The sequence below is a fragment of the Campylobacter sp. P091 genome (assembly GCF_002138935.1).
Classification (GTDB): Bacteria; Campylobacterota; Campylobacteria; order Campylobacterales; family Campylobacteraceae; genus Campylobacter; species Campylobacter devanensis.
The window spans coordinates 1-57,671 of sequence record NZ_MJKZ01000008.1; the positions used below are offsets into that span (position 1 = coordinate 1).

At 33.6% G+C, this 57,671-nt stretch carries 59 protein-coding genes (1 of these 59 running past the window's edge); 19 read left to right on the top strand and 40 right to left on the bottom strand.

Translation table 11 applies throughout. The features are described from left to right. Nucleotides 1-161: 161 nt before the first annotated feature. From nifJ to CIGNP91_RS07660, 26 genes are all read right to left on the bottom strand, one after another. Nucleotides 162-3,713, bottom strand: a complete 3,552-nt coding sequence (gene nifJ / locus CIGNP91_RS07535; RefSeq protein WP_086253808.1) for a pyruvate:ferredoxin (flavodoxin) oxidoreductase — start codon at nt 3,711-3,713, stop codon at nt 162-164. Nucleotides 3,714-3,975: 262 nt separating this feature from the next. Next, nucleotides 3,976-4,635, bottom strand: a complete 660-nt coding sequence (locus tag CIGNP91_RS07540) for an HAD family hydrolase (RefSeq protein ID WP_180383229.1) — start codon at nt 4,633-4,635, stop codon at nt 3,976-3,978. Then, nucleotides 4,625-5,464, bottom strand: coding sequence for a mechanosensitive ion channel family protein (locus CIGNP91_RS07545; protein WP_086253809.1), 840 nt, complete (start codon nt 5,462-5,464; stop codon nt 4,625-4,627). The genes CIGNP91_RS07540 and CIGNP91_RS07545 overlap by 11 nt, the downstream gene beginning before the upstream one ends. Nucleotides 5,465-5,466: 2 nt before the next feature. Beyond that, complete coding sequence (locus tag CIGNP91_RS07550) at nt 5,467-6,477, bottom strand: OmpA family protein (protein WP_086225464.1); 1,011 nt, start codon at nt 6,475-6,477, stop codon at nt 5,467-5,469. Nucleotides 6,478-6,890: 413 nt separating this feature from the next. Next, complete coding sequence (rpsI, locus tag CIGNP91_RS07555) at nt 6,891-7,280, bottom strand: 30S ribosomal protein S9 (RefSeq protein ID WP_086225465.1); 390 nt, start codon at nt 7,278-7,280, stop codon at nt 6,891-6,893. Between the two features lie 2 nt (nt 7,281-7,282). After that, nucleotides 7,283-7,708 carry a 50S ribosomal protein L13 gene (gene rplM / locus CIGNP91_RS07560; protein ID WP_063998780.1) on the bottom strand — a complete coding sequence of 142 codons (426 nt, stop codon included), beginning with the start codon at nt 7,706-7,708 and terminating at the stop codon, nt 7,283-7,285. 86 nt (nt 7,709-7,794) lie between these two features. Continuing rightward, a complete protein-coding gene (locus tag CIGNP91_RS07565; RefSeq protein WP_086253810.1) occupies nt 7,795-10,554 on the bottom strand; it encodes a RecB-like helicase in 2,760 nt (919 codons plus the stop codon). Then, nucleotides 10,551-12,905, bottom strand: coding sequence for a PD-(D/E)XK nuclease family protein (locus CIGNP91_RS07570; RefSeq protein ID WP_086253811.1), 2,355 nt, complete (start codon nt 12,903-12,905; stop codon nt 10,551-10,553). The genes CIGNP91_RS07565 and CIGNP91_RS07570 overlap by 4 nt, the downstream gene beginning before the upstream one ends. Continuing rightward, nucleotides 12,895-13,428: a hypothetical protein gene (locus CIGNP91_RS07575; RefSeq protein ID WP_086253812.1), complete on the bottom strand. Its 534-nt coding sequence runs from the start codon at nt 13,426-13,428 to the stop codon at nt 12,895-12,897. The genes CIGNP91_RS07570 and CIGNP91_RS07575 overlap by 11 nt, the downstream gene beginning before the upstream one ends. A 2-nt stretch (nt 13,429-13,430) precedes the next feature. Beyond that, nucleotides 13,431-14,033, bottom strand: a complete 603-nt coding sequence (locus CIGNP91_RS07580) for a hypothetical protein (protein ID WP_179187007.1) — start codon at nt 14,031-14,033, stop codon at nt 13,431-13,433. Beyond that, complete coding sequence (locus CIGNP91_RS07585) at nt 14,030-14,131, bottom strand: hypothetical protein (RefSeq protein WP_086227307.1); 102 nt, start codon at nt 14,129-14,131, stop codon at nt 14,030-14,032. Before CIGNP91_RS07585 ends, CIGNP91_RS07580 begins: the two co-directional genes overlap by 4 nt. Nucleotides 14,132-14,133: 2 nt before the next feature. Then, entirely contained in the window at nt 14,134-14,352 is a 219-nt protein-coding gene (locus CIGNP91_RS07590; RefSeq protein WP_086234036.1) for a DUF4006 family protein, read from the bottom strand. Nucleotide 14,353: 1 nt separating this feature from the next. Beyond that, nucleotides 14,354-15,226: a cbb3-type cytochrome c oxidase N-terminal domain-containing protein gene (locus tag CIGNP91_RS07595; protein ID WP_086225471.1), complete on the bottom strand. Its 873-nt coding sequence runs from the start codon at nt 15,224-15,226 to the stop codon at nt 14,354-14,356. Further along, nucleotides 15,223-15,453, bottom strand: coding sequence for a cytochrome c oxidase, cbb3-type, CcoQ subunit (locus tag CIGNP91_RS07600; protein WP_086225472.1), 231 nt, complete (start codon nt 15,451-15,453; stop codon nt 15,223-15,225). The genes CIGNP91_RS07595 and CIGNP91_RS07600 overlap by 4 nt, the downstream gene beginning before the upstream one ends. Nucleotides 15,454-15,461: 8 nt before the next feature. Continuing rightward, nucleotides 15,462-16,127: a cytochrome-c oxidase, cbb3-type subunit II gene (gene ccoO, locus CIGNP91_RS07605; RefSeq protein WP_086235015.1), complete on the bottom strand. Its 666-nt coding sequence runs from the start codon at nt 16,125-16,127 to the stop codon at nt 15,462-15,464. A 10-nt stretch (nt 16,128-16,137) separates the two neighbouring features. Further along, on the bottom strand, nt 16,138-17,604 hold the full coding sequence (ccoN, locus tag CIGNP91_RS07610) for a cytochrome-c oxidase, cbb3-type subunit I (RefSeq protein ID WP_086232890.1): 1,467 nt from the start codon (nt 17,602-17,604) through the stop codon (nt 16,138-16,140). 202 nt (nt 17,605-17,806) lie between these two features. Continuing rightward, the gene (locus tag CIGNP91_RS07615) at nt 17,807-18,493 is read right to left on the bottom strand and encodes a response regulator transcription factor (protein WP_086229859.1); all 687 of its coding nucleotides are present in this window, start codon (nt 18,491-18,493) and stop codon (nt 17,807-17,809) included. Beyond that, nucleotides 18,486-19,682 carry a PAS domain-containing sensor histidine kinase gene (locus CIGNP91_RS07620; protein WP_236848387.1) on the bottom strand — a complete coding sequence of 399 codons (1,197 nt, stop codon included), beginning with the start codon at nt 19,680-19,682 and terminating at the stop codon, nt 18,486-18,488. The genes CIGNP91_RS07615 and CIGNP91_RS07620 overlap by 8 nt, the downstream gene beginning before the upstream one ends. Then, a complete protein-coding gene (locus tag CIGNP91_RS07625) occupies nt 19,679-20,344 on the bottom strand; it encodes a sulfite exporter TauE/SafE family protein (RefSeq protein ID WP_086253814.1) in 666 nt (221 codons plus the stop codon). The genes CIGNP91_RS07620 and CIGNP91_RS07625 overlap by 4 nt, the downstream gene beginning before the upstream one ends. Beyond that, nucleotides 20,344-21,462, bottom strand: coding sequence for a glutamine-hydrolyzing carbamoyl-phosphate synthase small subunit (carA, locus tag CIGNP91_RS07630; RefSeq protein ID WP_086228776.1), 1,119 nt, complete (start codon nt 21,460-21,462; stop codon nt 20,344-20,346). Before carA ends, CIGNP91_RS07625 begins: the two co-directional genes overlap by 1 nt. Further along, nucleotides 21,462-22,013, bottom strand: coding sequence for a DUF507 family protein (locus tag CIGNP91_RS07635; protein WP_086225479.1), 552 nt, complete (start codon nt 22,011-22,013; stop codon nt 21,462-21,464). The genes carA and CIGNP91_RS07635 overlap by 1 nt, the downstream gene beginning before the upstream one ends. 81 nt (nt 22,014-22,094) lie before the next feature. Continuing rightward, a complete protein-coding gene (locus CIGNP91_RS07640; RefSeq protein WP_086229862.1) occupies nt 22,095-22,622 on the bottom strand; it encodes a MotE family protein in 528 nt (175 codons plus the stop codon). Then, on the bottom strand, nt 22,619-23,047 hold the full coding sequence (locus tag CIGNP91_RS07645; protein WP_086225481.1) for a flagellar FliJ family protein: 429 nt from the start codon (nt 23,045-23,047) through the stop codon (nt 22,619-22,621). Before CIGNP91_RS07645 ends, CIGNP91_RS07640 begins: the two co-directional genes overlap by 4 nt. Continuing rightward, on the bottom strand, nt 23,044-24,294 hold the full coding sequence (locus tag CIGNP91_RS07650) for an adenylosuccinate synthase (RefSeq protein ID WP_086229863.1): 1,251 nt from the start codon (nt 24,292-24,294) through the stop codon (nt 23,044-23,046). Before CIGNP91_RS07650 ends, CIGNP91_RS07645 begins: the two co-directional genes overlap by 4 nt. Before the next feature lie 9 nt (nt 24,295-24,303). Continuing rightward, the gene (locus CIGNP91_RS07655; protein ID WP_439099122.1) at nt 24,304-25,152 is read right to left on the bottom strand and encodes an ATP phosphoribosyltransferase regulatory subunit; all 849 of its coding nucleotides are present in this window, start codon (nt 25,150-25,152) and stop codon (nt 24,304-24,306) included. A gap of 15 nt (nt 25,153-25,167) precedes the next feature. Continuing rightward, entirely contained in the window at nt 25,168-26,967 is a 1,800-nt protein-coding gene (locus CIGNP91_RS07660; RefSeq protein WP_179187331.1) for a PAS domain-containing protein, read from the bottom strand. A gap of 136 nt (nt 26,968-27,103) precedes the next feature. Between CIGNP91_RS07660 and CIGNP91_RS07665 the strand changes: the two genes are divergently transcribed. Next, a complete protein-coding gene (locus tag CIGNP91_RS07665) occupies nt 27,104-27,679 on the top strand; it encodes a BON domain-containing protein (RefSeq protein WP_086228770.1) in 576 nt (191 codons plus the stop codon). A 166-nt stretch (nt 27,680-27,845) separates the two neighbouring features. Next, nucleotides 27,846-28,328 carry a DUF4405 domain-containing protein gene (locus CIGNP91_RS07670; RefSeq protein ID WP_086228769.1) on the top strand — a complete coding sequence of 161 codons (483 nt, stop codon included), beginning with the start codon at nt 27,846-27,848 and terminating at the stop codon, nt 28,326-28,328. A 21-nt stretch (nt 28,329-28,349) separates the two neighbouring features. Here CIGNP91_RS07670 and CIGNP91_RS07675 read toward each other — a convergent pair whose 3' ends face one another. Genes CIGNP91_RS07675 through CIGNP91_RS07685 form a run of 3 tightly spaced genes read right to left on the bottom strand, consistent with a single transcriptional unit; the run spans nt 28,350 to nt 32,074 of the window. Then, on the bottom strand, nt 28,350-30,764 hold the full coding sequence (locus CIGNP91_RS07675) for an efflux RND transporter permease subunit (protein ID WP_086253816.1): 2,415 nt from the start codon (nt 30,762-30,764) through the stop codon (nt 28,350-28,352). Next, nucleotides 30,761-31,354 carry an MlaC/ttg2D family ABC transporter substrate-binding protein gene (locus tag CIGNP91_RS07680; RefSeq protein ID WP_086253817.1) on the bottom strand — a complete coding sequence of 198 codons (594 nt, stop codon included), beginning with the start codon at nt 31,352-31,354 and terminating at the stop codon, nt 30,761-30,763. Before CIGNP91_RS07680 ends, CIGNP91_RS07675 begins: the two co-directional genes overlap by 4 nt. 3 nt (nt 31,355-31,357) lie before the next feature. Continuing rightward, nucleotides 31,358-32,074 carry an MlaA family lipoprotein gene (locus tag CIGNP91_RS07685; protein WP_086235022.1) on the bottom strand — a complete coding sequence of 239 codons (717 nt, stop codon included), beginning with the start codon at nt 32,072-32,074 and terminating at the stop codon, nt 31,358-31,360. A gap of 177 nt (nt 32,075-32,251) precedes the next feature. On the opposite strand from CIGNP91_RS07685, the gene CIGNP91_RS07690 reads away from it, so the two are divergent. The 5 genes from CIGNP91_RS07690 to CIGNP91_RS07710 all read left to right on the top strand — a co-directional run bounded on the left by CIGNP91_RS07690 (nt 32,252) and on the right by CIGNP91_RS07710 (nt 35,986). Next, the gene (locus CIGNP91_RS07690; protein ID WP_086253818.1) at nt 32,252-33,040 is read left to right on the top strand and encodes a TOBE domain-containing protein; all 789 of its coding nucleotides are present in this window, start codon (nt 32,252-32,254) and stop codon (nt 33,038-33,040) included. A gap of 144 nt (nt 33,041-33,184) precedes the next feature. Then, nucleotides 33,185-33,916 carry a molybdate ABC transporter substrate-binding protein gene (gene modA / locus CIGNP91_RS07695; protein WP_086253819.1) on the top strand — a complete coding sequence of 244 codons (732 nt, stop codon included), beginning with the start codon at nt 33,185-33,187 and terminating at the stop codon, nt 33,914-33,916. An 8-nt stretch (nt 33,917-33,924) separates the two neighbouring features. Beyond that, entirely contained in the window at nt 33,925-34,749 is an 825-nt protein-coding gene (locus CIGNP91_RS07700) for a sulfate/molybdate ABC transporter ATP-binding protein (RefSeq protein WP_086253820.1), read from the top strand. Continuing rightward, complete coding sequence (gene modB / locus CIGNP91_RS07705) at nt 34,746-35,411, top strand: molybdate ABC transporter permease subunit (RefSeq protein WP_086234020.1); 666 nt, start codon at nt 34,746-34,748, stop codon at nt 35,409-35,411. The genes CIGNP91_RS07700 and modB overlap by 4 nt, the downstream gene beginning before the upstream one ends. A gap of 32 nt (nt 35,412-35,443) precedes the next feature. Further along, nucleotides 35,444-35,986, top strand: coding sequence for a hypothetical protein (locus CIGNP91_RS07710; protein WP_086253821.1), 543 nt, complete (start codon nt 35,444-35,446; stop codon nt 35,984-35,986). A gap of 24 nt (nt 35,987-36,010) precedes the next feature. On the opposite strand, the gene CIGNP91_RS07715 is transcribed toward CIGNP91_RS07710, so the two are convergent. Next, on the bottom strand, nt 36,011-36,793 hold the full coding sequence (locus CIGNP91_RS07715; RefSeq protein ID WP_236848388.1) for a sulfite exporter TauE/SafE family protein: 783 nt from the start codon (nt 36,791-36,793) through the stop codon (nt 36,011-36,013). Nucleotides 36,794-36,925: 132 nt separating this feature from the next. On the opposite strand from CIGNP91_RS07715, the gene CIGNP91_RS07720 reads away from it, so the two are divergent. The 12 genes from CIGNP91_RS07720 (at nt 36,926) to thiS (ending at nt 48,390) form a co-directional block, all read left to right on the top strand. After that, nucleotides 36,926-38,185, top strand: a complete 1,260-nt coding sequence (locus CIGNP91_RS07720) for an anthranilate synthase component I family protein (RefSeq protein WP_086253843.1) — start codon at nt 36,926-36,928, stop codon at nt 38,183-38,185. Then, complete coding sequence (gene trpD, locus CIGNP91_RS07725; protein WP_086253822.1) at nt 38,185-39,783, top strand: anthranilate phosphoribosyltransferase; 1,599 nt, start codon at nt 38,185-38,187, stop codon at nt 39,781-39,783. Before CIGNP91_RS07720 ends, trpD begins: the two co-directional genes overlap by 1 nt. After that, complete coding sequence (locus CIGNP91_RS07730) at nt 39,784-40,884, top strand: DNA adenine methylase (RefSeq protein WP_086253823.1); 1,101 nt, start codon at nt 39,784-39,786, stop codon at nt 40,882-40,884. It begins immediately after the preceding gene. Beyond that, entirely contained in the window at nt 40,881-41,492 is a 612-nt protein-coding gene (locus tag CIGNP91_RS07735) for a phosphoribosylanthranilate isomerase (RefSeq protein WP_086253824.1), read from the top strand. Before CIGNP91_RS07730 ends, CIGNP91_RS07735 begins: the two co-directional genes overlap by 4 nt. Next, nucleotides 41,489-42,670, top strand: a complete 1,182-nt coding sequence (gene trpB / locus CIGNP91_RS07740; RefSeq protein WP_086240856.1) for a tryptophan synthase subunit beta — start codon at nt 41,489-41,491, stop codon at nt 42,668-42,670. Before CIGNP91_RS07735 ends, trpB begins: the two co-directional genes overlap by 4 nt. Further along, complete coding sequence (gene trpA, locus CIGNP91_RS07745) at nt 42,663-43,409, top strand: tryptophan synthase subunit alpha (RefSeq protein ID WP_086253825.1); 747 nt, start codon at nt 42,663-42,665, stop codon at nt 43,407-43,409. Before trpB ends, trpA begins: the two co-directional genes overlap by 8 nt. A gap of 108 nt (nt 43,410-43,517) precedes the next feature. Then, complete coding sequence (locus CIGNP91_RS07750) at nt 43,518-43,937, top strand: restriction endonuclease (RefSeq protein ID WP_086225500.1); 420 nt, start codon at nt 43,518-43,520, stop codon at nt 43,935-43,937. Next, nucleotides 43,934-44,239: a flagellar motor switch protein FliN gene (gene fliN, locus CIGNP91_RS07755; protein ID WP_086225501.1), complete on the top strand. Its 306-nt coding sequence runs from the start codon at nt 43,934-43,936 to the stop codon at nt 44,237-44,239. The genes CIGNP91_RS07750 and fliN overlap by 4 nt, the downstream gene beginning before the upstream one ends. Beyond that, entirely contained in the window at nt 44,236-45,381 is a 1,146-nt protein-coding gene (locus CIGNP91_RS07760) for a hypothetical protein (protein ID WP_086253826.1), read from the top strand. Before fliN ends, CIGNP91_RS07760 begins: the two co-directional genes overlap by 4 nt. A gap of 19 nt (nt 45,382-45,400) precedes the next feature. Continuing rightward, entirely contained in the window at nt 45,401-46,588 is a 1,188-nt protein-coding gene (locus tag CIGNP91_RS07765; protein WP_086253827.1) for a tetrahydrodipicolinate N-succinyltransferase N-terminal domain-containing protein, read from the top strand. Nucleotides 46,589-46,597: 9 nt separating this feature from the next. Continuing rightward, on the top strand, nt 46,598-48,190 hold the full coding sequence (locus CIGNP91_RS07770) for an ABC-F family ATP-binding cassette domain-containing protein (protein ID WP_086253828.1): 1,593 nt from the start codon (nt 46,598-46,600) through the stop codon (nt 48,188-48,190). Continuing rightward, a complete protein-coding gene (gene thiS, locus CIGNP91_RS07775; protein WP_086227335.1) occupies nt 48,190-48,390 on the top strand; it encodes a sulfur carrier protein ThiS in 201 nt (66 codons plus the stop codon). The genes CIGNP91_RS07770 and thiS overlap by 1 nt, the downstream gene beginning before the upstream one ends. A gap of 228 nt (nt 48,391-48,618) precedes the next feature. On the opposite strand, the gene flhB is transcribed toward thiS, so the two are convergent. The 10 genes in view from flhB to CIGNP91_RS07825 are tightly spaced (at most 57 nt apart) and all read right to left on the bottom strand, a layout consistent with a single transcriptional unit that may run on beyond the window. Then, nucleotides 48,619-49,695, bottom strand: coding sequence for a flagellar biosynthesis protein FlhB (gene flhB, locus CIGNP91_RS07780; RefSeq protein WP_086228752.1), 1,077 nt, complete (start codon nt 49,693-49,695; stop codon nt 48,619-48,621). A gap of 9 nt (nt 49,696-49,704) precedes the next feature. After that, nucleotides 49,705-50,838, bottom strand: coding sequence for a carboxynorspermidine decarboxylase (gene nspC, locus CIGNP91_RS07785; protein WP_086253829.1), 1,134 nt, complete (start codon nt 50,836-50,838; stop codon nt 49,705-49,707). A 53-nt stretch (nt 50,839-50,891) separates the two neighbouring features. Then, on the bottom strand, nt 50,892-51,437 hold the full coding sequence (pth, locus tag CIGNP91_RS07790; RefSeq protein WP_086241735.1) for an aminoacyl-tRNA hydrolase: 546 nt from the start codon (nt 51,435-51,437) through the stop codon (nt 50,892-50,894). After that, nucleotides 51,437-51,973, bottom strand: coding sequence for a 50S ribosomal protein L25/general stress protein Ctc (locus CIGNP91_RS07795; RefSeq protein WP_086234003.1), 537 nt, complete (start codon nt 51,971-51,973; stop codon nt 51,437-51,439). Before CIGNP91_RS07795 ends, pth begins: the two co-directional genes overlap by 1 nt. A 57-nt stretch (nt 51,974-52,030) precedes the next feature. After that, nucleotides 52,031-53,011 carry a transaldolase gene (locus tag CIGNP91_RS07800; RefSeq protein ID WP_086253830.1) on the bottom strand — a complete coding sequence of 327 codons (981 nt, stop codon included), beginning with the start codon at nt 53,009-53,011 and terminating at the stop codon, nt 52,031-52,033. 10 nt (nt 53,012-53,021) lie between these two features. Next, a complete protein-coding gene (gene serB / locus CIGNP91_RS07805; RefSeq protein ID WP_086253831.1) occupies nt 53,022-53,645 on the bottom strand; it encodes a phosphoserine phosphatase SerB in 624 nt (207 codons plus the stop codon). Between the two features lie 9 nt (nt 53,646-53,654). After that, nucleotides 53,655-54,155, bottom strand: coding sequence for a chemotaxis protein CheW (locus tag CIGNP91_RS07810; protein WP_086232868.1), 501 nt, complete (start codon nt 54,153-54,155; stop codon nt 53,655-53,657). Between the two features lie 9 nt (nt 54,156-54,164). Continuing rightward, the gene (locus tag CIGNP91_RS07815; protein WP_086253832.1) at nt 54,165-56,525 is read right to left on the bottom strand and encodes a hybrid sensor histidine kinase/response regulator; all 2,361 of its coding nucleotides are present in this window, start codon (nt 56,523-56,525) and stop codon (nt 54,165-54,167) included. Nucleotides 56,526-56,535: 10 nt separating this feature from the next. Further along, the gene (locus tag CIGNP91_RS07820; RefSeq protein WP_086225514.1) at nt 56,536-57,492 is read right to left on the bottom strand and encodes a chemotaxis protein; all 957 of its coding nucleotides are present in this window, start codon (nt 57,490-57,492) and stop codon (nt 56,536-56,538) included. Next, nucleotides 57,485-57,671, bottom strand: partial view of a UDP-2,3-diacylglucosamine diphosphatase gene (locus CIGNP91_RS07825; RefSeq protein WP_086253833.1) — the 3' end only. The gene runs 530 nt beyond the window's last position; only the last 187 of its 717 coding nucleotides appear in the window; the start codon falls outside the window, past its right edge; it ends in the stop codon at nt 57,485-57,487. The genes CIGNP91_RS07820 and CIGNP91_RS07825 overlap by 8 nt, the downstream gene beginning before the upstream one ends.

The window sequence follows — 57,671 nt, forward strand, 5'->3', positions numbered from 1 at the left end:
GTGATTAAATTTGTGGGTTTTGGGGGAGGTTAATGGGTTGACTATGGGATAAGAGTGAATTTGAGAGTTTTTGGTTTATAGATAATGTTAAAAAATAATTAAAAAATAAATTTGCCTACTCATAAAAATTATGAGTAGGCCTTAGTGATTAAATTATAAAATTAATTTAACTCATCGCTATAATCAGCTGCGGCTAAGCGTTTTAATTGTCTATATCGTCGCTTAGCATCGCTTAGGTTTTTAGCAAATAGCTCATCTGCGTGATTAGGATTGATCTTTTTAAGCGAGTTATAACGAACTTCGTTTAATAAAAACTCTTCATATCTATCCCAATTAGGCTCTTTGGATGTGATTTTAAGCGGATTTTTGCCTTGGGCTAATAGGCTTGGATCATAGATATATGTAGGCCAATATCCACAAGCTGTGGCTAACTCCGCTTGCTCTCCTGACATAGTAAGGCCACCTTTGATACCATGAGCTATACATGGAGAATAGGCTATTATAAGGCTTGGGCCATCATATTCTTCGGCTGCGGTGATAGCTTTTATCACATTTGCTTGACTAGCATTTAGATTGATTTGGGCTACAAAGATATTGCCATAAGTCATTGAAATTTGGCCTAGATCTTTCTTTTGGACTGCTTTGCCACTAGCGCTAAATTGTGCTACTGAGCCACTTCGGCTAGATTTTGAGCTTTGGCCACCTGTGTTTGAATAAACCTCTGTATCAAGAACCAAGACATTGACATTTTCACCACTTGCTAATACATGATCCAAACCGCCATATCCGATATCATAAGCCCAGCCATCGCCTCCAATAATCCATTGTGATTTTTTGGCTATGTATTGTTTAAGGCTTAGAAGCTCTTTTGCCCCTTCGAAATTTGAATTTGCTTCAAGTAGTGGGACTAAGGTATCTCTAATATTTTGGGTGGCTATTCTATCATTTTTATTAGCTAACCAGTCATTATATAGCGCTGCTATAGCATTTGGGGCTTTGTCTTTGGTATTTAGCATTATGCTCTCTACTCTATTGCGGATAGTTTGCATAGCTATCTCCATACCCATACCAAACTCAGCATTATCTTCAAATAGCGAATTCGCCCATGCTACACCATTGCCTGTTTTATTAGATTTTCTATATGGCGATGATGGTGCTGACCCACCATAAATAGAGCTACAACCAGTCGCATTGGCCACCATCAACTGTTCGCCAAATAGCCTTGTAACTAGAGTGATATATGGCGTTTCACCGCATCCTGGACATGCGCCGTGAAATTCAAATAAAGGTTGAGCAAAGCCTGAGCCTTTGACACTTTGCTTATTCATCAAATCATCTTTATATACTACTTTTTTAAATAGATAATCAGCATTTTCTTGCTCACCCTTTTCTATCTCGCCATTTAGTGGTACCATTACTAGGGATTTCTCTTTGCTTGGACACTCATGAGCACACAGCTCACAGCCTGTACAATCTAGTGGGCTTACTTGAATTTTATATTTTAATCCAGTTAGCTCCTTGCCTTTAGCATCAATTGCTCTATCTTTTACGCCTTGTGGGGCATTTGCCATCTCATTTTCATCTATTAAAAATGGTCTAATAACAGCGTGAGGACATACAAAGGCACATTGATTACACTGGATACAATTCTCCTCTATCCATTTTGGCACCATTACTCCTACGCCTCGCTTTTCAAATTCTGTTGTGCCAGATTCAAAAGAGCCATCTTCATATCCCACAAAGGCTGAAACTGGCAAATAATCCCCACGAGCTGCGTTCATAGGCTTAACGATATTTTCTACAAAATCGCTACCTTTGTATTTATCCTCTTTTACATCATCGCTTAAATTTATCCAGCTTGGATCAATATCGATTTTTACAAGCTCACTAGCACCCTCATCAATGGCTCTATAGTTCATCTCTACAATTTTATCGCCCTTTTTATGATAGGTTTTGTAAGCATACTCTTTCATATATTTTTGAGCTTCTTCATAGTCTATAATGCCTGAAAGCTTGAAAAATGCCGATTGCATAATTGTATTTGTGCGATTTCCTAGACCTATTTCATAGGCTAATTTGGTAGCATTTAGGATATAGAAATTTGCGTTTTTTTGTGCTAGAATGCGTTTTACTCTATTTGGGATTTTCTCTATCGTTTTTTTAACGTCCCAGATGGAATTTAATAAAAATGTCCCCCCATCTCTTAACCCATCTACCACATCATAAATATCCAAATATGCCGCCACCGAACATGCTATAAAATGCGGATTTGATACTAAATATGTAGAGCGGATAGGGTTTTTGCCAAATCTTAAATGGCTTCTAGTATAGCCGCCTGATTTTTTGCTATCGTAAGCAAAATATGCTTGAGCATATAGATCTGTTTTATCGCCGATAATTTTGATTGAGTTTTTGTTTGCTCCAACCGTGCCATCAGCTCCAAGCCCATAAAATAAGCACTCTATACAATCTTCATCACTTAGTGAAATTTTATCTCCTACTGCTAGTGAAGTAAATGAGACATCATCTACTATACCAACTGTAAATCCATCTTTAGGCGTAGGTGAATTTAAATTTTCATATACTGCTAACATTTGAGCTGGATCGACATCTTTTGAGCTTAAGCCATATCTTCCGCCTACGATAATTGGGGCATTTTCTTTGCCATAATATGCAGCTTTGATATCTAAATATAGCGGCTCGCCAAGGCTTCCTGGCTCTTTAGTGCGGTCTAAAACGGCTATTTTTTCTACTGATTTAGGCATCACATCAAACATATATTTAATACTAAATGGTCTATATAGATGGACTTTTAACACGCCTACTTTTTCGCCTTTGGAATTTAGATAATCCACAACTTCTTCAAGCGTTTGAGTAACTGAACCCATCGCTACAATTACTCTAGTAGCATCTTTGGCGCCATAATATACAAATGGGGCGTATTTCCTACCTGTAACCTTAGATATTTCATCCATATAATACGCCACGATATCAGGGATTGCGTCATAGAATTTATTTGTTAGCTCTCTAGTTTGGAAGTATATATCATCATTTTGAGCTGTTCCTCTAATCTTTGGATTTTCTGGATTCATAGAAGTGCGTCTAAACTCTTCAACCGCCTCTTTATCAAGCAATCTATCAAATACACTATAATCCATCACTTCGATTTTTTGAATTTCATGGCTAGTTCTAAACCCATCAAAAAAGTGCATAAATGGCACTCTACCCTTAATAGCGCTAAGGTGAGCTACTCCAGCTAAATCCATTACTTCTTGGACTGAGCCAGTTGCAAGCATAGCAAAACCAGTCTGCCTACAGGCATATATATCTTGATGATCGCCAAATATAGATAGAGCTTGAGCGGCAATAGAGCGAGCTGCGACATGGATTACGCCAGGGAGCATTTGACCTGAAATTTTATACATATTTGGAATTTTAAGCAATAGTCCTTGAGCTGCTGTAAATGTAGTAGTCAATGCTCCAGCTTGAAGGCTACCATGTACCGTACCGGCCGCACCGGCTTCGCTTTGCATCTCGACTACTTTAACAGGCATTCCAAAGAGATTTTTCTTGCCTTCACTTGCCCATATATCCACATAGTCTGCCATAGGTGAACTAGGCGTAATAGGATATATCCCAGCAACTTCTGTAAAAGCATAAGAGGCGTAAGCTGCTGCTTCATTGCCATCCATGGTTTTCATAATTTTACTCATTTGATTCCTTTCTAAGCTAAATTTTTATATTCAAGGAATAAAAATTTAAGACTTATATTAGTTTAATTATTTTTAACTTAAAGTTAGTAATTATATTATAAAAACTTAAAAAATAAGTTAACTATAAATTTATTTTTATATAAATTATCAGTTATATAAATAATACATAGCTCAAAATATGATTTTTCCATAAAATTAATATATAATTAATTAGAAAAAATTAGCCAAATTTTTTAGCTAATTTATAAGTTTAAACAAAAAATCAATAAATTTTATGAATTAGATATCTTGAGATATACTCTACAGCGCTTAAAGTATCTAAGCAGACATAATCACAGATTGATTCTAAATTCTCTCTACTCTCATATCCACAAGTTACGCCAATACTGAAAATACCGGCACTCTTAGCCGCTTTAGCATCCATTGGGGTATCGCCTATCATATAGCTTTTTGGGCTCTTACCAATCGCTTCTAAAGCCTTTAGAATCGGCTCGGGATTTGGCTTTGGATGGGTTACATCATCTCGCCCTATAACAACACTAAAATATTTTAAAATTCCTAAGTTTTCAAGCAAATTTTTAGAATATAAAGAGGTTTTTGTGGTTACTACTCCTAAATTCGCAAATTCACTAGCCTTGCTAACTGCTTCAAATCCACCAGGTAAAAGAGTGGTTTGTGCTAGGTAGTTTTGTCTATAATCTTCTTTGTAAATAGCGATAAAATCAGCTATCAAATGCTCTTTAACTCCAAGTGAGCCAAACATATACTCCAAAGGATGTCCCACTAATGAGCAAATTTGAGCCTTTGTAGGCTCGGTGAGATTATAACTCCTAAAAGCCTTATAAAATCCATTTACGATAGCTTCAGTAGAGTCAATAAGTGTCCCATCAAGATCAAATAAAATAGTAGGATTATTTATCATCTTCGCTCTCTTTCTCATATATATGATGCGTTACAAGTTGCGGATATGGGATACTAATCCCAGCTTCGTCAAATGCCATTTTAACGCCTTCTAGCATAGCTGACTGCGTGGCGCTATAATTTTCATTAAGCACCCAAAATCTAGCTAATATATCAATGCTGTGAGCCCCAAGAGCACTTACTAATACGCTAGGTGCGGGCTCTTTTAGGATTAACTCATTTTGATTTGCGATATTTAAGATTATATCCTTAGCTAATCTTAAATCATCTTTATAATCCACACTAAAAAGTAGCTCAACTCGCCTTGTTGGTGTTAGTGAGAAATTTATAATTTTGCTATTTATGACCTGTTTATTTGGGATAATGACGCTTTTGCCATCGCCAGTTATTAGACATATACTAAACAAATTTAACTCACTCGCTACGCCGTTATATCCGCCAATATCGATATTATCCCCTATCCTAAATGGCCTAAAAAATAGAATCAAAATCCCAGCTCCGATATTGCCAAATGAATCTTTAAAGGCCATACCGATACCAAGCCCTATGGCGCCAAGCATCGCTACAAATGAGGTCGTATCGATACCAAGATTTGCTAATGCTGCTACAATGACAATTATCAAAAATATTGTTTTGGATGAATTTATAATAAAACTGGCTATTAATTTATCTATTTTGGCTTTTTGTATGACTCTTTCTATAACAAGGCAAATTCGCCAAACAATCCACTTGCCAATAAAAAATATAAGTAGTGAAAATATAACTCTAAGGCTATATTTAGCACAAAGTGCCAATATAGCCGTATAATCAAAATCGGTGATTATCTGCATGATTAATTACTAAATTTAGCATCAACACGGCGATTTTGTGCTCTACCCTCTTTAGTTTTGTTTGTAGCGATTGGAGATAACTCACCATAGCCTATTGTTTGGATTCTATCTTTGCTTACACCCATATTTATAAGCACATCTGCTACTGCTTTGGCTCTTTTTTCTGATAAAATTTGGTTATATTTTTCTGAACCTGTAGAATCTGTGTGGCCTTCTAATACAACTTTATACTCGCTATTCATATTTAAAACTTTAGCAACTTCTTCTATTTTAGCTACAAATTTTGGGCTTAAAGTTGCGCTATCACTTGCGAAATTAGCATGTAAATTTAATCTAATTAATTTTTGACAGCCATTTTCATCCACCACGGCACCTGCTGGGGTATTAGGGCATCTATCTTTGCTATTTAACACTCCATCATTATCATCATCGCCATCTATTACTTGTGGAGCGATAGGGGCTTCTTGAGTTATGGTAGGCTCGGATTTTTTGGTAGCACCAAAGCTACTAGCAAAACCTAAAGTATATAAAAATGTACTATCTCCTTCTTTGAAGTTAATAGCATCTCTTGCTTCTAATTTGATAGCAAAATTATCCACTACTTTAAATTTAACCCCCAAACCAGCTTGACCAAATCCATCATCATTAGCATCATTTGCCTCTTTACTTAGATCTTGATATCCAGCACCGGCCAAGGCATAAACAGAAAATCTATCGGTTAAAGCAAAATCTTTTACTAAATTTAAATAGTATCTAGCAATTCTTGTATCATAGCCAATTTCTTTGCCATTTTTGTCTTCAAATGTAGCCTTAGGAGTATAATCAAAGCCAAGCTCAATTTGACTAAGCCAAGATAGATCTAAATTTCTACCTAATCTTAGACCAATTAGCTTTTGATCATCAATACCTTGAGTGCCCTCTGGGTGAGCATATCCACCAACTATGGTTAATTCATATCTATCACTTGCAAATATCGCTGACGCCGCACATAATGCTAAAATGATTTTTTTCATTTTAATTCCTTAAAAGTGTGATTAAATGTAATGATTAATTTAAGAATAATACATTAAATCGCTTTAAAACAATATAAATTTTGTGATTTTGAATATTTGAGATTTATAAAGATTTGGTTACTCTTTTGGGTGAAAATAACCAAAATGAAATTATCAGAAAACTTAATTTATTTTGTGATGCGATTTTATGGCTTTTAGTAATTTATGAAAGTTTAAGAAAAGTAATAAAATGTGGTATCGGAGTTGGATTGCAACTCCGAAACTATTACAAAAAGGAGGTTTATCTGTTGGACATCAGAATTATATGTAATCAATCTTAACTTAATAAAAATTTATTATAAATTTTTGCTAAATAAACAAAATTAAATTTAAAAAAGCTCCAAAAGCCAAAAGGCCTTTGGAAATATGAAATATTATCTTTTTGAGAATTGCGGACTTCTTCTTGCTTTTCTGCGGCCATATTTTTTACGCTCTACAACACGGCTATCACGAGTTAGAAGGCCTTGTGGTTTAAGAGCTGCTCTAAATGTTGCATCAATAGAGGCTAAAGCTCTTGAAATTCCGTGTCTTAAAGCCTCTGCTTGAGCTGAATACCCACCACCTAAAGTCGTAGCTGTGATATCCATAGAAGTTTCTTGTTTTGTTACTAATAATGGTTGAACTACTTTAAGCTTTATAGCTTCGTGTCCGCCAAGCCAAGTATTTAAATCCATACCATTTACTGTGATTTTGCCGCTACCTGGTTTTACCCAAACTTTAGCAACTGCTGTTTTTCTCTTACCTGTTGCGTATGTTGTTGCCATTATTATTTTCCTTCTTTAGCTATTTGTGCAGTGTGCGGATGCTCACTACCAGCATAGATTTTTAATTTTTTAAGCATCTCTTTGCCTAATTTTGTCTTAGGTAGCATACCACGGACTGCTAATTTATAAAGTTTTTCAGGTTTATTAGCTAGTAAATCACCAAATTTTTCGCTTTTTACGCTACCAAAATAGCCTGAATGTCTGTGATAAAGTTTCTCTTCAGCTTTATTCGCACCTGTGAATTCTGCCTTGCTAGCGTTGATGATGATTACATAATCTCCGCAATCAACATTTGGGCTAAATCCTGGCTTATGTTTGCCACGAAGTAGTGTAGCAGCTTCAGTTAGCAATCTACCAAATCTCTTTCCAGAAGCATCAAGAACGATCCAATCACGCTTTACTTCATTTGGCTTTGTTATCTTTGTCATAATCTTGCCTTTTATATAATTAATTTAAGAGATGAAATTATAGCGAGACTAGCTTAAAAATAACTGAATTTAAGAAAATTTTTATATTAGAGCTTTGAAATTCGAATTTCATCATTTAATATATAAATAATACTCGCTTTTACGCTTTTTTGTGGATAAATTTGAGATAAAATATCTAGATATTCTCTGACTTGCTCTTTATGCTCATCGCTATTTTTAAGAGAGGTTTTGTAGTCTATTATCTCTATTTCATCGCTATTTACGCATAATAAATCGATGCGCTTTAACACCCCATTAAATCCGATATCTTGCTCTTGATACAATCTTTTATCTTTTATAATTTCTAAAAATTGCGGGTTATTTAAAAGCATATCAACCCTATCTTTAATATCTTTTAGGCCATCTTGGTCGATAAATGCTCCAAATTTATTATACAAGCAATTTTGAGCGATTTTAAGTGAGTTAAAATCAGCAAAATCAATGCTCTCAAGATAATAATGCAGCGCCTTGCCAAAGTAGATAGAATCTAAATTTAAGCTCTCTTTTGGCTTATCACTGGTTGAAATCTCTTGTGGCGCAACCTTTTCAAATGGTTTAAGATGGGTTATTTGTGGCTTGGACTCTTGCTTTTTGTCACTATTTGGTTTGATAATCCCTAATTTGCATTCATCTAAATTTAGATATTCTACCTTTTGACCATTTGATTCATACATAGTAAAATATGAGATATTGTTGCCATTTGGATTATCTTTGGCTAAGATTATTAAGCTATGTTTAGCCCTGGTTAATGCTACATAAATTTTATTTATAACCTCTTTTCTATCAAGCTCTTTTTGTCTATTTTGAAGCTGGATATAATTCTCATCGCCCAAATACTCAAACACCTTATTAGCTAACCTTATATCCCAGCTATTTGTGCCTAGATTATACTCCATTAAAAATTTATCTTTTTGGCTATTTTCTTTACCTATATAATCAAGCACGATAACATGGTCAAATTGTAGCCCTTTGCTCTTATGAACGGTCATTATCGTTATGCCTTTTTGGCTATTTTTAGCACTGGTTGTCTCGTCATTATCGATATTGAAAGCAAAGTCATATATATCGCTATATTTGCTACTAATCTCATATAGTTTCAATAGATCAACATCGCAAGGCTCAAGCTCAAGGTATTTAGCGATGAATTTAAGAGTTTGAGCTACGCTAGCATCGCTTTTTAACTCTAGTTTGGCTTTTTTGGTTTTAGTTATCTCATATTGGGCGTTTAGATATATCTCATCACCAAAAATAGAGTATTTCAAAAATGCCACCACCGCCGCTACATTGGCACTTTTGATAAGATTATTTGTAGTTTGGGTAGATACTTCTAAGCCTTTAGCTTCTAAATAGTCTTTGATATTATAAATATCACTATTTTTCCAACAAAGTATCGCCATATCTTCATACTTTACACCAAATTTGCTTAGATGATTTATGCTATCATAAATCGCCTCTAAATACTTTTCTCTATCAAATTTAATAACCCTCACATAGCCATCATCTTTGCTATTTGGAATTTGGTCTATGTAGTGTAGATATTTGTATTTAAATTTATCATTTACATATTCTACTATCTTTTTATCACTGCGATAATTTTTATCTAGGCTTTGAGTTTTTATCTGTGAAAAATCTTTTTTAAGCTTATCAAATAACCCACTTTGCCCCCCACGAAATCTATAAATACTCTGCTTTATATCACCAACATAAAAAAAGCTCCCAATGCCACTTTGACCTATGCCAGAGAGACTTTCAGCTATGAGTGGTTCTAATATCTCATATTGCTTGATATCAGTATCTTGAAACTCATCGATCAAAATATGCCTAATCTTAGCATCAAGGCGAAAATATAGCATATCGATATCTTGATTGTTTTTGTTAGTTAAAAGCTCATTAACCCAATTTGTGATATCGGCAAAACTTAGGCTATTTTCACGGCGATTTACATTAGCGATTGCCTTTTTATAGAGATTCACAAAATATGAAATTTGAGATATTTCATACTTCTCAAGAGCTAGATAATACTCTTTTAAAGCACTTATAAACTCATCTCTAGCAGCGTTAAATTCGGCGTTGTCTCTTACTTTATTAAAATAATTTTTATTTATATCTTTTACAACCGCTTTTTCAACTATCTCGTTTAAGCTTAAATTTTTATTAAAATTAGCCACATAATACTTATCGATACTCAATTTCAATGCCACATCACATAACTCATTATATCTATCCATTGCGTTTTCGGAGCTTGGCCATGGGGCGTCGAATTTATCAAATTTAGTTTGTGAGAGTAGAGCAAGCTTTTCAAAAAGGGCATTTTCTTTGCTATTTGTATAATATAGATATTTTGCTACTTTACTCATCATTGAATTTGAGTTTAAGAGCCTTTTAAACTCATTTTTAACATCAATGCTATTATCATTAAGAGAGTTAAAATCTGGCATAAGACCTAAATTTAAGCTAAACTGCCTAAGAATCGTAGCAAAAAAGGAGTCAAATGTAGATATCTTTAACTCACTTGCCAAAAAATCAGCCATAAATTTATCTCTAAGTGCCAAAACTTCTTCTTTTGATTTACCTAAAAGCTCGCAAATAGCATTTCGCTCGCCATCATACTTGCTTAAATGTAGATTACAAAATGTATCTGTGATCCTGTGTTTCATCTCGTTTGCGGCTTTGTTTGTGAATGTTAGGGCTAGGATTTTTCTTGGGTGATTGCCTTTTAATAATAGAGCGATATAGCGAACTGATAGAGCAAATGTCTTGCCACTTCCCGCACTCGCTTCTAAGCACAAATAATTTTCAAATTTCATCTTAATCCCCTTAAACACAGAGATTCATACGGGCATATATCGCAATGTTTTGTATCTTGATCAAATTCAATTTGGGTATTATTCTTCTTTTTTAACTCATCTAAAGCTTCGATTAATTTATCCATGTCGGCTTTGCTATTGGTAAATTTGTTATCATCAAATGAGTAGAAATACCCCTTGGCGGTTTTATCAAATTTCGCTTGATACAAAAGCTCATAAAATGCTAACTGCAAGGACTTTTCATCTGCCTTTCCACTCTTATAATCAATAAGCCAAATATCATCACCATTGATATCCACTCTATCAATCTTGCCTTTGATAGAAATCCCATCAAACTGGGTTTCAATATCCATCTCGCATTTGCTAACGCTAAATCCATCTTTGAAATGGCTATTTTGACTAGATGCGAACTCATCAAGTTTTAGCTTAAAAATCTCGCTTTTTAGCGTGCTCTCTTTTTGATATTTGCTATATATCTGTAAAAACTCGCTTTTATCAAATTTAGCGTTTGATTGCTTGAAATACTCTTCTAAGGCTTTATGTATCAAATTACCAAAATCTAGTGCATCCCTATCATCAAATCTAGACTCTTCAATATTTTTGATATATTTATAATAATACCGCCTTGGACATTTAATATAGGTATCTAAGCGACTAAATGAGAGAGGCCAAGCAAAAAAATCGTGAGTTTCTACAATATCCCTAGGCGTCAAATCAATGGCGATTCCGCCTTGACGCAAGGCGTTTTCATATGAAATTTGAGAAATTTCAATCTTCTTAGCGCCCTCAAAATCCTTAATAAATCTAGATACGATATTCTCATCATTTTCAACATAGCTGATAGATACCCTTTTGGCTCTATTTATCAAGCTTTCATAGTAAAATCTCTGTAAATTCTCCCTATCGCTATGACTGATTAAACCAGCATTTTTTCTCACTACTGAGCTTAGGAACATCTCTTTTTGGCTTCTTTTAGGCACTAAAGAGTCATTGAAATCTACAATTACAATCCCATCATAAGCTCTAGAACGACTCTCTAAAACACCCATTACAGTAACTAATCCACCGCCAGTCATACTCTCTTTTTTATTGGCAAAATTTAACAAAAATAGCTCAAGAAGTTCACTAAATTTAAGTTCAATCTCTCTTAAAAGATTTTTAATATTAAAAAGCTCAGTTTCTATAAACTCAGCAATTTCAGTGCTTTTTTTGATATCACTTAGTAGCAACTTCATAACGCTCTCAAAGCTTTCAAAACTCACTTTTGAATAAAATATTTCTTTAATATGATTATAAATTTGGGTTGATAAATTAAAGCTATTTAGCGTAGCAAGTATTTGATTTGGACTTTGTGTCTCTTTTATATAATTTGGGTTAAATTTATAATCAAGCTCTTGAATAATGGCTTCTTTTAAAGAGTGTAAAAATATACAAATTGGATCATTGCGTAGGCTTTTTCCCATAGCATAATTTAGCATATTATTTTCATCTAGATTTTGCAACACCTCTGCAAAGCTCTCATCGGGTAGTATCACGGCGATATTTTGCGGTTTTATCCCATCTCTTATCATATTTGATATCTCATCAAAAACAAAAGCCGCTTGTAAGCTACGAAGAGAAAATCCCATAATATTTATATTTGGGTTTTGGTTTAGTCTAGTCTTGCTTTCTATGGATTTATCGCTTAAATTTAGCTTATAGTTATGGCTGGTTTTGAAATTTAAATTTGTAAAATTTTTTATCTTTTCTATCGTTTTTTGGTTAAATTTACTACAATCTACACTTAAAATCAACTGAGTTTGCTTAGCGATTTTGGTTAAAATCTCCCACTCTAATGAGGTTAAAATCCCATCAAGCCTAAACTCAATCCTATCAAAATTGCTAATAAAATTTGAGTTTATTTCATAACATTCACTAAGTGTAATATCATCGTATATATTTGATGAATTTAGACTATCTTTATAAATTTTCCCTAAATTATCTAAAATTGTTAAATGTTCATCATAGCTAGCATAAGTATCAGCACTACTTAAATTAGTTACGGTACACTTTTCTCGGCTAAGCTCCTTAAAAAATGAGAATAAATAGTGCGAATTTTTAAGAAAAATTAGAAATTCATTTTTTATATTTAAAATTTTGGAGATATTCTCTACTCTAGCTACAGCATTACGCATATGCAGCAAGCACTCAGTATCGCTAGCACGGCGTTTATTTGGCACATATGTAACCTCTTCAAAAAACTCAGCCGTACTAATAGCCTTTGGTAGAAGCGAATTTAAACTTAGCTTACTAGCATAAAAATCCCGCACATTCCTAGAAGTACTAAAGACAAAAAGCGATCTATTTTGCATATAACTCTACTTGATAAAATCCAGTTTTATTATCATCAACTATAATCTTGGCTTTAATCTGCCATCTACCTGCTTTAGTTAAATTTAGATCATTTATAGCCAACTTGCCATTAATATTTTGCCCATTTAGCTCTCTATCAAATTCACTGCTATCTGGACGAGTTAGCAATATCTTAGAGCTATATTTAGTAGTATTTGTATCAAATTTAATATTAAAGTTTTGATTTAATGGGACTATTGTAGCAGTTTTACCTTTGCGAAGTTTTTGAATTTCATTTGGCAATATCTTGGTGTTTAGCTCAATTTGCGGAGTTGTATTAAAACTAAATTCACGATTAAAATTTGCTTGAGCTGCTTGAATTTCATTAAAATTATTATCAACTTTTTGATACTTATCAAAGTAATAATCATCCATATGCACAGGATAATCAAGCGAATAATATATAGTGTAAGCACATGAACATACTATGGCAAATATAGAGATTACAATCCCGTATGGCCAAAATGTTTTACGATTTTGCATTATTAACCCTTATTAAATTTACGAAAAATTAAAACAATAATCACAAGAATAATTGAACCATATATTAAGTATCTAAAGATATTTATAGTATCTCTATTTTGTGAGCCTATTGAATTTTCTAAAATAATATTTTTGCTAGCTGCTATTTGATCGGCTATATCAGCATAACCATTTAGCATAGAGGAATTATAGATATCTTTACCTTTATTTTGTGTTAATAGTGGAATTATTGAACCAGTTTGTGGAAATGGGCTTAATACTGCCTCTTTATCAAAAAGCATTAAAGCATCATTTGAAGCAAATATATCAAGCTGACCAGCCTTGCTAGAAAAATCCTTAGGAATAATAGCTAAAACAACATATGGTGCTTGAAGTGTTTTAATATGAGAACTAGCTATATCTTTTAAATTTATCCCTTTTATATTCTCTGCAGTCAATAGATCTAGACTAACTCCAGTTTTACTCTTAAGTTCTTTACCGATTGAATTTAGCTTAATCTCCACAGCCTCACTGATAATATTAGCATTATCAATTACAGCTCCATACGCACATATATTAAGCAAAGCGGCAATAAAGCCGCTTTTAAGAATATTAAATACTCTCATCCGATGAAAAGACTATTTGGTGTAAGCACTGACCAAGCAGTTATAGCCGCAGCAATCACAAGTCCAATTACAATCAATGATTCTAATAGATTAGACATATTTACTCCTTAATTACCATAACTTCAGCAGCTTTTTCAACACTACTTTTCATCTCTACAGATGTAGGATTTACTAGTTTATATGGCTTTTGCATTACATCTTGCTGAGTCGCTATACCTAGATATGTAAGTACAACTAATATAGATAGCAAAAGAGCAGTAGCAATCAGCATACCAGTAACTCCGCTTAATGAAAATACAGATCTATTTGTGTTTTCCATATTATTCTCCTTTTGAAAGCGAAATTATATATTCGCCAACAGCTTTTTCTTGAGTAGGATTAATAAGTCCTGTGCCAGTAAATTTAGGCATATGGCCAATATCCCCTGTTTTGCCACGAGCTAAAACCTCTACTACAAAATCACTTGAGCCATATTTAGTAAGATCTGGAGCCATTCCATCCATACCTTTGCCATCTTCACCATGGCAAGCCGCACAAGTAGCCCACGCTGCACGACCAGCTTCTACTAAGTCTTCATTTACTGTGGATTTAATAGCTGATATCTCTTTAGCAGTAAATGCTGCTAGTGCCTTAGCAGTAGCTTCATCAATACCATTATCAGCTGCACTTAACATATCGCCAAGCGGGTATCCTAAGCCTTTTGAACCTTTGATGATAACATCATAAATTCCTTTTTCGCTACCCCACTCTATTAGGTTAGCTGCTTTACCATTAATACCATCACCTGTGATTCCATGACATGAGGCACATTGAACCAAAAATACTTGCTCTCCAATTGCTTTTAACTCATCTTGAGTAGCATTTTGGAATTTAGCTTGGAAGCTTGCGTTATATTTTTTGACCTCTTCATTATACTCACCAATTTGTGAATATGAATTTAAAGGATATCCAGCTAAAAAATACCAAATTGCCCATACTATAGTAAGAACAAATACAACAGCCCAACCAAATGGAAGCGGATTTTTATATTCACCAATTCCATCCCAGTTATGCTCACTTAGCTCACCGCCATCTTTTTTCACTTTCATCAGTTTAAATAGCCTACCTACGACAACTAATGTCAACAATACGATGGCTATAGCACCAAGAATAGAAAGCGAATTTACACTGTCTTCTAGATTAAACCATTTCATTTTTTAACGCTCCTATTAGTATCTTTGCTAGAAGTAGAGACACTCTCAAGAATTTCATCTTGCAAATCATCATTCAAGGCTAAATTTGAGTATTTTTCATAATCTCTTCTACCAGTTTTTTCTGATTTTTTTAGATGAAACCAATAGCTATATAGTATAACTACCATAGCTATTAACATTATATAAAAGCCATAAGCTTGAATCTCTCTCATAGTCTCTACACTCATAACAAACCTTATTTTAAGCTATTTAAATATGCAATCAATGCAACTATTTGGCGGATTTCGCCTCTAGCAAATGCATCTTTTACATCTTGATCTTTCATCTGGCTTACGATAGCCTCCGCTTCTGCTCTTACCTCTGCTTGAGCCTCTTCCCAGCTACCTAGCTTTGGCATTCCTTCTACATCATAAGGAACATTAAATACTTTTTTAACTGTAACAGCTTCAGCATAAGCAGTCTCTATGTCTGCATTTTTATTAAACATATGAGCATAAGCAGGCATAATAGATCCTGGAACTACGCTTACTGGATCTTTCATATGATTTTCATGCCAGTCAACACTTCTATAATTACCAATTCTAGCTAGATCTGGACCAGTTCTTTTTGATCCCCATAAAAATGGTCTATCATAAGCAAATTCACCACTTACTGAATACATACCATATCTATCTGTTTCAGATTTAAATGGTCGAATTAGCTGAGAGTGGCACGCATTACAGCTATCAGATATATATACATGGCGACCAGCTAATTGTAATACTGTATATGGTTTTTTGTGTTCTACAGGTCTAGCACGATCAGCAAAATCTGGCAAAATTTCAACAATACCAGCATATGCTATAAAGATAAACACAAATACCGCAAAAAAGAATGGATTTTTCTCTAACCAACTAAACATACATCCCTCCTTACGCAGCCATTGGTGAAGCACTTACTGGCTCACGATCTATAGGCTTACTTGATGAGATAGATTTCATAATATTGTAAGCAAACATAAAGAAACCGATTAGATATAATAAACCACCGATAGCTCTAATCCAATAATATGGGATAAGAACAGTAACTGTATCTATAAATGAATAAGCAAGGTTACCATATTCATCTGTAGCTCTCCACATCATACCTTGTGTGATACCAGCGATCCACATAGATGCAAAGTATAGCACGATGCCTGTAGTTTGGATCCAAAATTGTGCTTCCATTAAAGATTTACTATATAGCTCACGTTTAAAAATACGTGGAGTCATATGGTATAGTGCAGCCATAGTCATAAATCCAACCCAGCCCAAAGTACCATCATGAACATGTCCAGGAATCCAATCTGTAAAGTGCGCTAGAGCATTTACTGATTTTATTGAAAGAATTGGTCCTTCTAAAGTAGAGAACATATAGAATGTAGAGGCTAAAACCATAAATTTAATTAGTGGATTATCTCTTAATTGTCCCCATTCGCCTTTCATTGTTAAAAGCATATTGATAGCAGAACCCCAACTAGGCAAGATAAGAACTATAGAGAATATAGATCCCATAGTCTGCATCCAATCTGGAACAGTAGAGTAAATAAGGTGGTGACCACCAGCCCAAAGATATACAAACATTAAACCCCAAAATGAGAATAGAGATAACTTATATGAAAAGATTGGCTGACCACTCTCTTTTGGTAGGAAGTAATAAATTTGAGCAATAATTGCAACTGTAAATACAAACGCAACCGCATTGTGTCCAAACCACCATTGAACTAGCGCATCATTTGTACCTGCATACATAGATACAGAGTGGATCCAACTACCCATACCAGATACTAGACGAGTAGGTACTTCCATATTGTTAAATAGATATAGCATAGCTACGCCAAGGAATGTAGCAATGTAATACCATAAAGAGATATATAGAGTTTTTTCACGGCGAATTCCAATAAGCCCAAATATAGAAACACCCCATAAAACCCACACAACAACAACTATAATATCAATTGGCCACTCAAGCTCTGCGTACTCTTTAGATGTAGAAACACCAGCAAAAAGAGTTACAACAGCTAAAGCTATAACCAATACATATAGCCAGAAGTGAAGCTTACCTATGAACATTAGAAATTTAGATTCGCTCATAGATACTTTAAGCACTCTTTGTCCAATATAATACCAGGTAGCAAAAATACCTGACAACATAAATCCGTAAATCACACCGTTTGTGTGAAGTGGTCTAAGACGGCTAAATGTTCCATATTCACCAGCTAGATAGTTAAGGTCTGGGTAAGCCATTTGAAAGGCTATCAAAGTACCAATACCCATACCAACTATACCAAAAATAATAGTGGTAAACATGAAGTACTTAGCGACTGTATAGTCGTAGTTCAATGCATTACTTGGCTGCATTAAAAGTCCTCCTGTAAAGTTTGTTATCTTTTTGAAAAAAAAATACTTTTAATTATATGGTAAATAAAATATAAATTAACTTAAAATAATGAAAAAATATCAAAAATTAATTTAAAAGATTTTAAAAAGAGTATAAAAATATGGAGTTACCATACTTTAAAGCAACTCCGATAATTTTAAAATTTTAGATAGTTTTACAAAGTTACTCATCTTTGGTAGTGATTTTATAGCCAAGACCTGGGATATTCTTAATTAAATTCGCTCCAACTTTATCACGAATTCTTTTTATAAAGGTTCTAATAGCTGCATCACTTACCTTCTCTCCTGTCCAGACGCTTTGTTTAATCTCTTCATGTAAGACTAATGTATCAATCCTTTGAGCTAAAATCGCTACAAATGCTAGCTCTTTTTTAGTCAGCCCAATCTCCTCACCAGCACTATTTATTAGAACTCTTTTGGTTTTATTAAATTTAAATCCATTTCCAATCTCTATTTCAGATGCTACACCAATTTTCTCTTTAGCAAGCTTACAAATAGCATCAAATAACTCTTCGATATCAATTGGTTTAATTAAATATTTATCAATTCCTACATCAATCGCACTTAGCAATCTCTCCTTTTGGCTAAATGCACTTAGCACCATAACAGGTGTAAATCTAGATATGCACTTAATCTCTTTAGCCATCTCTAGGCCATCCATTATAGGCATTACTATATCTGTAAGTACTAAATCTGGGTTGTATTTTTTAAATTTTTTTAGCCCTTCATCGCCATTTCCAGCTACAATTACCTTTTTAAAAACATCCTCCATGACATTAGCTATTGAAGTTCTTATTTTCTCCTCATCTTCGACAAACAAAACAGTTAGGTTTTTTAGTATATCATTCATCATTATCTCCGTTTAATGGTATTTTAATTTCAAAGCAAGCGCCATTTTCAAGGTTGCTTACACTAATTTGACCTTGTAATTTGCTCACAATTCTCCTAACAATATATAACCCCAAACCTGTTCCTACATTTGGATGCTTGGTAGTAAAATATGGATCAAATAACTTATCACTCACACTATCTTCTATCCCACCAGCATTATCAGAAATCGTGATTATAGCATATCTGATCTGTTTATTTGTATCATTTTGAATATATGCTCTTACATTTACTCTCTTATCTTTTATATTATGCTGAAAAAAAGCATCTTTTGAATTTGAAAATAGATTTATAAATATCTGAGCCATCTCATTTTGACGCCCTACTATATAGATATTATCATCTATATCTATCTCGAGTTTTATAGATGCATTTTTAAAAGTATTCTCTAGCATTAAAATCGCATCTTGAGCAGCATCTTTAAGAGAAAATCTTTCATCATCACCATTATTAGTAAAAAAATTTCTAAAGTTATCAATAATACTACTCATTCCTTTAATCACAGCCTTTGAATGCTCATAAATCTCAATAAATTGTGAGCTTGGCTCTTTAGTGCTTTGTTTTAGTTTATATAAATTTATACTTAACTCATTTAAAGGTTGACGCCACTGATGTGAAATATTAGCCAGCATTTCACCCATATTAGCTAGGCGGCTTTGCTGAAACATTAACTTACTTTGTTCTTCATTTTTAGCCACCTCAATTGCTACACGCTCTTCTAGTTCTCTATTTAGTTCAACTAATTTTTTAGTCTTACGCAAATCATTTTGCGCCCTCATAAGCTTTTCATTTAACTCAATCATCTCAGTAATATCATAACGAATCGCCACAAATTCCTCAATTTCATTATTATTATCTAAAATCGGGATAATCGTAGTATTTAGATAAACAGCTTTGCCATCTTTGGTTCTATTTTTAATCAATCCTTTGTAAATTTTTTTATTTAAAATCGTCTCCCAAAGACGTTTAAAATATTCAGCTGGCACATCTGGATGACGAACGATATTATGCGATTGTCCGATTAACTCATCTCTTAAATAGCCACTAATTTTACAAAACTCATCATTAACAAAAGTTATAATCCCATTTATATCAGTTTTTGATACGATATTACTCTCATCAATGGCTCTTTGATATTGTTGTAATTTCATTTTAACACCATGAATCCTAAATATAAAAGATAAATTCCATACCCAAGCATAATCAAAAATGAAGCTAAATTTATATAATTTTTAAATTTATTACTCAAAATTGACAAAATCCATCCCGATCCCATCATTACCGGAATTGTGCTAAGACCAAAAATAGCCATAATAATCGACCCATTTACCAAAGACCCACTTCCAAGAGACATAGCTAAAAAATAATATACGACCCCACAAGGTAAAAGTCCATTTAAAAATCCTAAGATTAAAAATGAGATAGTACTATTTTTTTGTCTAAATTTACCAAGTAACGGTATAATCAATGAGCTTAATTTTTGATTTTCAATACAAGAAAGGAGTTTACCTCTTTTAAAAATGCCAAAAGCCAAAATAATTAAAACTACTCCAGCAAAAAATATAAGTAAACCCTTGCTAACACCGCTAAAGATAACTGCTGAGCCAAAAAGTCCAAACAAAAGACCCAAAATTACATAAGCTAAAACCCTACTAAGATGATAACCTAAAGATAAAATTAGTCTAGTTGTTCTATCTTTTTGACTAAGCTTTACAGCACAAGCTACCACAAACCCGCCACACATACCAATGCAGTGCGAAAGGCTAAAACCAACCGCAAGTGTAATAGTAGCAAGGATGGTAGTAAGCTCCATTATAGAATTTCTATAAATTTCTTAAATATATATTTGCTCTCATTTGGGCCGCTGCTTGCTTCTGGGTGATGCTGAACTGAAAATACTTTTCCACTATTATAACATACCCCTTCAATAGTATTATCAAAAAGATTTCTATGGGTAATTGTGGCTACTTCGCAGATATTCTCTGGAACATTATAGTTATGATTTTGCGCTGTAATCTCTATACTTTTTGTCTCTAAATTTTGAACTGGATGATTGGCTCCATGCTGACCAAATTTAAGTTTATAAGTCTCATAACCATAAGCATTTGAAAGCAACTGATGACCAAGACAGATACCAAACATCGGAATATTAGCTGCTATTAGTTTTTTAATCTGAGCAATCTCATTAACTAGCATTCTAGGCTCACCAGGACCATTACTTAAAAATACTCCATGAATTTGACCTTTATTAAATTTGTCAATTAAAACTTCACCTTGTACATCGTGCGGATATACTTCAAGTTCAAGACCAACACTACAAAGCTCATTTAATATATTTCTTTTAACACCATAATCAATAACGGCAACTCTTTTACCAATTGAATTTACACTACCATAAGCTTGGTTTTTATGCTCCCATCTTGAAGCAGTGTGAATATATGGCTCTTTTGTGCTTACGATACTTACATAATTTATCTCATCGATTCTAGCACTACTTTCTAAAGCTTTTTTAAGCTCATCTTTATCACTAATCTCAGTTGAGACATATACTCTTAAATTTCCGCTATCCCTTAGCATCTTAGTTAAATATCTTGTATCTATATCATACACACCAAATTTGCCTTGGTCGTAAAAAAACTTTTCAATATTTTGTGTTGATCTAAAATTACTTGGATTGGCATTAAAATTACGCATAAATACGCCACTTGCGTGAATTTTGTTACTTTCTGTATCATCATCATTTATACCTACAATCCCAATTTCAGGCATAGTAAATACAATAAACTGTCCAGCATAACTAGGATCTGTAATAATCTCTTCATAGCCAGTCAAAGATGTATTAAACACAAGCTCGCCAAAAGCACTTCCACCCTTACCAAAAGCCTTAGCTTCTAAATAAACACCATTTTCTAAATAAATATATGCCTTCATTATATCATTCCTCTTTTGCTAAGCTCTTCTTCATAGAGTCTTTCAAATATCAAATCATACTCCTCAGTGCCTGGTATTAGCTTTTTCTTATAGTTTTCTAATCTATCTGCTACGCTATCTTCGATAGCTTCATACTGTTTTAAATAGCTCTCTATTGCGCCATAAATCAAATTTTTAACCCTATTTTCTGAAACGCTATAATCGATTAAATTTTCTCTCCATAATCTTTGTAAAATCTCATGCGATAGACTACTATAACGGTCATCATATGAGAGCATTACTCCAAACTCTTTGGCTAATTTTTTCTTAATCAACCAAAACATATTCTTGCGATCAATTTGCATAAAATCGATCTCATTCTCATTTTGTTCCAAAAGCTCTTTTACACGCTCTTCTAGGGCTCTTTCTTTATTTATATCAACACAAAGAATCTCTCGAGCAACGGCAGTTATAGGCTCTGTACCGCTTTTGAATTTAACAAAACCAGAGCCTAGGAGATCAGTTGTAATCTTTCTTGCTATATATGGAGCATGTGGAAGTTTAATACGCATTTAAATGACCTTTATAAATTTTTGACTAATTTTATCAAAAAAATATATAAAATCAGCTAAAAATAGCAAGATAAATTAAATTTATTTAGTTGAATTTAAATCCTTAAAAAGCTCATCATTTTTCAAAATTTGCGTAAGTTCAGCTGCTATTTGCGGATCCATCTTAGCAAATATTGTCGATATCTTCTTTGGATCTAGTGCATGCAAAACCTTTGCTGCCTCATCACGTGGAAGCTGAGCAATTATGGTGGCTGCAGCTCCGTCTTTCATCTTAGCATAAACGGATAGAATCTTATCATTTGTAATACTCTTGATCTCAGATAAAATTTTCTCATTTTTATCAAGCATTTTTTTAATATTTTCTTCTTTTTGAGAAATCTGCGCTAAGGTTTTATTTAGATCTCTTTCTTTAGCTAAAATCTGTTCTTCACGTTGATTAAATAGCGTATTTGTTGCAGCTCTATAAGCCTCTAGCTCTTGGCGCGAGCTATCTATTAATTCTAAATTTTTAGCAATCTTTGCCTCTCTATCGGCTAAAATCTCATCATTATTCTCACTTGCAGCATACAACAAACTAGCCAAAAATATAATAAAATATATAAATTTCAATACCTATCCTTATTTAAAAATGAGTGCCTCATAGTTCCCATATCATCTAGATTTTTAGCCTCTTTTTTTCTAAGATTTTTTAACTCTTTTTGAGTCTCTTCTTTCTCCATATATTTAAATTTTTCAAGTTCAATATAGGCCTTTTTATACTGAAATTCAAAATGCACAATCTCTTTTTGAGTAAGCAAAATCTTCTCTTTAATCTTATCTTTTTGCATTCTTAAAAGCTTTTGCTGCTCAATTGTGGCTTGAATTTTCATTGATGAGCCTCTTTTTGGAAATTTGCTCATATTAAGCTCGGCATTGATTGCATCTATAGAGCGAGTAAGCTCACGAAATGTAGCCTTGGCTCGTGCTAGGCTCATTTCAAGCTTATTTAACTCCTCTTCTTTGACTTTGACTATTTGGGTAAATTGATTACTCATCTTAGTATTGTATCGCTCCTTTCTGGACTTGTTGAGACGATACTGACTCTAACTCCAGTTAACTCCTCAATACGATTAATATATCTCTTAGCATTTAGTGGCAAGTCATCATAATGCTTAATTCCACTAATGCTATCCCAACCCTCAAGCTCTTCATAAATAGGCGTAACCTCATCTAAATTTGCAGGCATATAATCAATTATCTCTCCTTGATATTCATAAGCTTTACAAATTTTAATGGTTTTAAATCCATCTAGCACATCAAGCTTCATTAGTGCATAGCTATCAACGCCATTTAGCATTGAGGCATATCTAACAGCTACAGCATCTAACCATCCACATCTGCGTCTTCTACCGGTAGTTGTGCCGTACTCTTTACCCACTTCGCACATAGTTTGTCCATCTACGCCGTGATCTTCTGTTGGGAATGCTCCATTGCCAACTCTAGTTGTATAAGCTTTTAAAATTCCAATCACATCGCCAATACTTTTTGGACTAAGTCCAAGCCCAGTACAAGCTCCAGCTGCAATAGTATTTGAGCTAGTTACATATGGATATGTTCCGTGATCGATATCTAGAAGCGTTCCTTGAGCGCCTTCAAGGAGAATTTTTTTATTCTCACTCATTGCTCTCCATAAAATTTGAGTAGTATCAGCAATATAAGGCGCTAAAGCCTCTTTAAAACCTTTAAGTTCTTGATAGATCTCATCTTTGCTAGGAATTTGCACACCAAGAGCATCTAAATAAACCCTGTTAGTTTCAAAATCATTCATTAAATTTGTACTTAATAGCTCAGGATTTAAAAGCTCGCCAACCCTATGCCCTGTGCGACTAATCTTATCAGCATATGCTGGGCCAATACCTTTACCAGTTGTACCTATAGCCTTATCGCCTTTTAATCTCTCTTTGGCCTGGTCAATTAGCGAGTGGTAGGCTAAATTTAGATGAGCTCTATCACTAATGTAAAATCTTCCTTCTAGATTCTTAAATTGTGACATTTCTTTGATTAAAACCTCAGGATTTACCACTACGCCATTGCCAATTATATTTATAATATTTGGGTGCAAAATACCACTTGGAACTAAATGAAGCGCATATTTTACGCCATCTACCCATATAGTATGACCAGCATTATGCCCGCCGCCACTTCTACATACTAAATCATAATTTTGCGAGAGCATATCTACGATTTTACCTTTACCTTCATCACCCCACTGAATTCCAACAATTAAATCTGCTTTTGTCATATCAATCCTTTATTTACTTCTTAAATTCTCTATCACAGCATCGCTAAATATAGCAAACCCAGCTGAGATGTTTCCATCAATTTCATAGCTTCCGCCACTACTTAAAATGCTATTATCGCATAAAAACCTAAAAAATAGCTTATCATAATATCTCATTTTAGAATAATATAGCGGTGCATATATTCGTTTATCATAGTTACTAGCTAATCCTTTTATCGAGTTTAACGGCTCTTTTAGCTCACTTGGCGCAATGGCAATAACCGCATCTATATCAGCATCACTTTTTATATTTGCTAGGCGGTTTAACCATGGTAAATTTAGTCCCAAAATTACTTCTAATCTACCATTTTCAAATACACTAATTGGTAAATTTAGTAGCTGGCAAATAATTTTTGGAATTTGAATATTGCTAATTTGCAAATGCGCACTAATACCAAATTCTCTAAAAATCTCACTAACTATATCTATGCACGGCATAATACTGCTATCGCCTAAAATCTCAGCACCGATTTGATAAATTTCACTAGTTGGATGTTTAAATACCGGCTGAATGTAAAACCACCTTTTAGTATCGCTACCTTTTAATCTTTTTGTAGTAATTCTAACTACATCTATTGTGCTATCGCTACGAAGAGCAATCTCTAAATTTTGCTTATCGCCAAAACGAATTAAATTCTCAGGCTTTACGCTTTGACGCTGATGATGGCTAAAATATGGAGTGATAATCTCGCTAAATTCATTCTTTTCTAAAATTTCAGCTGCTTTAGCTTCAATCTCTCTTTTAAGCTTAGCGCTAGCGCCAAAATATAGCTTTGACCCATCTGGGATATCGTGTTCATAGATCTTTTGTGTATCCAAATTCAAATTCTCTCCTTACTCCATTATTTTATAAAATTGTGCCACATATCGCTGAATTATCTCATGTTCATCTTTAATAGCTGTGATTACTAGATGCTCTTGATAAATTTCACCGGAACGATTTTTATTATAGATTCTTCCACTCCAACTACCAAAATGCTTAATATCAGACCACATTTTAGCATAAAATACATTATCATGTTTACCTGAATGCAGGATTTGCGGTTTTTTACCAATAACTTCTTTTTTGCTATATCCAGTAATTTTTGTAAAGCTTTCGTTGACATCTAATATATTTCCAGTTGCATCACAAATTAATATTCCATTAATAGAACTAAGCATAATCGCCTTAGATATAGCGTTTTGAACTACAAAATTATGATGATCACTAATATCTGTAGCAGTACCAATAATCTCATCAGAGTCATTTAGTGTATCTAGGGCTTTGGCTTTAATTCGAACATAAATTCGATTTCCATCTTTTTTAATTAGCCTTATATCACACTCAATTAACCGTGAACTGCCATCTATATACCTATCTAACTCATCAATTAAAATATCAATATCATCTCTATAAACAATTTTATATATATCCTCAATAGAACTAACTCCCATATCAATACTATTTTTATATCCTAAAAACTCAACAAAATCAATACTAAATTTAAAAATACCACTTTGAGCGAAATACTCAAAGCCTAACAAATTACTGCTTAAAATTCTACTTTCATAGCGTTTTAATTTACTAGATAAAATCTCTTTTAAAATCTCTTGTTCAGTGCTATCAACTAAAAACATAGTAACTTCTGTTTTGTTATCTTTATTTTTCATACTTGAAACAAAAAGTCTAAACCACCCATACTCGCCACTATTTAACCTAAATCTATAAGCCCTATCAAGCTCTTTTTTCATATCATATATGCTATTTTCTAATTTTATCTTTCTTTCTAACTCTAAGCTTAATGGAGTGATATCATCACTATGGCATAAAGTTTTTATATCAATTTGTTTAACATCATTTGGAATTAATAAATTTGCATTTGAACTAAGCTGAGTGCTCATCCAGCTCTCATCATAGATAAATTTAATAACAATTGCAGGATTATGCTCAATCATTCCAATCTCACTATTTAGACTCTCTATTTTTTCTTGTGCTTTTGAAGCATCTAAAATAATCATAAAATATGAATCATTAAAATATAAGCTTACTGGAGTGCTAATCACCTCAACAAATTTAATCTCACCACTAGCTAATTTATGCTTATGATAGTTAGTTTTTGCTCCATCATTTACACGAATATCAAATATACTCATTGTTAATAGCTCGCCCTTAGAGTAGCCATAAAACTCCACCGCACAACGGCTAGCATCCATTATAGAGCCATCTTTAGCATCGATAAATAAAATCTTTATATCACTTCTATCAAATAATAAACTATAATATTCCATATAGTATTTTAGGCTATTTTGTGAGCATACCCACGATGTAAATAAATCATAAATATTTTTATTTATATGATAAAAATCAAAATTTGAAACTGGATCGATAATCTCTTTGCGAGCTAGCTTATCAATAAACATTTTAGTATTAGCAATTGGTATAATAAGATTATTTTTAATAAATAAAAATATCTCCAAAAGTAGCACTAAAAGCATAATCGCAAGCGTTGAAAAGCCTAAATATACGACATTGCTTATATTATCATTAGTAAATATAAAATGCAAGCTAAAACCACTCATAGCAAGAAATATCGCTAAAATAATTATAGCTCTTCTAAATAGTCCAGAAGCAAGAAAAACTTTGCCGTATCGCATATACCTAACCTTTGGCATCACTAAATTTACATAATGCAAGGCTAGATTTTATCGAAATTTTAATAAATTCAAGCTAAATATATATTTTTAAAAGTTTTTAAGAGATATTTTGTTGAAATTTAGATAAAATTATCCAATGAAATTTATATTTTATATGATTTTTGCTAGCATTATTCTAAGTGGCTGCACTTTTAAATCGCCACTATTTAATTTAACTTCAATATATGATGCTTATACTATCAATAAAGATGAACGAGGAATCTACACAATAATAAAAGATAATGTAATACAAAAAAAACTTCAAGCCAAAATCCTAGCTAGTGCAAATTTAAGCAATTTTCATCTAGATATAGTCTCTCAATGGGGCGAAGTATTGCTAATTGGAGAGGTTGCTACAATGGATGATAAAATAGAACTGATCAATTTAGCTCGTGATACAATGGGTATAAATCATATTAAAACATATATAAATTTCAAAACGCCAAACGCATGTCATTTCTTTGATGAATTAGCATTACTAACTAAAATTAAAACTGATCTAATAGCTGATCCACTCATTGATAGCACAAATATCAACATTCATATCGTACAGTGTGATGTAGTTTTTAGCGGTGCGGTCAATAGCATTGAACAAGAAAAGCGCGCCTTGTGGTACGCCTTGCATACTGACGGAGTTAGTAAAGCGTACTCATTTTTACATGTTTTAAGATAAATTCACTCCTTTATTATTATAAAATACGACAATAATAACTCTAAATTTATCTAATAAAATTGCTATAACAAATATATCTTTTGTAAAATAACTTAATTTTGTTAATTCACATATTTTTAACATATTCTTGGAATAATTTTGCCAAATTTAACTCAAAGGATAGATAATGAAAGTCTCCAAACCAATAGCTACTACAGCGACTATCGCTACATTTGCCATTGTTGGTGTTACTGGTGTTTTTATGTTTTTTGATCTTAAAAACTATGGTATCAAGATAGCCCACGAATATATCGGCATGGTAATGGTACTTGCATGTGTGCTTCATATATTTGCTAATCTTGCGCCATTTAAGAAATATTTTACTGGCAAAAAACTTGGCTTTATAAGTGCTACCATAATAGCTGCTATAATATTTGTGGTTTTTGCTCCAAATTCAAACAAGTCAAAACTACCACAAAAAGAGCTATACTCTAGCTTTATGAGTGCAAATTTAAGTAGTGCGATGATGGCTTTAAATAGTGATAAAACTGCGGTTAAAAAATACTTAAATAGTAAAAATATTGAATTTGAAGATACCAGCATTAAAGAGTTTATCTCTAAAAATAATTTAAATGAAGTTGAATTTATAAATACTCTTTTAAATCGCTAAATTATAGAGCCATCTTAGGCTCTATAATTGCTTTTTATAAAATGAAGAGATCATCGCAGGAAGCAAAATTAACGCCCCAAGAAGCATCATAAACATAACCAAATCAGTTAAAACCCCAAAATATATAGTCGGCCAAAAATTACTAAGACTCATCACGCTAAAGCCTAAAAATATTGCAAAAGAGGTATAATACATAGCATAACCAATACTTGCGTGTGAACGCTTTACTGCACTAGAGATAGTATGCGTACGATTTTCATTTTTAAATCTATGAATATAATGAATTATATCATCAACCCCAATTCCAAGACTAATAGCAGCAATTGTAATACTCATAATATCAAGCGGGATTCCTGCAATCCCCATTATGCCAAATACAGCACACAAAGGAACAAGATTTGCAATAATTCCAATTAGTGATAGCTTAATACTTCTAAAAATTACTACAAAAACCAAAAATAGTGCCAAAACTACAAATATAAATGTATCAGCCTGTGAACTAAAGAGAGCTTGAAGCATATTATTATATAATACCATTACGCCAGCTACTTGAATCTCTACTGGTTCATCTTTTAATAGTTTTTGTAAATCAGCCTTGAGTGATTTGACAAACTCATCACGGCGTAAATTTGGATCACTATCGATAGTTCTAATACTAAATCTTACCTCATTATTTTCTATATTTATATATGGTGTTAAGATTAGCTGCTTATACTCATTAGGTAAATTTGTATAGATTAGCGAGAGTGCAAGCGGATCAAGCTCCTTACCATTATTTATACTTTTTCCTACTTCAAGTAAAGTAGCAAGCGAGCTAACATTTCCAACAAACTCACGCTCAGCAATAAATTTATTAACTCTTTTAATAATATCAAGCCTATAAGTATTAAACCAGTATTGCTCCTCTTGACTACCGCCAAATTCATCTTCAAATTCGCCTAGTTCATCATCACTATTTTGCTCAATTGGTTTAAATTTAATAATCACATCCAAAGGAATCGTTCCGCCTAGCTCTTGATCGATCACCTTCATACCTTGGTAAATTTCAGTATTTGATTTAAAGTATCCTATAAAACTATTTTCAACCCTAAGCTGACTAATACCATAAATACCAATAACTACTATAAACAAACTAATTATATATATTATTTTTGGTTGATTTATGGCAAATTTAGCACACCACTGTGTGAATTTAAAGTGATTTTCAAAGCTCATTTTGGGCTCTTTTTTCTTAAGCATCATAAGCAAACTACCAAAAATAAAAAAAGCAACCAAAAGCGATATAGAGATACTCACACTCATCATCGCCCCAAGCATAATAATTGGTTTAATATCGCTTAGGCAAAGTGATAAAAATCCAATTACTGTAGTAAAAATTGCAAAAAAGCAAGGTGTAAATTTAGAACGCAAAGTAAGATAAACTAACTGTGCATTTGTATAAATTTTATGTTTTAAATATAGCTCACGATATGCTACGATTAAGTGAATTACCACTGAAATTGTAATAATTAGCTGAAGGGCTATATAATTAGAGCTAATTACTGTAATCTCATAACCTAAAAGCCCAAATAGTCCACTTGCTAAAATTACACTTAAAAAACAGACAATCACTGGTAAAACTACAAATCTAACTTGTCTAAAAAATAACCATAAACAAAACCCAAGAAGCACTAAAACACTACTTCCATAAACTGCTAAGTCATTTTTAACAAAGCTTATCATATCATCAGCAATCATACTAATGCCGCCTAAAAATAGCCGCTCATCTCCCTTATAGTACTCTATAATCTCCCTAATTTTAGTAATATTTTCATGTTCAACAATACGCTGAGCATCTCTATATTTTTTAAATTCAATTTCTAAATTTGCTAATTTTTGGCCAAACTCTTTTAGATTTGCTCTTTGTTCTAAAAATCTGGCATAAGTATCATCATCTTTTAAATTTACTACAATAGCTGTGGTTTTAAAATCACTACTAACTAATGAGTTTTTATATAATAAACTATTCATTAACTCATCTTTGGCCCTGGCCATATCGATGCCAGTTTTGCTTAAATTTGGCACATTCTCTATTAATTCACTAATGCTTAAATTGGGATTATTAGTTAAAAGTGGGGCTTTTAAGATTGAAAAAACTGAATCGACACTTTTTAAATTCTCAAGCTCTCTTGAGATTGCTGCGATTTTATCTAGGCTATTTTGGTTTAAAAGTCCTAAATTTGGTGTATAAGCAATAACTAAAAAATTCTTACTATCATAGCGTTTAGTAATATCACGCCAAATAGCTAAATCCTTATCATTTTCAAGTAATAAAGTCTGAGTAGAAGCATCAATCTCAAGCTTATAAGAAAAGACTCCAATTCCAAGGCAAATAAGCAAACTAAACGCTAAAACAGCCTTAGGAAATGCGACAATTAGCTTAAATATTTTTTTCATTTAACAGTGGCATTATGATCAGCTGTTGCATTTTGAAGACGCTTTATAATCTCATCAAAGCCTGCATTTTTACTTAAATCATTAAACTGGCTTCTATAGCTTTGAACTAAACTCACGCCTAAAATATCAATATCATAGATTAGATAATCACTCTTATTTGCTGGGTGAAATTTAAAAATTAATGGATAATTTTCGCTTTTATTTTTTATTACAGCATAGACATTGTATCGATTTTTGTTTCCCATTTCGCCTTTTACAAACTCAATCTCTTGATCACTATAATATCCAAGCTTTTGCGTAAAAGATGCCTTTAAATTTGCTACAAATTGTTTTTCAAACTCATCTTGCTGTGTAGGATTTAACATACTATATTGCTTAGAAAGAGAGAGTCTAGCCATCAGTGAGTAGTCAAAATATCCATCAAAAAGCTTAAAAAGCTCTAAAGGCTTTTGCTCTTTTACTATAGATTTATCATTCATTATCTCCATTGCTTTTTTAAAATCATTCTTTAGAGTATCATCAATATTTTTAAGCTCTATGCCAAAAGCAATTGAGCATACCAAAAATAACAAAAATATAATTTTTTTCATATTTTACTCCTGAATTTGTGCATTTCTGCGTTGTTCATAGCCATCTTTTATAAATGTATATAAGTCGATTGCACCACTAGTAAGCTTATTATATAGTTCGGGATCTTTAGAACCATCGTTAATTAGCTGCCATGATTTAACAGCTAAATTTAGATGAAAATATTTATGACTATCATCAGTAAATATCTCATTGGTATAACTCAATGGATTAATGAAAAAGTCCCCACTCATACCTATTAAATCACGCAAATTTGTCTGTCCTAAAACTGGCAATACTATAGGAAAACCGCTACCAATTCCCCAATATCCAAGTGTTTGACCAAAATCCTCATCGTGTCTTTTAAGCCCATAAACATTAGTTGCTACATCGCTAATCCCGCCAAAACCAATTATAGTATTAGCAATAAATCTTAGCGTCTCCTCTCCTGCTGCTGCAAATTTAAATTGTAAAAGATTATTAACTAAACGAATTGGATATATAATATTATCAAAAAAATTACTTATAGCATCTTGAGCAGGATCTGGCATAATATAATCATAGCCTTTAAATGTTGGTATCAAGATATTTTGATATACAACATGATTAAACTCGGTCATAACCCTATTATATCCACTAAGCGGATCAAAACTGCTAGTAGCATACTCATCTTCAAATGAATCAATATCATCAGCAAAACAGCTAATTAAAAATATAAAACTAGCCAAAAAAATCCTAGCCATAATATTACCTCATAAATTAAAAAGGCAATATTATATCAGTTCAAACTTAAGTTAGTATGAATTATAAAATTTACTATATTTAGTATATTTTATTTTTATTGTTTTCAAATATAAACCCAATTTTAATAATAAAATATTATAATACGCCAAAGAAAAATAAATTTAAAAGAGGTTTTTATGAAAGCTAGGATAAATCTTGAGCTATTTTTAGATGATGAAGTAGCCCTTTTACCAAAGCATATCAAACTTCTAAAGGCTCTAGATGAGACCAAAAGCATCACTAGAGCAGCAAATGCAGTTGATATCTCGTATAAAAATGCTTGGGACTGCCTAGATCTACTTAACTCCAAAGCCAAAGAGCCATTAATTGCTAGGGTAAATGGCAAGAGAAAAAATAGTGGTAGTGAGCTTAGTGCATATGCAAAAGATATTATAGATGTGTATGAGGCGATTTTAAAAATTCAAAATAATTTATTAGATGAAATCTGTAGCAATCCAGATATTCACGCCATAAATAATCTAAAAAGGAACAATATGAAGTTAAGCGCTAAAAATCAACTTCAAGCTACAATCACAGATATAAATATCGGCGCAGTAAATGCGCAAATCACAGCTAAATTAAGCGATGGAACATTGCTAAAATCCATAATCACAATAGATAGCCAAAAAGAGTTAAATTTAGAAGTTGGCAAAGAGGTTTTATTTATCTTTAAAGCTTCAAGCGTAATTTTAGCTAAAAGCGATGATAATGAGCTTAAAATTTCTGCATCAAATAAGCTAAAAGGCAAAGTAGCTAAAGCTACAATAGGTGCAGTAAATGCCAAAATCACCGTAAATATAGGCAATAATCAGACAATACACGCTATCATCACTAACGAATCGGCCCAAGATATGAGAATCAATGTCGGCGATGAAGTTGAGTTATTTATCAAAGCTAGCCATATTATCATAGCGACACAGGCTTAGTTTATTACTTGCTTGGTATTAGCCAAGCAAGAGTAATTGCTAACTTTTTAAAATATAAATATATAATTTATATTTATAAATATCCATTTATTTACTATTTTTTCATATAATTATAAGTATAAATTTATAATATTAGGAATAAATATGAGATCAATTTTTCTACTTTTAGCCTTTGTAGTTTGCTCTTTTGCTTCAACACTCAATGTAGCCGCAGCGGCAAATACGGCCTATGTCTTAGAAGAGATAAAAAGCGAATTTATCAAACTTCACCCAGATGCTAAAATCAACATAACATTAGGCTCAAGCGGTAAATTAGTAGCCCAAATCAAAAATGGCGCCCCTTTTGATCTATTTTTAAGCGCAAATATGGATTTTGCTAATGCGCTATATAAAGATGGTTTTGCCATTAATAAACCTGCTATTTACACTAGCGGAAGCGTGGCTATTTTGAGTGTTAGAGGCTATGAACCAAGCCTAAACTCATTAAAAAACAAAGATATAAAAACAATAATAATAGCCAACCCAAAAACCGCCCCATACGGCGCTGCTACGATAGAAGCATTTAAAAATGCTGGAATTTATGATGAGATTAAAGATAAAATCATTGAAGCAAATAGCATAGGCGATGCTCTAAATCAAACTATAAAAGCTGGCGATATCGGTTTTGTCGCAGCTAGTGCTTTGAAGGCCAAACAGATGCTACAATATACAAATTATGCTATCTTAGATGGCTCACTTCATACTAGTATAGATCAAGCAATGGTAATCTTAAATCATGGTAAAGAAAATAAATTAGCTAAAGATTTTTATGATTACTTGCTTAGCAAACCGGCTCAAGATATATTTGTTAAATTTGGATATAAAGCGATTAATTAGGCGAATTTATGATCCATTTTCACTGCCAAAAGTCCTTTGATGGATTTAAGCTTGATCTTGAATTTAAGATAAATAATGGCGAATTTGTCGCATTATATGGCAAAAGTGGCAGTGGTAAAAGCACGATATTAAGGCTACTTGCTGGATTTGATAAGCCTGATAGCGGAGTTATTAGCAGTGATGGGGTGATATATTACAACAAAGATATATTTTTACCCCCACAAAAGCGAAATATCGGATATCTTTTTCAAGATTATGCTCTATTTCCTAATATGAGTGTGATACAAAATCTACTATTTGCCAAAAATGATATTAAATTTGCTACTGAGTTACTAGAATTAGCCGAGCTTTTAGAGTTTCAAAACGCCTATCCGCACACACTCTCTGGCGGTCAAAAGCAACGCACAGCCCTAGCAAGGGCTTTGATGAGGCGACCTAAAATCTTACTTTTAGATGAGCCTTTATCTGCTTTAGATGCGAAATTACGCATTAAACTCCAAGACTACTTAAGCCAAATTCACAAAAAATATAATATGAGTATAATCTTAGTTAGCCACGATAAACACGAAATTTATAGACTCGCTAACCATATTTATGAGATTGACAATGGCAAAATCATCCAAAGTGGCACCCCAAAAGAGCTATTTTTAAGCTCAAATTTGGATCAAAATATCAATCTATTAGCTACAATTTTAGAGATAAATAACCAAAGTATAACCTGCGAATACGCAAATCAAATTTATAAAATTCCAACTACAAATATCAATAAATTTAAAATCGGAGATACCATCACTCTAAGCACACAAATATCAAATTTAAAGGTGGATATATGATAGATTGGACGCCACTATTATTGTCATTTAAATTAGCCTTCATATCGACAATTATACTCTTTATCATATCTATATTTTTCGCTTATATCGTTGCTAGATGTGAGTTTAGATTTAAGCCTGTTTTAGAAAGCGTGATATCCTTGCCACTTGTATTGCCGCCTTCGGTGCTTGGATTTTATATCTTGATACTCTTATCGCCATACTCATTTTTGGGCGAATTTATGGAAAAATATTTTGATATTAGGCTTGTATTTAACTTTACTGGCCTTGTGATTGCTAGCTGTATCTACTCATTGCCCTTTATGTTTTCGCCGATTTTATCAGGGTTTAAATCCCTGCCAAATTCGCTTATAGAGGCTAGTTATAGCCTTGGCAAAGGTAAGCTTACTACCTTGTTTCGTGTCGCTATGCCAAATATCAAGCCATCACTTTTGAGCGCTATTATCATTAGTTTTGCTCACACTTTGGGTGAATTTGGAGTGATTTTAATGATAGGCGGAAGCATAGAAGGCAAGACTAAGGTCGCTAGTATCGCTATTTATGAGGCTGTTGAGATATTGGATTATAAACTTGCGCATATATATTCAGCGATTATGCTTATAATTAGCTTTAGTGTTTTGTTTTTAGTCTATTTCATAAACCAAAAAATAGAGAAAAAATAGTATAATACCTAAATTTATTTTAGGGGATTTTGATGAAAAATATATTTTTTTGCCTTATAATTAGCTTGGTATTTTTAGGTTGTAGTAGCCCTGCTTTTACTAGTTATCTCTCAACTTCTAATCCGATTTTTATCACTGAAAATATAAAAGGCAAGAGCTTTAGTATATCTTCACAAAATTTCAGCGAAAACTTTGAAAATAATCTAAGCTCTGCCCTAATCCAAAATGGTTATAAAAAAGCTACCAAAAATCCAGATATCACAATTAAAATTACGCTAAATTACCTACGCCAAAATAGCGATATTAAGAATAATAATTTTATGGAATTTGGCTTTGGTAGTGGTGGATTTAGGCATGTTGGCTTTGGTAGCGGCTTTGGTGGTGGATACGAAAATGAGTATTTTTACGATGCTCAAGCCTCGCTTTTAATCGCTCTTAAAGATAGCAATAATTATCAAACAAATTTAAATCTACAAAGCCAAAAATCTAGCTTTGAGTACTCTCAAACTCAAGCTATAGATAGCTTTGAGCTTAAAATAATATCTAAAATTATTGAAATTTTAAATGGATTTTAGCCCGAATTTAGCCACAAAAGTTGATTAAAATAGTATATTTTTAACCATTAAAATAAACATAATTATATATAAGCCAAGCGCCAATCTTTTTTGAATATTTTTATCAACTTTATGGCCAAATTTTACACCAAAATATACCCCAATTATAGATCCAATTCCAATTGTAAATCCACTTTTATAATCCACAAGTCCCACATTTGCTAAGCTTATAAGCCCAGAAAATGAGCTAAATATGACAAAAAATAGCCCAATTGATATAGCTTTTTTGATATCCATTTTTAAAAATCCCACAAATATCGGTGTTAAAAATAGCGCCCCGCCAATCCCAGCCGATATCGCCACAGCACCTACTAAAAGCCCTACGCCAAACATTATAAATTTAGATATCTCTTTAGGATTATCATTTTTCACATCTGCTTGAAAAAATTTAATTATCGCCACCATTAACATAAATAACACCACGAATTTCAAAGCGATACTAGGCATAATCGATACTATAAATCCACTAAAACTCGCCCCCACAAGTCCGCCGATACCAACCACAATCCCATCATTTAAAACCAATTTTTTATTTTTGTAATTCACATAGCTACCAAATAGCGCTCCCATAAACATCTGAAGCACACTAATACCAATCGCACTTTTAATATCAAAACCCAAATTTAAAAGTATCGGCACCAAAATTGTCCCACCACCAATGCCAAAAAATCCACTAATACACCCCACACCAACACCGATAGCGACAAAAATAGCAACCGCCCATAAAAGGCTCATATCGCCTAAAATCACACTAAATCCATCAACCATTTTTCTACCTTAAATTTGATTTGAAATTATATTAATCCTAAGATAAAATCTAGCTTTGAAATACTAAATTTTAAGATTGATAAAGAAAATTTTTTGTATAATATTTTTTTAAAAAAACTTTTTGGAGATAAGATGCTTTTACTCTATGATCCAACCATATATTTTAAAGAAATTTTACGCCAATATCCAAAATCCTATCTAGCCGAAGATGAGACTCAAGCAATCATCGGAATTGATTGTGAATATATCAGCGGAGATGACTTTGGCAAATTAAATGATAGAATAAAAAACGGCAAAAAAATCTCAAATTTCGCTGGGCTTTTTGGCGTTTTAAGCTATGAAGCAGTATATAAATTCGAAAAAATCGGCGAGCTTAAGCCCGCATTATATGAGTTTCCATTATATCATTATAGCGACGCTAGAGCCTATCTTCACTATGACAAACAGAGTAAAATTTATAGCTTTTATGGCGATAGCAACTACTTTAATAATCTTAAAGATATTAAGCCACTTAAATCAGATAAAAGCTATTTTTATACCATCAAAAGCGACTTAAATAGCCAAAAAGCCGACTATTTAAAGATGATTGAAACGGCTAAAAATTATATAAAAAATGGTGATATTTTCCAAGTAGTCTTATCCAAAACTTTAGAGCTACAAAGCGATTTTGATCCGCTTGAATTTTATGAAATTTTAAAATCACAAAATCCTAGCCCATATATGTTTTACTACCCAAGTGAATTTGGCACCATCGTAGGTAGTAGCCCAGAGCTAGTAGTAGAGATCAAAAAGGGCATTATCCACACAAGCCCAATTGCCGGAACCAAAAAGCGTGGGAGAGATGCTAATGAAGATGAAATTATAAAAAATGAGCTTTTAAATGATGAAAAAGAGCTTAGTGAGCATAGAATGTTAATTGATTTAGCTAGAAATGATATAGGCAAATTCGCACTTCCAAGTAGCGTAAAAGTGATAAATCCTATACATATTAAGCTTTATGAAAGTGTAATGCATATCGTAAGCGATATATACGCAGAACTTAAAAGCTCATCATCAGCGATGGATGCGATCGCTACGATATTTCCTGCTGGCACACTTAGCGGTAGCCCAAAGATAAGAGCGATGCAGATTATAAATGAGCTTGAAGAGCATAGCCGTGGAATTTATGGTGGCGGGATTGGATTTTGGCATTTTAATGGCGATATGCAAATGGCGATTTTGATTCGTTCAGCTATATTTGTACCAAATTCAGATTCAAATCGTGTATTTATCGGTGCTGGTGCTGGAATCGTATGGGATAGTATAGCCCAAAATGAGTATGAAGAGATCTGTAACAAACGCAAAAGTTGTCTAAAAATCTTCGAACAATACGCAACCAAAAGGGATAAATAATGATTTTAATGATTGATAATTATGATAGTTTTGTCTATAATATCTATCAATATATCTTAGATACAACTAATGAGTCTATAAAATGCGTTAGAAATGATGAGATCACAATTGATGAGATCAAAACCTTAAATCCATCTAAAATTATCCTAAGCCCAGGGCCAAAACACCCTAAAGATAGTGGCGTTTGCTTAGATATTTTAAGGGCGAATTTAGGCATTCCTATACTCGGAATTTGCCTTGGGCATCAAGCTATCGGGCTAGTTTATGGTGCTGATATCAAGGTACTTGACACCCCAGTACACGGCAAAATATCCCAAATTCATATCCAGCAAAACAGTCTTATATTTAATGGCTTACCAACTGAATTTAGCGTGATGAGATACCACTCTTTATATGTAGATAATCTACCACCAAACTTGCAAGCCACAGCTTATAGCAGCGATGGGGTTTTGATGGCGTTAGAAGATAGTAAAAATCAAATTTTTGGGATACAATTTCACCCTGAAAGTTTCTTTAGCCAATATGGCAAACAGATAATAGCAAACTTCGTCTCACTAAATAAAAAAGATAATGAAGAGCCTAAAAAAGCCAATTTCGCACCATTTCTTACCAAGCTCCAAAAGGGCTTTGCCCTTGATAGCAAGGATTATGAGATAATATGCAAAGAGATTTATAAGAAAAATTATGATGAAGTCCAGCTTGGGGCTTTACTAGTTTTAATAAGCGAAAAATCCCTATATCCAGATAGTTTAGCAGCACTTGTGAAAAATATACTAAAATACTCAACTACATATAGTGACAACTCCAAAATGATGGATATAGTAGGCACAGGTGGCGATGGCCTAAAAACGATAAATATCTCCACAACAACAGCCTTCATACTAGCATCTTTGGGTATCAAAGTAGCCAAACACGGCAACAAAGCCATAACCTCCAAAAGCGGTAGTAGCGATGTTTTAAGCCAAATAGGCATAAATCCTGGTAGCGATATCGAGCATTTAAAATTTAAACTCAATAACCAAAATTTAGCCTTTTTTCATGCTCCATATTTTCACCCTATTACAGCTAGCGTGCGTGATGTGAGATTAAGGCTTGGCGTGGGAACGGTCTTTAATATCCTTGGCCCACTTCTAAATCCAAATTTAAGCCTTAGCAATCAAGTAGTAGGCAACTACCTTGAAGAAGTTAATGAGTTAATCGCAGCTACTTTACTAAATTTAGGTAGAAAACACGCTATCGTAGTCCATGGAATGGACTCTATGGATGAGATAACACTTTGCGATGAGACTCTAATCCACGAAGTCAAAGATGGCAAAATACTAGAATATAAGATCACGCCAGAGCAATTTGGCTTTAAAAGGGCATTTCACTCTGATATTGCCGGTGGCGATGCTAGTTACAATGCCGAAATTTTAAAAGCCACGCTAAAAGGCGAGCTTAGTGGGCCAAAATTTGATATAGTACTTTTAAATGCGATGTTTGCTCTATATACAGCAGATGGCGCCAACTCTCCACTAGAAGCTAAGGATATAATCTTAAATGCGATTAAATCTGGCAAGGTTTGGGAGTTTTATCAAAGCTATATTAAAAGGCAGTAAATGAAAGAAAATAAAGAGTATCTAAGTGAGCAATTAATCAGCTATCTAGGTAATAAACGCTCACTCCTATCAAATATCACCAAAGTGATAACTGATATCAAAAATAATCTTGCCAAAAGCAAGATATCATTTGCTGATGTTTTTAGTGGTAGCGGCATAGTCGCAAGAGCTGCTAAATCCTATTCTAGCGTAATCTTTGCCAATGATTTAGAGAGATACTCATACATTATAAACTCATGTTATCTATCAAATTCCAATCCAAATTTGATAGATAATCTATCTAAATATTTTACTCAAATTCAAAATAATTTCACCCCAAAAGAGAGCTTTATAAGCGAACTTTACGCCCCAAAAAATGATGAAAATATCCAAAAAAATGAAAGAGTTTTTTACTCTAGGCAAAATGCGTTAATTTTAGGCGGTTTAAGAGATGAAATATCTAAAATTCCAACTGAATTTCAAAAATATTTTATCGCCCCGCTGCTTAGCCAAGCCTCTATCCATTCTAATACCGGTGGGGTTTTCAAAGGATTTTATAAAGACAAAGATGGCGTTGGTAAATTCGGCGGACAGGGCGAAAATGCATTGAGGCGAATTCTAGGCAAAATAGAGCTAAAAATGCCGATTTTTTCAAATTTTCAAAGTGAATTTGAGGTTTTCCAAAATGACGCTTTAGAATTCGCCAAATCCATATCAAAAGTTGATATAGCCTATTTTGACCCACCTTATAATCAACATCCTTATGGGTCAAACTACTTTATGTTAAATTTAATTAGCGATTTTAAAGCTCCAAATATAGAGCAAATCAGCAAAGTTAGTGGCATACCAAACGACTGGAACCGCTCAAAATATAATAAAAAAGCTAAAGCAAGCGATGAATTTTTCAACCTTTTAAGCGAATTTAAAGCCAAATATCTAATCATCTCATTTAACTCAGATGGCTTTATCAGTATGAATGATTTTTTGATAAATTTAGCAAAAATTGGCGAGGTTGATAAGGTAGAGATCAAATACCCAACTTACAGAGCTAGTAGAAATTTAAACTCAAGAGATTTATATGTGACAGAGTATCTTTATATCATCAAAAAGGATATAAGATGAAGCCATTAATCAAAATTTGCGGTATCAAAAATTTAAACGAAGCCAAAAGCGTATGCGAGTGCGAATTTGACGCTCAAAGGGTGGATTTCATCGGGATTATTTTTGCTCAGAGCAAAAGGCAAGTTAGTTTAGAAATGGCTAAAAATATTGCTGATTTGGCTCATAAATTTGGTATAAAAGTTGTTGGAGTATTTGCTGGGATTGAGTTTGATAAGATAGCCAAGATAGTGAATTTAGCGAATTTAGACGCCGTTCAAATCTATGAAAAAGTAAATGATAAAGCCAAATTTGATTGTGAGGTGTGGCAAGTTTTTAGCGTGGGTGAATCGTTGCCAGAGCTTAATGGGAGCTATGATAAAATATTATTTGATACAAAAGGTGAAAAAAAGGGTGGAAATGGGGTTAAATTTAATTGGGATTTACTAAAAAATTTAGATATCAAATTTGGTTTAGCCGGTGGAATCGGTGTAGAAAATTTAAAAGAAGCTATGAAGCTTAAACCAAATTTAATTGATATAAATAGCAAAATAGAAGATGAGTTTGGGTTTAAAGATAGCAAAAAGATATATGAAATTTTAAAAATAGTTAATTTAGGAGATTTAATATGAACGCAAAAGCCTATTTTGGTAAATATGGTGGCCAATTTGTCCCTGAAACCGTGATGAGCGCATTAAATGAGTTAGAAGTTGCTTATGAAAAAATAGCTAGTAGCGATGAGTTTAAGGCTGAGTTAAATGAGCTTTTAAGAGATTATGTAGGCAGGCCAAGCCCATTGTATCACGCCAAAAGGCTAAGCGAGCATTATGGGCATGATATCTATCTAAAAAGAGAAGATCTCAATCACACAGGAGCTCACAAGATCAATAACGCCCTAGCCCAAGCTTTACTTGCCAAAAAAATGGGTAAAAAGAAGGTCTTAGCCGAAACAGGCGCTGGTCAGCACGGCGTGGCTACTGCGACTGCGGCGGCGCTTTTAGGCTTGGAGTGTGATGTTTATATGGGTGAATGCGATACCAAAAGACAGGCTCTAAATGTCTATAAAATGCAGCTTTTAGGGGCTAATGTAGTTCCTATTAGCGATGGACTTGGCACGCTTAAAGAGGCCACCACGGCAGCTATTCAAGCGTGGGTAAATGAGATAGAAACAAGATTTTATGTGATTGGTTCAGCTGTTGGACCTCATCCATACCCAAAAATCGTTAGAGATTTCCAAAGCATAATCGGCACTGAAGCCAAAGCACAATTAGATGAAAAAGGCGTAAAAGCTGACTATATCATCGCTTGCGTGGGCGGTGGGAGTAATGCTATAGGTATATTTTCAGCTTTTTTAGATGATCCAAGTGTAAATATAATAGGCGTAGAAGCCGCTGGGCTTGGTATAGAGACTAAATACCACGCAGCGACTCTAACTAAGGGCGCTGATGGCATAATCCATGGGATGAAAACCATCGTTTTACAAGATGAATTTGGGATGATTTTGCCAGTACATAGTATCAGTGCTGGGCTTGATTATCCAGGTGTTGGGCCCGAGCATGCGCATTTACAAGATATAGGTAGAGTGAGCTACTACGCTGTTAGTGATGATGAGTGCATAAATGCCCTAAGATTGCTATCAAAATTAGAAGGGATAATACCAGCTATTGAGAGCTCACACGCCCTAGCCTATTTAGATAAGCTCTGCCCTACACTACAAAAACGCTCAAATATTGTAGTAAATGTAAGTGGTAGAGGCGATAAAGATATGCATACTATAATGGATTATAAAAAAGGAACAATATATGGATAAGATAGCAAATGCTTTTAAAGGCAAAAAAGCAAATATCGGCTACATTGTAGCTGGATATCCTAGCTTAAAATACAGCAAAGAGTTTTTAAATTTACTTGATGATAGCGTGCTTGATATAATTGAGATTGGAATACCTTATTCTGATCCTTTAGCAGATGGCAAACTTATAGCCAATGCAGCATTTCAAGCATGCCATAACGGAGTAAATACAACAAAAGTTTTTGATATGCTAAAAGGTGTTAAAACCTCTAAAGCATTGGTATTTTTAGTATATTACAATATTATTTTAGCTTATGGCGAAGATAAATTTTTACGCCAAAGTTTAGAGTGTGGTATTAGTGGAATTTTAGTACCTGATATGCCTTATGAGGAGAGCTGCGAGTTTGCTCTTAAATGTCAGCAATATGGCATTAGCTTAATTCGCCTTATTGCCCCTACAAGCACTAAACGCTCAAAAGAGATTCTAAGCGGCTCTAGTGGATTTATATATGCTGTTGGCTCTCTTGGCGTAACAGGTGGCGAACAAAGCTCACTAGATAGACTCAAAGATATGATTAAGTTTATAAAAGACAATACCAATTTACCAGTTGCAGTTGGATTTGGGATTAAAAACTCAAGCGATGTTAAAAAGACTAAAGAGTATGCAGATGGCGCAATTATAGGCACAAAAATTGTAGAGATTACAAGCAAATTTGACCCACAAACCGCACATCAAAAGATAAAAGAGTTATTTGAATAGTTACACAATTTGGCTAAATTTCAAACTAAAATCAGTCAGAATTTAGTCAAATAAACTCTTTTAAAGCTAAATTTTGTATAATATTAGCCAAAACTTAAGGAGATTATAATGCTAAATGCTATCAATTATGCTACTAGACACTTTTGCACTGATGTATTTGGTTACGAGATCAAAGAGGGAAAAAGTCTAGGAAAAGACCTATATGGTGCTAGTATTCCCTTATATAAAGATGATATAGAGTTTCAATTTTATCTATATTTTAAAAAAGAGACTTTAGAGCTTTTTGTAGATAAACTATTTAACACTGAAGAGGCTAAAAAGACTGATTTAGGCGATTTAAGCAGAGAGGTAGCTAATCAAATCGTAGGTTATGCCAAGCATCTCTTAAGTGATAATAATGATGGAATTTATAGGCTTGGTACACCTGAATTTCTAGGCAAAGTCGAGAGATTTCCAGTTAGACTTGAAAAATCTCATATCTTTAAAATAAAAAATAAAACTTTCAAAATAGGCTATAAAAAAGTATGAACGAGACAAATACAAACCAAAATGGATTATTTCGTGACTACGATGAGTTGCTAGATATTGGCGTAGAGTTTATTAGTGATCTTGGTATGACTACTATTAGCGTACGTGAGCTTTTACGACTTGATGTTGGTTCAGTTATAGATTTAGATAAACCAGCTGGTGAAAGCGTAGAACTATACATCAATAATAGAATATTTGGCAAGGGCGAGGTAATGGTGTATGAAAAAAACTTGGCAATCCGTATAAATGAGATATTAGATTCTAAATCTGTAATCCAATATTTTAGAAGAGAGCTAATATGAAAATTTGGCTTTTAGTATTTATAGCTCTGCCAATTTGGGCAGCAAATTTACTTACTCACAATATATATGAACGTGATGAGCGTATCGATATTATGCTTAGTTTTGATGCTCCATATGATGGCACTATAAAACAACAAAATAACGCTGATTTAACCTATATCATCCTAAGCGATCTATCTTTAAAAGGTCAAGTAAGTAAGCAGATAAAATCAAATATTATCCAAAATATTTTAATTACCTCAGCTAATAATAGTGCTACACTGCAGCTAAAATCATCTAAGCCAATCTCTATAGTTGCCTCTAAAACTAGCGATAAATTTGGTCTTAGAATTCGTGTAACACCACAAATCCCAATTAAATCTACCAATCAGTCAGCTATAGAAAAAACTGCTCAATCAGCACAAAATATCAAACCAACACAAGTTGCAAACACTCAACCAAAAGAACAAAATCCACTAGCTAATATCCCGACCAAAAAAGATAGTGGTGATGATATGTATACAAACTACATTATAGTAATTTTAGTTCTATTTACACTCTTTGTTTTTTTAATGTTTATCAAAGCTAAATATACAAAAAAAAATCAACAAGCCAAAAGCATACAAACTACTAAAACTACTATAAATACACCAAAAGTTACGCCAAATCCAAAACCATTTGATATTGCTACACCAAATCCACAAGTATCGCAAAATCATCAAGCCGCTGATTTTCAAATAGAACAAAATCATCAAAATACTACAAATTCACAATCGGCACAAAGTTATCAAACAGCTCAAGATTTTCAATCCTCACCAAATTTGCAAGCAAACTCAAACTATCAAACCGCTTCAAATTTTCAAGATACTACAGCTTCTATAAGTAACTTTGATTGGAGCAATGAGAGTGTAGATGTCCTTTATGAAAAGTCATTAGATGCCCAAAATAAAGTAGTTTTACTAAACTACGAAAACCAAAAATATTTAGCCTTAGTAGGCAATTCAAATGTACTTTTGGATAAATTTGGCGAAGATGGAATAAAAAGTCAAGATGATTTTGAACTAATTATACAACAAAGCAAGCCAAAACTAAATAGCTATCTACAAGAGCGTAAAAATGCTCTAAGTAGCTACAAAGATATGATGGATAAAGAGTCAATTTAATTAAATAAAAGGAAAGATTATGAATATTAAAAATTTAAATGATTTAAAAAAATTTACCGATGAGATTCGTTCTCAAGCTGGCTATAAAGATCCAATTGCATTTGCAATCGGTAGAAGCATAAAAGGTAAATCAGCCAAAACAATCAGCGTAAATTACGCAGTAGTAAATATGAATGAAAATTATGGAAGTGCAGCTGTATTAAGCTGGGCAATTGAAAAAAATGGTATAAAAATCAATAATAGTGGGAGTGAATTTGTAGCACCGATTAACTCAGCTATTACAGCTGATGCGCTTAATATATTTGATTTTTTACTAGATGAATGCGAAGGCGATAAACACAAAAATGTTCAAAATCTACTCGTAATAGATGAAATTTTAAATGATGGCGAGATGGAAAATGATGTTGAGTTTATAGTAACATTTTTATATAGCGATGATGCGCCAAAAAGCGTTGAAGCTGTCTATCTAAAACTATATCTACTATCACTAAATAAAGCCGAAATTCGATCACTAAATCTTAATGGAGCCTTTGGCCTATTGCCAAATTTAGCCTGGGATAGTGATGGCAATCCACACGAATTAGACAATTTAAGAGAGAATGAAATTTGGCTAAAGATGAAAGGCTGGTATCCAAATATTGTAAGCGTAGATAAATTCCCACGCTACTTAAATCATATAATACCAAGCGATAATACTAGAATCTTAGATAGTGCAAAAGTAAGAATGGGTGCGGTCCTAGCACCAGGCACAACAGTAATGCCAGGCGCTTCATATATCAACTTCAACTCTGGAACAACTGGATCAGTAATGGTAGAAGGTAGAATCTCAAGCTCTGTAAGCGTAGGAGATGGAAGCGATGTAGGCGGTGGTGCGAGTATTTTAGGCGTACTAAGTGGCACAAATGGCAATCCAATTAGCGTAGGTAAAAGATGCCTTTTAGGTGCTAATTCAGTAACTGGCGTACCTCTTGGCGATGATTGTATCATAGATGCTGGTATAGCAATTCTTGAGGGTACAAAAATATATATAAGCGATAAAGAGGCTCTTGAAAAAGTAAATCCAGGGTTTAAATTTGATAAAGAGATATATAAAGCACTTGAACTAGCCAATCTAAATGGAATTCACTATCGCCAAAATAGCCAAACAGGTCAAATCACAGCTAGCATTAGTAAAAGAGCTATTAAGCTAAATGCTGACTTGCATTAAGGAATAGTAATGGTTGAAATCAAAGGCTTAACACACCGTTTTGGCTCTCAGCTACTATTTGAAGATGTGAATTTAAAGCTAAATTCGCACAATCGCTATGGCCTAATCGGCGCAAACGGTGCTGGAAAATCTACATTTTTAAAGATTTTAAGCGGCCAAATAGAACACACTAGCGGTGATATCATCATAGAATCAGGCAAAAAAATCGGCGTCTTAGGCCAAGATCAATTCGCCTTTGAAGACTTCAGCTTAAAAGACGCTGTTTTATGGGGAAACAAAAGACTATATGATGCGATAAAAGAGAAAGAAAAATTATATCTAAGCCAAGAATTCACAGATGAAATCAATGAGCGTTTAAGCGAACTTGAGATCATCACTGCCGAAGAGGACCCAACATATGAGTATGAAACCAGAATAGAAAAGATCTTAAGCTCACTTGGCCTACATGAGTATGATAAATTAATGAGCGAAATTGAAAGTAGCGATAAGGTTAAGATTTTATTAGCTCAAGTACTATTTCCTAAGCCTGATATTTTATTTCTTGATGAGCCGACAAACAACCTTGATATCGATGCTATCGCTTGGTTAGAAAGAGAGTTAATCAACCACGAAGGCACGCTAGTTGTCATCAGCCACGATAGACACTTTTTAAACCGAGTTTGCACTCATATATTAGATGTTGATTTTAAGCAAATTAGAGAATTTAGCGGTAATTATGACGACTGGTATATCGCTGCAAATTTAGTCGCTAAACAAGCTGAAATGGAGCGTGATAAGAAGCTAAAAGAGCGTGAAGAGCTTGAGAAATTTATAGCTAGATTTAGTGCTAATGCCAGCAAAGCTAAACAAGCCACAAGTAGAGCCAAACAGCTTGAAAAACTCCAAATCAATGAGATTAAAATATCTAGCCGCCGTGATCCTAGTATTTTATTTAGAACTAATCGTGAAATTGGCAATGAGTTAATAGAATTAACTGCAATAAATAAAAAATTCGATGATAATGTGATTTTAGATAATTTTAATTTTAAAATGAATAAAGGTGATAAAATCGCAATCATCGGAACCAATGGCGTAGGTAAATCTACTTTATGCAAGATTTTAATGAGCGAGTTAGAAGCAGATAGCGGTAAAGTGCATATTGGAGCAACAATAGAGTTAGGATATTTTGCACAAGATAGCTCAAATAAAATTACTGGAACATTAAAACTATATGAGTGGCTACAAGATAGCAAAAATAAAGACCTAGATGAGATCCGTAAATGCTTAGGTAGAATGCTATTTAGTGGAACTGAACAAGAAAAAGAAGTAGGAAGTTTAAGCGGTGGAGAAAAGCATAGATTAATGCTATCTAAGCTTATGCTACAAAGGGCGAATTTACTTATCTTAGATGAGCCAAATAACCATCTAGACCTAGAAGCTATCATTGCCTTAGGTGAAGCGTTATATAACTTTAGTGGTAGTTGTATCTGTGTAAGCCACGATAGGGAGTTAATTGATGCCTTTGCCAATAGAATATTACACCTAAAAGGTAATGGTGAAATTATAGACTTTAAAGGTAGCTACGAAGAGTATCGTACAACCTATGCAATGGATGAGAAGTAATGCAAATTTGGCTAAACTCGAATCTAATTAATATCGCTGATGATATCAATCTAGCTCAGCTCATAGAATCTCAAAACTATGATAGCAATAGAGTTGCTGCCGAAGTTGATATGCAGATAGTCCCACGGACTATCTGGAATGAATTCAAACTAAAAGATCAGATGAAAATCGAAATTGTTGAATTTGTCGGTGGTGGCTAAGTAGTTAATTTAATTACTATATCATTATATACATTAAGAAAACCATTAAGGCAATACTCTACTAAAGCCTTTTTGTGTTTCATACCAATTACCATTTTTTAAATAAAACCATTATATGTGTCATAAACAATACCAACTGTTATTAAACATTCTATAAAAGAATCTCAGCTAATCAAAATAAAGATAACATCTTATACCATAAGCAATGCATATGATAAAAATAAACACTTACCCATTTAATCTTTTAGCAAATTTAGTCTTATTGCCTAAATATACAAATGTAAGTACTTCAGCCACAGCCTTAAATAGCGTAGCTGGAATCTGATCATCAACATCGCACAATCGGTATAACTCACGAGCCAATGGTGGATTTTCTACTATTTGCACTCCATGCTCAATGCCAATCTGTCTAATTCTTAGCGCTAAATGATCCACGCCTTTAGCTAGTACTACAGGCGCTGATTCTTTATCTTTATCATAACGAATAGCTACAGCATAGTGAGTTGGGTTAGTTATAATAGCATCAGCTGCTGGAATATTTTGCATCATACGCTTCTTGGCTGCTTGCATCTGAAGCTGACGAATTCGCCCTTTGACACGAGGATCTCCATCCATTTGCTTGTATTCATCTTTTACCTCTTGTTTAGACATCCTAAGCCCTTTAAAATATTGATACCTTACGATAAAAATATCTGCAATTGCAATCAGCATAAAGAGCAAGAGCATAATCCCAGCTAGAATAAACATTTTATTTCTAAGCCAAACTAACTGGTCAAACATCGTGTAAAACATTGTATAAGGCAACTCGGTAATAAATTGTAAAAATACGTAAAACGCACAGCCAAAAATTGCCGAAACTTTAACTACAATCTTAACCGTCTCCACGGCTTTTTTGAGTGAAAAAAGATTAGCAAGACCTTTAATTGGGTCAAGTTTAGAGAAATTTGGCGTAAGCGGCTCGGTAGTAAAAATAAAACCAAACTGCATAACATTAGCAATAATACCTGCGATCATCACGCAAATTAATAGCGGTAAAAGTATCAGCAAACACTGTAAAACCGAATGAATTACAATCTTAAAAAACAGCTCTCTAGTAAGCGGAGTACCAATTATATCTTGATAATATAGATACAAATTCATTACTCGATCGCCCATAAATCCCATCAAAGCAATGAGTGCTACACATCCTACAAGCAATGTTACAAAGCCGCTCATATCTTGAGATTTAGGGACATTACCTTTATTTCTAGCATCCTCAATCTTCTTGGCGGTGGCCTCTTCGGTTTTTTCTTGTTCGTCTGCCATTTAATCTACTTAGTTTCGTTTTGCATAATCATCATAACCAAATTCACGCCAAATAGCGACATTGCCACTCTCATCCATCATTGCCAAACTTGGAAGCTTAACGCCATTAAATGTGGTATTTTTAACTATTGTATAGTGAATTTGATCCTCAAAAATTACCCTATCACCAATATCTATTGGCTTATCAAAGCTGTAAATTGGCTCACCAGCCTCAGCTCCTACTATATCGCCAGCTAAGCAAGTCGCTCCACCAAATCTGTAACAAAATTTACCATCAACTCTCTCGCCTCTAATTTTTGGACGATATGGCATTAAAATCGTATCAGGCATGTGACATTCAGCCGAGGCATCAATTATACAAGTTTTTTGCTCATTATCTACAATATCAAGCACACTTGCAATCAAAAACCCGCACTCCCAACCTACAGCTTCACCTGGTTCAATATAGACTTGTACACCATATTTTTGGGAAAAGTTTTTAATTAAATTTATTAATAGCTCTATATCGTATCCTGCTTTTGTAATGTGATGGCCTCCACCAAAGTTAATCCATTTCATACGTGGAATAATCTGACCAAATTGCTCTTCAAATGCTTTTAAAACAATCTCTAAGCTTTGAGCACTCTCCTCGCAAAGTGCGTGAAAATGCAATCCCTCAATTCCATCAAGCTCGCTAAATTCAAAGTTTGTTTTAGTAATGCCTAAACGAGAATATTTTCCACATGGATTATACATATCAGTTGGACTAGCTGAGACATTTGGATTGACACGTAAGCCTATGCTAGCTTTACTATTTTTAGCCTTAATAGCAAATCTTTTCCACTGTGCAAAACTATTAAAAACAACATGATGGCTAATTGATAAAACTTCATCTATATCATCATCGCTAAAAGCTGGAGAATAGGTATGAATTTCTCTAAAACCATGCTCTTTAGCATATTTAGCTTCTATTAAACCACTACATGTAGCACCATTTAACATTTTGGAGACAAGTGGCATACCAGGGGAAAAAGCAAAGCCCTTAAGCGCACAAAGCACCTTAGCTCCACTCTCCTTAGCGACATGACTAAGTATATTCAAATTTGACTTAAGTTTCGCCTCTTCACAAACATAGGCTGGAGTTTTAATATCTTCTAATTTCATGTTAATCCTAAATTTAATTTTAGTATTATATCAAATTTAGGATTAAGATAATTTTATGCTTTAAGTGTAAATTTAGATGAAATAGCTGCAATATCGCCAGAATTTGCTAAGGCTAAAACAGCTTCTTTAGCATGAGATAAAATTTTATTAAGTTGCGTCATCTCACTATTATCAAATTTACCCAAAACATAATCAATAACACTCTTATCACCACGGCCTATTCCTATGCGAACCCTATCATAGTTATTGCCTATTAAAGAATCAATAGATTTGATTCCATTATGGCCGCCGCTACTTCCGCCATTTTTAAATCTCATCGCACCAAAAGCGATATCAAGATCATCATGGATAACAATAATGTGATTAGGTTTGTAAAAATCATTTACAGCTTTTAAGGATTTGCCACTTGAATTCATATATGTGGATGGCTTAAGAAGAAGAAGTGAGCCATTTTTGTATAGCTCACCTTGAAATTTAGCCGAACTTACATCGCTATATCCACCATCTTTTAAGATTAGATCGATAAGCATAAATCCAACATTATGGCGAGTATTTTCATACTCTTTGCCAATGTTGCCAAGTCCGGCTATTAGAGTCATTACTTAGCTTTTACTACACCTAAGACAGCTACACGACCTGCATCGATGATGCGGACATTTTGTGGAGCCTCGATATCACGAACTAAAATAGTATCATCGATATCAAGCGGTGATACATCTACTTTAAAGCTATCTGGAAGGTCTTTGCCTTTACATTTAACTTTTAAGCGTTTTTTAGATTGTAGTAAAACACCTTTATTTTTGATACCTGCTGGAGTACCTACAGGGACAACTGGGACAAGGTATTTAGACTCAACATCTGGTAAAACAACTTTTAAATCAACATGTTTTAAAATGCTTGTTACTGGGTGTTTTTGGTAATCTACAACCACAACATTATAGGTTTTACCACCTACGCTGACATCAAATTTCAAACCGCTTTTAGCCTTAACAGCTTTGATAAAATCATTTACTTTAAAAGCAGCATTGATATTTTCAATACCTTTTGCGTAAATGTTAGCGATTAGATAACCATCTCTCCTAAGAGCTTTCGTGCTTCTTTTGTCAATACTCTCTCTAACAATGCCTTCTAACATTATCTTTCCTTAAAATAAAATAAGTGGCAATTATAGCTAAAAAATCTAAATTTAAGCTTATGATAATGATGTCAAAATTTCATCAAAAGCCGCTACAAATGCTTCCAAGCCATCATCTAAAAGCTTAGCACAAACCTTATTATAATCCACTCCAGCTTCTTTAGCTTTAGTCATAAATGTATCTATTTCCTCGCTACTTGGTATAGTTTTTGGAGCAAATTCGCCACTTGCGATAAATGATTTAATAGTATCAAGTGGGGCTGTATTAATTGAATTTGGATACAAAAGTTCTTTAATATAATAATCTGCTGGAAGTTGATTACTCTTTACTCCAGTACTTGCAAATAGTGTTCTTACATTTCTTTGGCCAGCATTTTGAATTTTGTTATAGATATTTGTAGCATTATAAATTCCAAATTTACCAGTCTCTTCAAGCTTTTCATCAAGTAGTCTATCAAACCTGCTTACAAACACGCTAATCACTCCTTGAGGAAGTGGAGTCTGTGGAAATTTTGTGCTATATTTTTTAGTACCTTCTTTAAATGCGTCTAAACAATTTTGCGCTTGGTCTTTAGAGAAAATCAGTGTTGCATTTACATTAATTCCCTTTTTCATCAATTCGCACATTGCATCAAATCCAGATGATATAGCTGGAATTTTAATCATCACATTTGGCATCTTAATCGCATTATATAATCTTTTTCCCTCATCGATGATATCACTAGCTAAGATCAAATTTGGATCTACTTCAATACTTACAAAGCCATCGTTTCCAGCTGCATAATTAGCAAGCATTTTATGTGCTGCCATTTTAATATCGTTTGTAGCTAAAATTTCATATATCTTTTTTGCGCTTCTTTTGCTAAATTTGGCTTTTTGTTCACTATAGGCTTGTGAATTACAAATCGCCTCTTTAAATATACTTGGATTACTTGTAGCTCCATTGATTGTGTCATTTTGAATTAATTCTATAAATTCTGAATTTATAAAATCACGCTCTAAAAAATCACACCAAAGAGAAAAGTTAATATCTCTCATTTTCTACCTTTTATATAATTTTTTTAATCTCATTTAAATCTTTAATATCTATGATGTGAGTTGCTGCCTCTTTTAGTATCTTATTTGCACAAAATGCAATACCAGTGCCAGCCTCTTTAAACATAGATAAATCGTTTGCTCCATCGCCTACGCAGGCAACCTCATCACTACTTAAACCTAGAAATTCTTTAAGCCTTTTAAGCATCTTGCCCTTAGAGTCACCAAACATCATCTCGCCACCGACATTACCAGTTAAAATACCATTTTTATGATGAAGCTCATTTGCAAAATTTAGATCAAAGCCAAGCTTTTTTTGTGCTGAATCAGTAGCAATATGAAACCCGCCACTAAATACAACTGTTTTAATATTTTTAGATTTTAGATATGCGGTTATCTCTTTTGCACCGGCAATAAATGGTAAATTTGATGTAATTTCTAGTGCCCTACTAAGTTCTAAACCCTCAATCAATCTAACACGTCGTACTAAACTCTCGTAAAAATCAAGCTCACCCGCCATCGCTCTAGCAGTTATCTCGCCAACTTCCTTATCTTTACCCATTGCGCTTGAGAGAATGGTGATAGTCTCACCATCCATTAGCGTAGAATCAAAATCAAAAACACAAAGTTTTATCATGTAAAAACCTTAAAAATCACGCTTTAATAAAGATTCAACCTTTAATATCGTTAAGATATTATTATCTCTTTTACCAATACCTTGTATCATTCCTTTATCTTTTGCCAAAGTTTCAGGTGGCTGGTCAATTTGATTAGTCTTTATTCTAATCGCTTCAGTTAGCCTATCTATAACAAACCCTGCGATATTCTCGTTATCTTGCATAACGATATATCTAGTATTTGGGGTCATTTTGCTAGGTTCTAGATTAAATCTAATTCTTAAATCTATTAAAGGAATTACACTACCTCTAAGATTAAACACACCAAGTACATATGGTGGAACGCTAGGTACTCTTGTATACTCAATTGGCTTAATAATCTCTTTGATATATAAAATTGGAATAGCAAATTCCTCTTCCCCAACGATAAAGCCTACAAGCTGTTCTATCTCTTCTCTATCTTTAGTATTTTCTGGTTCATTTATTTGCTGTTTTTGTCTTTGTAAAACTTCACCTAATCTATCGCTCATTTTACTTCCTTACACTAGCTTTATATTTTTTCTTACGACATTTTCTAGGTATTCTGGTGAGTATGGTTTGGTGATATACTCGGTCATACCTACTTCTACGCCTCTTAAGCGGTCGCTCTTGCTTGTTCTACTGGTAACGGCAATTAATGGCAGATTGCGATATTTAGAGTATTTTCTAATCTCGCCTGCTAGGGTATATCCATCCATTCTAGGCATTTCAATATCTATTAGCATCGCATCTATGCTGTGATCGCCTGATTTTACTATATTTAGTGCTTCTATACCATTTGTTGCCTCAATCACAGTTACGCCGATTGGTTCAAGCGATTTTTGCATAATTGTTCTATCCATCTTAGAGTCATCTACGATTAGGACTTTATAATCGCTTGGTTTTTCTTTTTTAGACATTTGTGCGCTTGATTCCATACTGGCTCTGATATCTACTTTAATCTCTTTAGCCATATCCATAATCATACCTACATCTACAATTAGAGTTACCTTACCATCGCCTCTAATTGTACCACCAGCAATTCCACGGATATTTTGCAAGTAGTTACCAAGTGATTTAATAACAATCTCCTCCTGGCCAATCAAGCTATCTACAATAATACCAAGCTTACTATCAGCTACATTGATTACAACTACATAGGTTTGATCGCCACTTTCAAATACCTGCTTAACTCCAAACAGATCACCAAGTCTAACAAGACTAAGAACTTCATCACGAAGTCTAAGGACATTTTTACCTTCAATAGTGTAAATATTATCTACTGGAACTCTAACAGTCTCTTTTACGCTTGCTAGTGGTATAGCATAAAATTCTTCTTGAGAGCCTACTAATAAAGATTGGATAATAGCTAAAGTTAGTGGAATTTTGAGTTTCATTATCGTGCCTCTACCTACTTCGCTATCTATATCTATGATACCGTTTAGCTTTTCGATATTTGTCTTGACAACATCCATTCCCACGCCACGACCGCTGACATTTGTAACTTGCTTAGCCATAGAAAATCCAGGCTTAAATATAAGCGAAAATGCCTCTTTATCAGTCATGCTATCAACTTCTCTTTCTGTGATTAAGCCTCTTTCTAATGCTTTCATCTTAACAGCTAAAGCGTCAATTCCCTTACCATCATCTACTATTTCAACTACGATATGATTGCCTTCATTATAAGCTTTTAGTTGAATAATACCTTTTTCAGGTTTGCCAGCTGCTAATCTCTCTTTAGGACTTTCAACACCATGGTCACATGAATTTCTAATGATATGAACTAGCGGATCGCCAATTTCTTCTACGATTGATTTATCTAGCTCTGTCTCTTCACCGCTTATTTCCAGATCGATTTGCTTACCTAGTTCACGACTTAAATCACGCACCATTCTTGGGAATTTGTTAAATACTTTAGCAATTGGTAGCATTCTAGTCTTCATAACAGCTAACTGGATATCAGTTGTTACTAAACTTAATGCACTTACTACTTGGTTTAACTCCTCAAGGAATTTTTCACCCTCATATCTCTCTTCTACATCATCATAAATTTTAAGAAGTCTATTTTTACCAAGAACTAGCTCACCGATTAAATTCATCAAGTTATCAAGTCGCTTCACCTCGACCCTAATAGTTTGTTCTACAGCTGAGGCGCTAGAATGAGCTGGAGCATTTGATTCTTTTGACTCTTTTTTAAGCGCTGGTTTAGCGGCTGGAGTTGGTACTGGTTCTGGTGCTGGGGTTGATTCAGGAGTTTGCACAGCTGATTGTTCGCTATTTTGTTTTTGCTTATCACGCCTAGCTTGATCTTCAGCTTTACGAACTTTAAGCAATCTCTCAATTTCAGCTTCTACTTCAGCTTCGCTTAAACTATTTACATCCACCTCTGGCTCTTGATCCATTGCTGATTGTGGCTCTAAATGACTATCTTGCTTAGATTGCGCCTCTTCTTGTGGCTGTGTAGATATATTATGATCAGCATTTGGATCTCTGCCTTCATTAATAGCAGTTAATCTATCGCATATATCAGATATATTCACACCCGCATCAACATCATTTCCACGCTCTCTAATGCTTCTTAAAAGTGCTTTCATCATATCAACTGATTCTAACACTACATCCATAATATCTGGAGTTATCTTTAACTCTCCGTGGCGAGCTTTATTTAACACATCTTCCATATGGTGAGTAAGCTTTGTTAAAACATCAAAATTTAAAAATGACGAGCTACCTTTGACTGTATGAGCTACACGAAATATCCTATTTAATAATTCTAGATCCTCAGGATTAGCCTCTAACTCGACTAAATCATGGTCAATTTGCTCAATAAGCTCAAATGCCTCGACTAAAAAGTCTTCTAGTATCTCTTGCATATCATCCATAAATCACCTCTTAACTGATATATTTTTTGCGTGATTCAATCACTTTTGAAACAGCGGCATAAAATTCTGTAGCATTAAATTTAGTTAAGAACACATCACCGCCTGCATCCTTGCCATGAAGCTCACTAAATTCATTACTCAATGATGAGTTAAAGATAATAGGAATATTAGCAAATCTCTTATCATCTTTTACATTAGCTGCAAAGTGAAATCCATCCATCTGAGGCATCTCAACATCGCTAATAATAACACGTAGATTTTGTTCTAAGTCGTTTTTATACATTGAGTAAAGATCTTCTAGCTTCTCAAGTCCTTCAACGCCATCTTTTGCCTCTACTACTCTTAAACCCATTTTTGTTAGTGCATCACTAACTAAACGTCTAGCTGTAAGGCTATCATCTAAAATTAGCGCTACACCACTAAATTTATGTATCTCATTTACCTCAACTTCCATTTTTGGCTGATATATTCCTAATTCTTCAACAATACTTTCTAAATCCAAAATAAGTAAAACATCATCATTTTCAATTCTTGTTACGCCTGTGATTTTAGATCTGTCTAAAGTTCCAGTTCCAGCACTTCCAGCAAAATTTGCTGGTTCAATATCTTTCCAGTTTATACGTCTAATTCTTTTAGCTTCATGAACAATAAAACCAATAAATATATTACTAAACTCAGCAATAATAACTCTAGGTTTTACAAAGGCCTCTTTAGGCTCTTCAATTTGCATCCATTTAGCAAGGCTAATAACTGGAATAACTACGCCACGAAGGTCAAAAATCCCCTCAATATAATCGGGCGTGCCTGGTAGTTCGGTAAGATTTGGCATTTTGATTATCTCTTTTACTTTAGCAACATTGACACCGTAAATACCCTCGTATACAGTATCTTTGCCCTTTTTTAAGATGCGAAAATCAACAAGCTCCATCTCATTCGAACCCGTTTTTAAGATATTATCATCAAACATTTGGGCTCCTTATAAGTTGAAATTTAATTTCATCGGCGTATTCTACAATAAAATAACTACGCTCAGACGCAAAACAAGGTAAATTTATATAATCTTTTGAATTTATCTCAAATCTAACCCCTTGATGATAATGTCCTTCAATTACAATATCACCTTGGTAATTAGCGATTTTTTGACTT

Bases quoted from the DNA above. Each gene is read 5' to 3' on its own strand.
- CIGNP91_RS07650 (WP_086229863.1), bottom strand. From the start codon at position 24,294: ATGACAAAAGCAGATTTAATTGTTGGAATTCAGTGGGGTGATGAAGGT.
- CIGNP91_RS07620 (WP_236848387.1), bottom strand. From the start codon at position 19,682: ATGAAATTACAACAATATCAAAGAGCCATTGATGAGAGTAATATCGTA.
- nspC (WP_086253829.1), bottom strand. From the start codon at position 50,838: ATGAAATTAGAAGATATTAAAACTCCAGCCTATGTTTGTGAAGAGGCG.
- ccoO (WP_086235015.1), bottom strand. From the start codon at position 16,127: ATGTTTAGTTGGTTAGAGAAAAATCCATTCTTTTTTGCGGTATTTGTG.
- CIGNP91_RS07665 (WP_086228770.1), top strand. From the start codon at position 27,104: ATGAAATTTATATTTTATATGATTTTTGCTAGCATTATTCTAAGTGGC.
- CIGNP91_RS07660 (WP_179187331.1), bottom strand. From the start codon at position 26,967: ATGCGATACGGCAAAGTTTTTCTTGCTTCTGGACTATTTAGAAGAGCT.
- fliN (WP_086225501.1), top strand. From the start codon at position 43,934: ATGAACGAGACAAATACAAACCAAAATGGATTATTTCGTGACTACGAT.
- CIGNP91_RS07670 (WP_086228769.1), top strand. From the start codon at position 27,846: ATGAAAGTCTCCAAACCAATAGCTACTACAGCGACTATCGCTACATTT.
- CIGNP91_RS07585 (WP_086227307.1), bottom strand. From the start codon at position 14,131: ATGTCTAATCTATTAGAATCATTGATTGTAATTGGACTTGTGATTGCT.
- CIGNP91_RS07730 (WP_086253823.1), top strand. From the start codon at position 39,784: ATGAAAGAAAATAAAGAGTATCTAAGTGAGCAATTAATCAGCTATCTA.
- CIGNP91_RS07540 (WP_180383229.1), bottom strand. From the start codon at position 4,635: ATGATAAATAATCCTACTATTTTATTTGATCTTGATGGGACACTTATT.
- CIGNP91_RS07615 (WP_086229859.1), bottom strand. From the start codon at position 18,493: ATGAATGATATACTAAAAAACCTAACTGTTTTGTTTGTCGAAGATGAG.
- CIGNP91_RS07595 (WP_086225471.1), bottom strand. From the start codon at position 15,226: ATGAAATGGTTTAATCTAGAAGACAGTGTAAATTCGCTTTCTATTCTT.
- CIGNP91_RS07700 (WP_086253820.1), top strand. From the start codon at position 33,925: ATGATCCATTTTCACTGCCAAAAGTCCTTTGATGGATTTAAGCTTGAT.
- CIGNP91_RS07545 (WP_086253809.1), bottom strand. From the start codon at position 5,464: ATGCAGATAATCACCGATTTTGATTATACGGCTATATTGGCACTTTGT.
- rpsI (WP_086225465.1), bottom strand. From the start codon at position 7,280: ATGGCAACAACATACGCAACAGGTAAGAGAAAAACAGCAGTTGCTAAA.
- modB (WP_086234020.1), top strand. From the start codon at position 34,746: ATGATAGATTGGACGCCACTATTATTGTCATTTAAATTAGCCTTCATA.
- flhB (WP_086228752.1), bottom strand. From the start codon at position 49,695: ATGGCAGACGAACAAGAAAAAACCGAAGAGGCCACCGCCAAGAAGATT.
- CIGNP91_RS07760 (WP_086253826.1), top strand. From the start codon at position 44,236: ATGAAAATTTGGCTTTTAGTATTTATAGCTCTGCCAATTTGGGCAGCA.
- CIGNP91_RS07680 (WP_086253817.1), bottom strand. From the start codon at position 31,354: ATGAAAAAAATTATATTTTTGTTATTTTTGGTATGCTCAATTGCTTTT.
- CIGNP91_RS07570 (WP_086253811.1), bottom strand. From the start codon at position 12,905: ATGCAAAATAGATCGCTTTTTGTCTTTAGTACTTCTAGGAATGTGCGG.
- CIGNP91_RS07720 (WP_086253843.1), top strand. From the start codon at position 36,926: ATGCTTTTACTCTATGATCCAACCATATATTTTAAAGAAATTTTACGC.
- ccoN (WP_086232890.1), bottom strand. From the start codon at position 17,604: ATGCAGCCAAGTAATGCATTGAACTACGACTATACAGTCGCTAAGTAC.
- CIGNP91_RS07550 (WP_086225464.1), bottom strand. From the start codon at position 6,477: ATGAAAAAAATCATTTTAGCATTATGTGCGGCGTCAGCGATATTTGCA.
- CIGNP91_RS07710 (WP_086253821.1), top strand. From the start codon at position 35,444: ATGAAAAATATATTTTTTTGCCTTATAATTAGCTTGGTATTTTTAGGT.
- CIGNP91_RS07575 (WP_086253812.1), bottom strand. From the start codon at position 13,428: ATGCAAAATCGTAAAACATTTTGGCCATACGGGATTGTAATCTCTATA.
- CIGNP91_RS07645 (WP_086225481.1), bottom strand. From the start codon at position 23,047: ATGAGTAATCAATTTACCCAAATAGTCAAAGTCAAAGAAGAGGAGTTA.
- CIGNP91_RS07750 (WP_086225500.1), top strand. From the start codon at position 43,518: ATGCTAAATGCTATCAATTATGCTACTAGACACTTTTGCACTGATGTA.
- CIGNP91_RS07685 (WP_086235022.1), bottom strand. From the start codon at position 32,074: ATGGCTAGGATTTTTTTGGCTAGTTTTATATTTTTAATTAGCTGTTTT.
- CIGNP91_RS07600 (WP_086225472.1), bottom strand. From the start codon at position 15,453: ATGAGTGTAGAGACTATGAGAGAGATTCAAGCTTATGGCTTTTATATA.
- trpD (WP_086253822.1), top strand. From the start codon at position 38,185: ATGATTTTAATGATTGATAATTATGATAGTTTTGTCTATAATATCTAT.
- CIGNP91_RS07735 (WP_086253824.1), top strand. From the start codon at position 40,881: ATGAAGCCATTAATCAAAATTTGCGGTATCAAAAATTTAAACGAAGCC.
- CIGNP91_RS07765 (WP_086253827.1), top strand. From the start codon at position 45,401: ATGAATATTAAAAATTTAAATGATTTAAAAAAATTTACCGATGAGATT.
- serB (WP_086253831.1), bottom strand. From the start codon at position 53,645: ATGATAAAACTTTGTGTTTTTGATTTTGATTCTACGCTAATGGATGGT.
- rplM (WP_063998780.1), bottom strand. From the start codon at position 7,708: ATGACAAAGATAACAAAGCCAAATGAAGTAAAGCGTGATTGGATCGTT.
- CIGNP91_RS07590 (WP_086234036.1), bottom strand. From the start codon at position 14,352: ATGGAAAACACAAATAGATCTGTATTTTCATTAAGCGGAGTTACTGGT.
- CIGNP91_RS07715 (WP_236848388.1), bottom strand. From the start codon at position 36,793: ATGGTTGATGGATTTAGTGTGATTTTAGGCGATATGAGCCTTTTATGG.
- CIGNP91_RS07635 (WP_086225479.1), bottom strand. From the start codon at position 22,013: ATGCGTATTAAACTTCCACATGCTCCATATATAGCAAGAAAGATTACA.
- trpB (WP_086240856.1), top strand. From the start codon at position 41,489: ATGAACGCAAAAGCCTATTTTGGTAAATATGGTGGCCAATTTGTCCCT.
- thiS (WP_086227335.1), top strand. From the start codon at position 48,190: ATGCAAATTTGGCTAAACTCGAATCTAATTAATATCGCTGATGATATC.
- trpA (WP_086253825.1), top strand. From the start codon at position 42,663: ATGGATAAGATAGCAAATGCTTTTAAAGGCAAAAAAGCAAATATCGGC.
- modA (WP_086253819.1), top strand. From the start codon at position 33,185: ATGAGATCAATTTTTCTACTTTTAGCCTTTGTAGTTTGCTCTTTTGCT.
- CIGNP91_RS07565 (WP_086253810.1), bottom strand. From the start codon at position 10,554: ATGAAATTTGAAAATTATTTGTGCTTAGAAGCGAGTGCGGGAAGTGGC.
- CIGNP91_RS07770 (WP_086253828.1), top strand. From the start codon at position 46,598: ATGGTTGAAATCAAAGGCTTAACACACCGTTTTGGCTCTCAGCTACTA.
- carA (WP_086228776.1), bottom strand. From the start codon at position 21,462: ATGAAGGCATATATTTATTTAGAAAATGGTGTTTATTTAGAAGCTAAG.
- CIGNP91_RS07580 (WP_179187007.1), bottom strand. From the start codon at position 14,033: ATGAGAGTATTTAATATTCTTAAAAGCGGCTTTATTGCCGCTTTGCTT.
- CIGNP91_RS07625 (WP_086253814.1), bottom strand. From the start codon at position 20,344: ATGGAGCTTACTACCATCCTTGCTACTATTACACTTGCGGTTGGTTTT.
- CIGNP91_RS07815 (WP_086253832.1), bottom strand. From the start codon at position 56,525: ATGGATGATATGCAAGAGATACTAGAAGACTTTTTAGTCGAGGCATTT.
- CIGNP91_RS07800 (WP_086253830.1), bottom strand. From the start codon at position 53,011: ATGAGAGATATTAACTTTTCTCTTTGGTGTGATTTTTTAGAGCGTGAT.
- pth (WP_086241735.1), bottom strand. From the start codon at position 51,437: ATGACTCTAATAGCCGGACTTGGCAACATTGGCAAAGAGTATGAAAAT.
- CIGNP91_RS07675 (WP_086253816.1), bottom strand. From the start codon at position 30,764: ATGAAAAAAATATTTAAGCTAATTGTCGCATTTCCTAAGGCTGTTTTA.
- CIGNP91_RS07820 (WP_086225514.1), bottom strand. From the start codon at position 57,492: ATGTTTGATGATAATATCTTAAAAACGGGTTCGAATGAGATGGAGCTT.
- CIGNP91_RS07690 (WP_086253818.1), top strand. From the start codon at position 32,252: ATGAAAGCTAGGATAAATCTTGAGCTATTTTTAGATGATGAAGTAGCC.
- CIGNP91_RS07810 (WP_086232868.1), bottom strand. From the start codon at position 54,155: ATGAGCGATAGATTAGGTGAAGTTTTACAAAGACAAAAACAGCAAATA.
- CIGNP91_RS07795 (WP_086234003.1), bottom strand. From the start codon at position 51,973: ATGTTAGAAGGCATTGTTAGAGAGAGTATTGACAAAAGAAGCACGAAA.
- nifJ (WP_086253808.1), bottom strand. From the start codon at position 3,713: ATGAGTAAAATTATGAAAACCATGGATGGCAATGAAGCAGCAGCTTAC.